Annotated in this window: 57 protein-coding genes (2 of these 57 cut by a window edge); 46 read left to right on the top strand and 11 right to left on the bottom strand. The window is 44.3% G+C overall.

Going from position 1 to position 56,930, the window contains the following annotated elements; all coding sequences use genetic code 11:
• On the top strand, nucleotides 1-780 hold the 3' portion of the coding sequence (locus tag B5D55_RS07090) for an N-acetylneuraminate synthase family protein (protein WP_078933311.1). It extends 345 nt beyond the left edge of the window; 780 of the gene's 1,125 nt are visible here — the last part of the coding sequence; the start codon falls outside the window, past its left edge; the stop codon is at nucleotides 778-780.
• Here the strand turns inward: B5D55_RS07090 and B5D55_RS07085 are convergent.
• The gene (locus tag B5D55_RS07085; RefSeq protein ID WP_078933310.1) at nucleotides 757-1,557 is read right to left on the bottom strand and encodes a type III pantothenate kinase; all 801 of its coding nucleotides are present in this window, start codon (nucleotides 1,555-1,557) and stop codon (nucleotides 757-759) included. The genes B5D55_RS07090 and B5D55_RS07085 overlap by 24 nt on opposite strands.
• 166 nt (nucleotides 1,558-1,723) lie before the next feature.
• On the opposite strand from B5D55_RS07085, the gene hisS reads away from it, so the two are divergent.
• Entirely contained in the window at nucleotides 1,724-2,974 is a 1,251-nt protein-coding gene (gene hisS, locus B5D55_RS07080) for a histidine--tRNA ligase (protein ID WP_078933309.1), read from the top strand.
• 83 nt (nucleotides 2,975-3,057) lie between these two features.
• Here hisS and B5D55_RS07075 read toward each other — a convergent pair whose 3' ends face one another.
• Both B5D55_RS07075 and B5D55_RS07070 read right to left on the bottom strand, forming a co-directional pair.
• Nucleotides 3,058-3,306, bottom strand: a complete 249-nt coding sequence (locus tag B5D55_RS07075) for a hypothetical protein (RefSeq protein WP_078933308.1) — start codon at nucleotides 3,304-3,306, stop codon at nucleotides 3,058-3,060.
• A gap of 65 nt (nucleotides 3,307-3,371) precedes the next feature.
• Nucleotides 3,372-3,896 (bottom strand): hypothetical protein, encoded by a 525-nt coding sequence (locus tag B5D55_RS07070; protein WP_078933307.1) that lies wholly within the window; start codon nucleotides 3,894-3,896, stop codon nucleotides 3,372-3,374.
• 42 nt (nucleotides 3,897-3,938) lie between these two features.
• Between B5D55_RS07070 and B5D55_RS11460 the strand changes: the two genes are divergently transcribed.
• Together B5D55_RS11460 and B5D55_RS07055 are read left to right on the top strand one after the other, a co-directional pair.
• Complete coding sequence (locus tag B5D55_RS11460; protein ID WP_143593255.1) at nucleotides 3,939-4,355, top strand: hypothetical protein; 417 nt, start codon at nucleotides 3,939-3,941, stop codon at nucleotides 4,353-4,355.
• Between the two features lie 75 nt (nucleotides 4,356-4,430).
• The gene (locus B5D55_RS07055) at nucleotides 4,431-4,676 is read left to right on the top strand and encodes a hypothetical protein (RefSeq protein WP_078933304.1); all 246 of its coding nucleotides are present in this window, start codon (nucleotides 4,431-4,433) and stop codon (nucleotides 4,674-4,676) included.
• Here B5D55_RS07055 and B5D55_RS07050 read toward each other — a convergent pair.
• The gene (locus tag B5D55_RS07050) at nucleotides 4,668-5,666 is read right to left on the bottom strand and encodes a class II fructose-bisphosphate aldolase (protein ID WP_078933303.1); all 999 of its coding nucleotides are present in this window, start codon (nucleotides 5,664-5,666) and stop codon (nucleotides 4,668-4,670) included. The genes B5D55_RS07055 and B5D55_RS07050 overlap by 9 nt on opposite strands.
• A gap of 200 nt (nucleotides 5,667-5,866) precedes the next feature.
• Between B5D55_RS07050 and B5D55_RS07045 the strand changes: the two genes are divergently transcribed.
• Both B5D55_RS07045 and B5D55_RS07040 read left to right on the top strand, forming a co-directional pair.
• Entirely contained in the window at nucleotides 5,867-6,601 is a 735-nt protein-coding gene (locus B5D55_RS07045) for a flagellar filament outer layer protein FlaA (protein WP_078933302.1), read from the top strand.
• Nucleotides 6,601-7,323, top strand: coding sequence for a flagellar filament outer layer protein FlaA (locus B5D55_RS07040; RefSeq protein ID WP_078933301.1), 723 nt, complete (start codon nucleotides 6,601-6,603; stop codon nucleotides 7,321-7,323). Before B5D55_RS07045 ends, B5D55_RS07040 begins: the two co-directional genes overlap by 1 nt.
• 79 nt (nucleotides 7,324-7,402) lie before the next feature.
• Here B5D55_RS07040 and B5D55_RS07035 read toward each other — a convergent pair whose 3' ends face one another.
• Nucleotides 7,403-8,164, bottom strand: a complete 762-nt coding sequence (locus B5D55_RS07035; protein WP_078933300.1) for a DUF8091 domain-containing protein — start codon at nucleotides 8,162-8,164, stop codon at nucleotides 7,403-7,405.
• A gap of 149 nt (nucleotides 8,165-8,313) precedes the next feature.
• On the opposite strand from B5D55_RS07035, the gene mraZ reads away from it, so the two are divergent.
• The 24 genes from mraZ to fliJ all read left to right on the top strand — a co-directional run bounded on the left by mraZ (nucleotide 8,314) and on the right by fliJ (nucleotide 31,814).
• The gene (gene mraZ / locus B5D55_RS07030) at nucleotides 8,314-8,757 is read left to right on the top strand and encodes a division/cell wall cluster transcriptional repressor MraZ (RefSeq protein WP_200805302.1); all 444 of its coding nucleotides are present in this window, start codon (nucleotides 8,314-8,316) and stop codon (nucleotides 8,755-8,757) included.
• Nucleotides 8,758-8,793: 36 nt separating this feature from the next.
• Complete coding sequence (gene rsmH, locus B5D55_RS07025) at nucleotides 8,794-9,783, top strand: 16S rRNA (cytosine(1402)-N(4))-methyltransferase RsmH (protein ID WP_143593261.1); 990 nt, start codon at nucleotides 8,794-8,796, stop codon at nucleotides 9,781-9,783.
• A complete protein-coding gene (locus B5D55_RS07020) occupies nucleotides 9,783-10,085 on the top strand; it encodes an FtsB family cell division protein (protein ID WP_078933297.1) in 303 nt (100 codons plus the stop codon). The genes rsmH and B5D55_RS07020 overlap by 1 nt, the downstream gene beginning before the upstream one ends.
• A complete protein-coding gene (locus B5D55_RS07015; protein ID WP_078933296.1) occupies nucleotides 10,082-11,551 on the top strand; it encodes a UDP-N-acetylmuramoyl-tripeptide--D-alanyl-D-alanine ligase in 1,470 nt (489 codons plus the stop codon). The genes B5D55_RS07020 and B5D55_RS07015 overlap by 4 nt, the downstream gene beginning before the upstream one ends.
• A gap of 1 nt (nucleotide 11,552) precedes the next feature.
• Complete coding sequence (locus B5D55_RS07010) at nucleotides 11,553-12,752, top strand: FtsW/RodA/SpoVE family cell cycle protein (RefSeq protein ID WP_078933295.1); 1,200 nt, start codon at nucleotides 11,553-11,555, stop codon at nucleotides 12,750-12,752.
• A complete protein-coding gene (locus tag B5D55_RS07005) occupies nucleotides 12,745-13,593 on the top strand; it encodes a cell division protein FtsQ/DivIB (protein WP_078933294.1) in 849 nt (282 codons plus the stop codon). Before B5D55_RS07010 ends, B5D55_RS07005 begins: the two co-directional genes overlap by 8 nt.
• Before the next feature lie 35 nt (nucleotides 13,594-13,628).
• Entirely contained in the window at nucleotides 13,629-14,870 is a 1,242-nt protein-coding gene (ftsA, locus tag B5D55_RS07000; RefSeq protein ID WP_078933293.1) for a cell division protein FtsA, read from the top strand.
• A gap of 23 nt (nucleotides 14,871-14,893) precedes the next feature.
• A complete protein-coding gene (gene ftsZ, locus B5D55_RS06995; protein WP_078933292.1) occupies nucleotides 14,894-16,192 on the top strand; it encodes a cell division protein FtsZ in 1,299 nt (432 codons plus the stop codon).
• Between the two features lie 36 nt (nucleotides 16,193-16,228).
• Nucleotides 16,229-17,110 carry a tyrosine recombinase gene (locus tag B5D55_RS06990; protein ID WP_078933291.1) on the top strand — a complete coding sequence of 294 codons (882 nt, stop codon included), beginning with the start codon at nucleotides 16,229-16,231 and terminating at the stop codon, nucleotides 17,108-17,110.
• Between the two features lie 39 nt (nucleotides 17,111-17,149).
• On the top strand, nucleotides 17,150-17,887 hold the full coding sequence (locus B5D55_RS06985; RefSeq protein WP_078933290.1) for a tetratricopeptide repeat protein: 738 nt from the start codon (nucleotides 17,150-17,152) through the stop codon (nucleotides 17,885-17,887).
• Nucleotides 17,877-18,908: a DNA-processing protein DprA gene (gene dprA, locus B5D55_RS06980; RefSeq protein ID WP_159446177.1), complete on the top strand. Its 1,032-nt coding sequence runs from the start codon at nucleotides 17,877-17,879 to the stop codon at nucleotides 18,906-18,908. The genes B5D55_RS06985 and dprA overlap by 11 nt, the downstream gene beginning before the upstream one ends.
• Before the next feature lie 27 nt (nucleotides 18,909-18,935).
• On the top strand, nucleotides 18,936-21,086 hold the full coding sequence (gene topA, locus B5D55_RS06975) for a type I DNA topoisomerase (RefSeq protein WP_078933288.1): 2,151 nt from the start codon (nucleotides 18,936-18,938) through the stop codon (nucleotides 21,084-21,086).
• 3 nt (nucleotides 21,087-21,089) lie between these two features.
• Nucleotides 21,090-22,013, top strand: a complete 924-nt coding sequence (locus B5D55_RS06970; protein ID WP_078933287.1) for a tyrosine-type recombinase/integrase — start codon at nucleotides 21,090-21,092, stop codon at nucleotides 22,011-22,013.
• A 52-nt stretch (nucleotides 22,014-22,065) separates the two neighbouring features.
• The gene (hslV, locus tag B5D55_RS06965; RefSeq protein ID WP_078933286.1) at nucleotides 22,066-22,605 is read left to right on the top strand and encodes an ATP-dependent protease subunit HslV; all 540 of its coding nucleotides are present in this window, start codon (nucleotides 22,066-22,068) and stop codon (nucleotides 22,603-22,605) included.
• A gap of 3 nt (nucleotides 22,606-22,608) precedes the next feature.
• Complete coding sequence (gene hslU, locus B5D55_RS06960) at nucleotides 22,609-24,033, top strand: ATP-dependent protease ATPase subunit HslU (RefSeq protein ID WP_078933285.1); 1,425 nt, start codon at nucleotides 22,609-22,611, stop codon at nucleotides 24,031-24,033.
• A gap of 181 nt (nucleotides 24,034-24,214) precedes the next feature.
• Nucleotides 24,215-24,631 (top strand): flagellar basal body rod protein FlgB, encoded by a 417-nt coding sequence (gene flgB / locus B5D55_RS06955; RefSeq protein WP_078933284.1) that lies wholly within the window; start codon nucleotides 24,215-24,217, stop codon nucleotides 24,629-24,631.
• A 62-nt stretch (nucleotides 24,632-24,693) separates the two neighbouring features.
• The gene (gene flgC / locus B5D55_RS06950) at nucleotides 24,694-25,152 is read left to right on the top strand and encodes a flagellar basal body rod protein FlgC (RefSeq protein WP_078933283.1); all 459 of its coding nucleotides are present in this window, start codon (nucleotides 24,694-24,696) and stop codon (nucleotides 25,150-25,152) included.
• A 74-nt stretch (nucleotides 25,153-25,226) separates the two neighbouring features.
• Complete coding sequence (gene fliE / locus B5D55_RS06945) at nucleotides 25,227-25,589, top strand: flagellar hook-basal body complex protein FliE (RefSeq protein WP_078933282.1); 363 nt, start codon at nucleotides 25,227-25,229, stop codon at nucleotides 25,587-25,589.
• A gap of 132 nt (nucleotides 25,590-25,721) precedes the next feature.
• Complete coding sequence (fliF, locus tag B5D55_RS06940) at nucleotides 25,722-27,437, top strand: flagellar basal-body MS-ring/collar protein FliF (RefSeq protein ID WP_078933281.1); 1,716 nt, start codon at nucleotides 25,722-25,724, stop codon at nucleotides 27,435-27,437.
• A 4-nt stretch (nucleotides 27,438-27,441) separates the two neighbouring features.
• Complete coding sequence (locus B5D55_RS06935) at nucleotides 27,442-27,843, top strand: hypothetical protein (protein ID WP_078933280.1); 402 nt, start codon at nucleotides 27,442-27,444, stop codon at nucleotides 27,841-27,843.
• Between the two features lies 1 nt (nucleotide 27,844).
• A complete protein-coding gene (gene fliG, locus B5D55_RS06930) occupies nucleotides 27,845-28,948 on the top strand; it encodes a flagellar motor switch protein FliG (protein ID WP_234975397.1) in 1,104 nt (367 codons plus the stop codon).
• A 21-nt stretch (nucleotides 28,949-28,969) separates the two neighbouring features.
• A complete protein-coding gene (fliH, locus tag B5D55_RS06925; RefSeq protein ID WP_078933279.1) occupies nucleotides 28,970-29,911 on the top strand; it encodes a flagellar assembly protein FliH in 942 nt (313 codons plus the stop codon).
• Nucleotides 29,912-29,934: 23 nt separating this feature from the next.
• Nucleotides 29,935-31,383: a FliI/YscN family ATPase gene (locus B5D55_RS06920; protein WP_078933278.1), complete on the top strand. Its 1,449-nt coding sequence runs from the start codon at nucleotides 29,935-29,937 to the stop codon at nucleotides 31,381-31,383.
• On the top strand, nucleotides 31,380-31,814 hold the full coding sequence (fliJ, locus tag B5D55_RS06915; protein ID WP_078933277.1) for a flagellar export protein FliJ: 435 nt from the start codon (nucleotides 31,380-31,382) through the stop codon (nucleotides 31,812-31,814). The genes B5D55_RS06920 and fliJ overlap by 4 nt, the downstream gene beginning before the upstream one ends.
• A 134-nt stretch (nucleotides 31,815-31,948) precedes the next feature.
• Here the strand turns inward: fliJ and B5D55_RS06910 are convergent, their stop codons facing one another.
• The gene (locus B5D55_RS06910) at nucleotides 31,949-33,610 is read right to left on the bottom strand and encodes a nucleoside kinase (RefSeq protein WP_078933276.1); all 1,662 of its coding nucleotides are present in this window, start codon (nucleotides 33,608-33,610) and stop codon (nucleotides 31,949-31,951) included.
• A gap of 306 nt (nucleotides 33,611-33,916) precedes the next feature.
• Between B5D55_RS06910 and prfB the strand changes: the two genes are divergently transcribed.
• From prfB to B5D55_RS06835, 15 genes are all read left to right on the top strand, one after another.
• Nucleotides 33,917-35,051 (top strand): peptide chain release factor 2 gene (prfB, locus tag B5D55_RS06905; protein ID WP_143593253.1). Its coding sequence is split into 2 segments (ribosomal slippage): nucleotides 33,917-33,985 and nucleotides 33,987-35,051, totalling 1,134 coding nucleotides; the frame shifts between segments, so codons are not numbered across the junction.
• 31 nt (nucleotides 35,052-35,082) lie between these two features.
• Nucleotides 35,083-36,849 (top strand): hypothetical protein, encoded by a 1,767-nt coding sequence (locus B5D55_RS06900; protein ID WP_078933275.1) that lies wholly within the window; start codon nucleotides 35,083-35,085, stop codon nucleotides 36,847-36,849.
• A 31-nt stretch (nucleotides 36,850-36,880) separates the two neighbouring features.
• On the top strand, nucleotides 36,881-37,753 hold the full coding sequence (gene ftsY / locus B5D55_RS06895) for a signal recognition particle-docking protein FtsY (RefSeq protein ID WP_078933274.1): 873 nt from the start codon (nucleotides 36,881-36,883) through the stop codon (nucleotides 37,751-37,753).
• A gap of 14 nt (nucleotides 37,754-37,767) precedes the next feature.
• The gene (locus tag B5D55_RS06890; RefSeq protein WP_078933273.1) at nucleotides 37,768-39,084 is read left to right on the top strand and encodes a hypothetical protein; all 1,317 of its coding nucleotides are present in this window, start codon (nucleotides 37,768-37,770) and stop codon (nucleotides 39,082-39,084) included.
• Nucleotides 39,077-40,390 (top strand): ABC transporter permease, encoded by a 1,314-nt coding sequence (locus tag B5D55_RS06885; protein ID WP_078933272.1) that lies wholly within the window; start codon nucleotides 39,077-39,079, stop codon nucleotides 40,388-40,390. Before B5D55_RS06890 ends, B5D55_RS06885 begins: the two co-directional genes overlap by 8 nt.
• Nucleotides 40,380-41,090: an ABC transporter ATP-binding protein gene (locus B5D55_RS06880; protein ID WP_200805304.1), complete on the top strand. Its 711-nt coding sequence runs from the start codon at nucleotides 40,380-40,382 to the stop codon at nucleotides 41,088-41,090. Before B5D55_RS06885 ends, B5D55_RS06880 begins: the two co-directional genes overlap by 11 nt.
• The gene (locus B5D55_RS06875) at nucleotides 41,087-42,418 is read left to right on the top strand and encodes an ABC transporter permease (protein WP_078933270.1); all 1,332 of its coding nucleotides are present in this window, start codon (nucleotides 41,087-41,089) and stop codon (nucleotides 42,416-42,418) included. The genes B5D55_RS06880 and B5D55_RS06875 overlap by 4 nt, the downstream gene beginning before the upstream one ends.
• A gap of 60 nt (nucleotides 42,419-42,478) precedes the next feature.
• A complete protein-coding gene (locus B5D55_RS06870; RefSeq protein WP_078933269.1) occupies nucleotides 42,479-43,009 on the top strand; it encodes a UvrB/UvrC motif-containing protein in 531 nt (176 codons plus the stop codon).
• 30 nt (nucleotides 43,010-43,039) lie between these two features.
• Nucleotides 43,040-44,155: a hypothetical protein gene (locus tag B5D55_RS06865; protein ID WP_078933268.1), complete on the top strand. Its 1,116-nt coding sequence runs from the start codon at nucleotides 43,040-43,042 to the stop codon at nucleotides 44,153-44,155.
• The gene (locus B5D55_RS06860; protein ID WP_078933267.1) at nucleotides 44,152-46,809 is read left to right on the top strand and encodes an ATP-dependent Clp protease ATP-binding subunit; all 2,658 of its coding nucleotides are present in this window, start codon (nucleotides 44,152-44,154) and stop codon (nucleotides 46,807-46,809) included. Before B5D55_RS06865 ends, B5D55_RS06860 begins: the two co-directional genes overlap by 4 nt.
• The gene (locus B5D55_RS06855) at nucleotides 46,806-48,113 is read left to right on the top strand and encodes a valine--pyruvate transaminase (protein WP_078933266.1); all 1,308 of its coding nucleotides are present in this window, start codon (nucleotides 46,806-46,808) and stop codon (nucleotides 48,111-48,113) included. Before B5D55_RS06860 ends, B5D55_RS06855 begins: the two co-directional genes overlap by 4 nt.
• A 5-nt stretch (nucleotides 48,114-48,118) precedes the next feature.
• Nucleotides 48,119-49,060, top strand: coding sequence for an ABC transporter substrate-binding protein (locus B5D55_RS06850; RefSeq protein ID WP_078933265.1), 942 nt, complete (start codon nucleotides 48,119-48,121; stop codon nucleotides 49,058-49,060).
• 150 nt (nucleotides 49,061-49,210) lie between these two features.
• On the top strand, nucleotides 49,211-49,837 hold the full coding sequence (locus B5D55_RS06845) for a phosphoribosyltransferase (protein ID WP_078933264.1): 627 nt from the start codon (nucleotides 49,211-49,213) through the stop codon (nucleotides 49,835-49,837).
• Nucleotides 49,830-51,938 (top strand): hypothetical protein, encoded by a 2,109-nt coding sequence (locus B5D55_RS06840; RefSeq protein WP_078933263.1) that lies wholly within the window; start codon nucleotides 49,830-49,832, stop codon nucleotides 51,936-51,938. The genes B5D55_RS06845 and B5D55_RS06840 overlap by 8 nt, the downstream gene beginning before the upstream one ends.
• The gene (locus B5D55_RS06835) at nucleotides 51,939-52,523 is read left to right on the top strand and encodes a ribonuclease HII (protein WP_078933262.1); all 585 of its coding nucleotides are present in this window, start codon (nucleotides 51,939-51,941) and stop codon (nucleotides 52,521-52,523) included.
• 93 nt (nucleotides 52,524-52,616) lie between these two features.
• Here B5D55_RS06835 and B5D55_RS06830 read toward each other — a convergent pair whose 3' ends face one another.
• From B5D55_RS06830 to tmk, 5 genes are all read right to left on the bottom strand, one after another.
• A complete protein-coding gene (locus B5D55_RS06830) occupies nucleotides 52,617-52,997 on the bottom strand; it encodes a DUF3276 family protein (protein ID WP_078933261.1) in 381 nt (126 codons plus the stop codon).
• Between the two features lie 60 nt (nucleotides 52,998-53,057).
• Nucleotides 53,058-54,236 (bottom strand): cysteine desulfurase family protein, encoded by a 1,179-nt coding sequence (locus B5D55_RS06825; protein WP_078933260.1) that lies wholly within the window; start codon nucleotides 54,234-54,236, stop codon nucleotides 53,058-53,060.
• 1 nt (nucleotide 54,237) lies between these two features.
• On the bottom strand, nucleotides 54,238-55,356 hold the full coding sequence (locus tag B5D55_RS06820) for a 3-dehydroquinate synthase (RefSeq protein WP_078933259.1): 1,119 nt from the start codon (nucleotides 55,354-55,356) through the stop codon (nucleotides 54,238-54,240).
• 11 nt (nucleotides 55,357-55,367) lie between these two features.
• Nucleotides 55,368-55,931 (bottom strand): hypothetical protein, encoded by a 564-nt coding sequence (locus B5D55_RS06815; protein ID WP_234975396.1) that lies wholly within the window; start codon nucleotides 55,929-55,931, stop codon nucleotides 55,368-55,370.
• A 62-nt stretch (nucleotides 55,932-55,993) separates the two neighbouring features.
• Entirely contained in the window at nucleotides 55,994-56,623 is a 630-nt protein-coding gene (gene tmk / locus B5D55_RS06810) for a dTMP kinase (protein WP_078933257.1), read from the bottom strand.
• 90 nt (nucleotides 56,624-56,713) lie between these two features.
• Here tmk and B5D55_RS06805 point away from each other — a divergent pair, with 90 nt between their 5' ends.
• Nucleotides 56,714-56,930 carry the 5' portion of a translocation/assembly module TamB domain-containing protein gene (locus B5D55_RS06805; RefSeq protein ID WP_078933256.1) on the top strand. Its footprint extends 4,199 nt past the window's final position, so the window shows 217 of its 4,416 coding nt (coding positions 1-217); the start codon lies at nucleotides 56,714-56,716; the stop codon falls past the right edge of the window.

The following is a 56,930-nucleotide window of genomic DNA, read 5'->3' as shown; positions in this document are numbered from 1 at the left end:
GAATTGAACCATTATCCGCTTTTAAATCGCCTTTCTGAATTCCGCGCCCGGCAGGCTGAGTCAAATGAAACGCCTGTGCCTGTCATCGTATCAAGCGGCGTTTCGACACTTTCTGATATTGAGAAAGCACTTGAAATTCTTGGAACGGAAGGCGTTTCACTCTTGCACTGTATTACAAGCTATCCTGCACCGGAAGCAGAATATAATCTGCGTCTTATTGAAAATTTAAGCCGCATTTTTGGTGTGTCTGCCGGTGTGAGTGACCACAGTCTTGATCCGGTTCTTGTGCCGGTGCTTTCTGTACTTTGCAGAGGAACGGTTGTTGAAAAACACATTACGCTTAGCCGTAAAACTTCCGGGCTGGACGACCCGGTTGCACTTGAGGGCGAACAGTTTGCGCTTATGGTGCATTGCGTCCGCCAGTGCGAAGCGGCTTTAAATCATTACGGAGCGGAAGAGGGAAGGAAGCGCGTAATTTCGCAGCTGGAAGAGTCATACGGTGCAGGGAAAATCAGTGCGGTGCTTGGAGACGGTATAAAGCGCCTTGCAGATTCAGAAAAAGATAACTACGGGCGGACAAACCGTTCGCTTCATTTTATGAGGAGTATGCGCGCAGGAGAAACCGTGCAGGGCGCAGATGTAGGCGTTCTGCGGACGGAAAAGACGCTTTCTGTTGGTGCAGGACCTGAGTTTTTGGAGATGGTAATTGGTTCTGTACTTGCGCGTGACGTTAAGAACGGAGACGGCATTCGGCTGTCAGATTTTATGCGCCGCGTATAGGCACGCTTTTACCATACCGAGAATTGTAAGGTCTTTGTCTACGCAGTCAAAAATCTTTGTTATCGGCTGAAGCATACTGTTCAGTCCGCCTGTTGCAATGACTTTTATGCTTTCTGTATCTGCGCCTGTTTCTTTGTGAAGGTCATCCTTCATCTGTGCTATCATTGATTCAACAAGCCCCTTGTAGCCAAGAACGATTCCTGCCTGTATTGACCAGATTGTGTTTTTTCCCAATGTTGACGGCGGAACTTCAAGCGGAACAGACGGAAGCTGCGCCGTATTGCTGAACAAAGATTTTAGCGCAGTTCCAAGACCCGGCGTAATTGCAATTCCTGCAATGTTTCCGTTCTGGTCTATGGCTGTAAACGAAAGCGCCGTACCAAAGTCAACTGTTATCGCCGGTTTTTTGTAGCGGCACCACGCTTCAAGTGCATCGCACAGTAAGTCCGTTCCTATTTCGTGAACTGCGCTCTGCGGAACTGTCACGGGAAGAGTTCCGTACATATCAGGTCCGATTACAAGAGGCTTTTTTCCGGTAAAATGCTGAGAAACAAGAACGAACGCACCGATGAGCGGCGGAACGACGGAACTTAGGACTGTATGTTCTATAGAAGAAAAATCAATTTCAGCCTCTTTGAAAAGCGGCTTTAAAATAGAAAAATATTCATCGCCGGTGCGTTTTGCATCCGTGCTTATTCTCCATTGATGCAAAACCTTTTCATTTTCAACAAGCGCAGTCTTTATGTTCGTATTTCCAATATCAAAAACTAATATCATAGCCGTTCCTCTATAATCGCAGTGATTTATTTTAACAAGGATATTCCGCTTTTTCAATGCAGACCTCTAATGGTCAAACTTCATAATGACCGGATGTTTTTTGCTGACATTGTAACTGCCGTCTTTTTTTGCTAGAATAAAGTATAAAAACAGACAGGAAATAGAAATGAAAATAAATGCCTTGAAAGGAATGCGTGACATTCTTCCTGCTGAACAGCGCATACGCGATTATGTACAGCGGAAAATTCTTGAAACATACCGTGCAAGCGGATTTGAGCGGATTTCAACGCCGATTCTTGAAGATTCTGAAAATCTTGACAAGTCTGACGGCGGCGACAATCTTAATCTTGTATTTAAAGTTTTGAAGCGCGGAGAAAAACTTGATGCGGCTCTTGCAGAAAAGTCCGGTGAGCCGGTTTCTGCTGCGGAACTTTCAGATATGGGACTTCGTTATGATTTAACTTTGCCGCTGTCCCGTTTTTTTGCGGCAAACAGTAACTCCCTTCAGTTTCCGTTCAAAGTAATTCAGACAGACCGCGTATATCGTGCGGAACGTCCGCAGAAAGGGCGACTCCGTGAATTCGTTCAGTGTGACATTGACATTTTGGGTGATTCAAGCTGCAATGCAGAAGTTGAACTTATCGACGTAACGGCCCGCGCTATGTTGAATATCGGTTTTTCTGACTTTACAATCAACGTAAACGACCGCCGAATTCTGCGCAATATGCTTCAGACAATGGGATTTGCGCCGGAAACGCTTGATTCTGTCTGCATAACGTTTGACAAGCTTGATAAAATCGGTGCTTCCGGAATTGAAGCGGAACTCAGGGAAAAGCAGTTCCCGGAAAATGCCGTTTCTTCGCTTGTATCGTTTATTTCTTCTGGAAAGCAGATTACACTTGATTCAGTTGTTGCAAACTGTTCGGATTCTTCCGTTGCTGATGATTTAAAATACGTTATTTCTACTGCGCAGGCAGTAAGCGGCGGTGCGTATAAAGTCGAATATTCTCCTAATCTTGTGCGCGGTCAGGGGTATTATACAGGAATGGTTTTTGAAATTGCATCATCGGCATTCAGCGGTGCTGTAGGCGGCGGCGGAAGATACGACAATATGATTGGAAAATTTATCGGACAGGATGTTCCTGCCGTTGGGTTCAGCATCGGTTTTGAGCGGATTTGCGGCATTCTTCTTGAGCAGGGATTTCAAATTCCTGACGAAAAGGAAAAATGTGCGTTCCTTTACGGTGATGAAACTCCATTCCCAGAAGTTCTTTCGTATGCAGAAAAACTTCGCAAAGATTATGCAGTAAGCGTAATCCGGAAGGCAAAAAAGCCGGGACCTCAGTTTGCAATGCTTGAGCAGCAGGGATACACAAAATTTGCCCGAATAACTGACGGTCAGCTGACTGTAAAATAGAATAAATGAAAAAATCAGCATACTCGCCGCAAGCAGCGAGGTATGCTGATTAAAGAGCGTTAAAAAAATTGCGAAAGCAATTTTTAGCTCATCCTGCCTGTTTTCTGTTCAAGGAAATAGCCGTACAAAAGGTTGTGTTCTATGGAGTATTCCATAGCCTCATTTACGGCATCTTCCTTTGTCATTCCGGCAGCAACGTTTCCCTTTATGCGGCTTACATACACCGCATAGTCACGCAGGGGCGGACACTGTTCAAGAAGCTTAAGGCTGTGCCCCTTGCTTATGTTTACGACGGTCGCCGTCCATTCGAACCTGCCTGACGTATCCGGCACTTCAAACGAGTCGGACAGCTTCAGTTCCTTTACGTCGTCAAGTTCCGTACTGCCTGTGTATATTACTATAAACTGAGGCGTGGAATTTTCAATAGCGCGGAGGAATAAATGTCTTTCCGCTGTTTCGATATGTATTTCTGATATAGTTGGGAAAAATACATCAAACCTCTTAGCGGCATGTTGGGATTGTATGACGACTGCTGTTCATACAAATTCAGCTGCGAGTCAATCAGAAACGAGATGTCGTTTTTCATAATTACGTAGATTATGCCTTCAATCGTGTTGATTTCGATTGCGGACGGGTCGGTGTAGGAAGAACCGTTAAGTGCATTGTAGAGCGTCAGGAGCCAGTCCTTGTGTTCTTCACGCCCGAAAATAGCCTTGAAAAGCCTGTCCTGGTACTGGCGATTGAACGAATCTGTGGCGGAGTATGGTATTTGGCTATGTTGAGCTGCCTTGCAGTCCAAAACTGTTGTATCTTGTTGCGATCCCGGCTGTTCTTTTGTCTTTGCATCCGCAGCTGGTATGCCTTGCTTTTCATTTTCCTGTCCGTTCTCTTTTTTGCATTTGTTTGTGTCAACGTTCAGCATTTCTTACCTCATTTTGCCTTATACCTTTTAATCGCATTTATTTTGAAAAAAAAAAGGCAAAATTTGCAGGTAAAAAATTATTTTTCCCAATTTTTTCTGAAAAAAACAAAAATCTTACTGAAAAGCACAAAAATTTTGCAAAAAATTTTTCGCCTAAAGGGGATCCCCTTTAGGCGCTTGACTCAAGCGCCTAAAAAACTTTTGGCTTTACCTGCACTTTCAAAAATGAAAAAAAAAGAATACCAGAGAATTGGTATTGATGAAAATGACATTAAAAAGTTTGTAAAAATATTTTCAAAGAAAAAAGATATTGGATGTATTATTGCACTTTCAGTTATAGCAGCTGTTGTCTTAGGTATTTTGATTTTTCTTGTTTCAAATTTTGGCTTTAAAATTGGTTTTTTAATTTTCATTCTACTACCTGTTATTCTTTGGTTGTGGGAGGAGTTTTTTGGATAAAATCTGACTGCACAGAGGGTGGGGATTACAGTTTGCGTTGCAAACTTTTTACAAAATTTTTAAAGGATGTTATTTATGAATAGAAAATCAATAAAATTTTTAATTCTTTTAGGACTTGCAGTTTTTTCATTCAGTTTAATTGGCTGTGAAAAAAATCATGAAAAAATTTTAAAGAAATTATTGAAAGAAAAACAGGAAGACAGATGTCTTGAATTGATTGAAGCATTAGAAGATGAGTTAGATAAGCGAAATAAGGTTAAATACAGAAGGCTTGCGACTGCAAGCCTTCTGTTCGTCTGCAAAGATTTCAGACTAGTCTAATGCGTGTCCGGCAGAGCCTAATACATCAATATTTTTGTGCATGTACATTTTCTTAAGTTCTTCGCGTGCAGGGCCAAGGTATTCGCGCGGGTCGAATTTGTCCGGGTTTTCTGCAAAGAATCTGCGGATTGCGGCAGTCATTGCAAGGCGTCCGTCAGAGTCAATGTTGATTTTGCATACTGCTGATTTTGCAGCCTTACGCAGCTGCTCTTCCGGAATTCCTACTGAGTCCGGGATTTTTCCGCCGAACTGTTCGATGATGCGTACGTATTCCATCGGAACTGATGATGAACCGTGAAGAACGATAGGGAAGCCCGGAAGCTCTTTTTCGATTGCTTCAAGAACGTCGAATGCAAGTGGCGGCGGAACAAGAACTCCGTCTGCTGTGCGTGTACACTGTTCCGGTGTAAACTTGCAGCGGCCGTGAGAAGTTCCGATTGAAATTGCAAGTGAGTCGCAGCCTGTTTTTGAAGTGAAGTCTACTACTTCTTCCGGTTTTGTATATTTTGATTCTTCGGCAGCAACGTCATCTTCAACGCCGCCAAGAACGCCAAGTTCAGCTTCAACAGTTACGTCGTGTGCATGAGCGTATTCTACTACTTTTTTTGTAACTGCTACGTTCTCGTCATAAGGAAGGGCGGAACCGTCAATCATTACTGAAGAGAAACCGTTGTCGATACAGTCTTTTGCTACTTCAAAAGACGGACCGTGGTCAAGGTGAAGTACGATAGGGATTTTGCAGCCGAGTTCTTCTGCGTATTCTACAGCACCGCGTGCCATGTTGCGAAGAATGTATTTGTCCGCATAAGCACGTGCGCCTTTTGAAACCTGAAGGATTACCGGTGATTTTGTTTCAACGCAAGCCTGAATGATAGCCTGCATCTGTTCCATATTGTTGAAATTGTATGCAGGAATTGCATATCCGCCTTTCATAGCCTTTGCAAACATATCTTTTGTGTTTACAAGACCAAGTTCTTTGTAACTAACCATATTATTAGACTCCTGTAAGTTTGAGTTGTAAATATATAGTATGTTAAACATCATTTTTATTCAAGGTTTTCATAGAAAACAATTTGACAAAGAATAATTCTCTACATATAATCTAAAGTACTATTACTTTTTGATATTTATTCCGATAATATGAAAGATATTCTGTTTTCGGAATGTAATATTTACTGAAGGAGTTTTACATGAAAAAGGTCTTTAAAGTCCTTGTAAACTTTGCTCTTCTTTTTGCACTTTGTATTCCGGCATTCAGCCAGCCAAGTTCAAAAAGCGTAGAGACATTTGTTATTGATAATTTTGATACGGAGCCTGACTGGAAATGGACTGTAAATGCAAGCCGTTTTATTGCTGAAGGCTATCCGAAGTACGGCTATTTTACGGGTATTCCGAATTCCCTCAAGCCGTTCCAGAAAGCAGATGTTGAACCTAAGGTATTCGGCGTAAAGACTGCGTATAATCGGAAGGGCGACAATTGGTTTGAGATTATTCCGATGCAGGGAGACAGCGTTTATGAGTATCCGTTTATTGGTACTGTAGATCATCTTGATTTCTGGGTGTGGGGTGCAAATTACCTTTATTACCTTGAGATTATGGTTCGCGATGCAAACGGACGCGTTCACGTACTTCCTGCCGGAAACCTTGCGTTTAACGGCTGGAAAAACGTTGTCGTAAAGATTCCGGGCTGGATTCCGCAGCATTCAAAGCTTCGTTCTGGTCCGCAGTCAATGACTTTGGTCGGATTCCGTGTTCGTACAGACGGTGCTGAATATGTTGATGATTTTGTTATTTATTTTGATAACTTGAAGTATATGTCTAATTCTCTTTCTTTCATTTATGACGGATATGAACTTCACGATGCTGATTTTAGTGATGCTGAATCAGGTAGTTCTGGCTCAGAATCAACTTCGGAGGCTAAATAATGAAAAAGGTACTTTTTGCAGTTCTTGCTGCATCTGTTTTTACATTCGCTGTGTCTGCACAGAACAGCCTTGTTGATGAACCGAATCCTGAAACTATAGGTAATGAATCTGCTATGCAGGCACTTCATGAAATTTCTCTTGACAAGTTTGAAAGGGAAGGTTCATGGAATGTTCATATCTCGCCTGATTACGGTGTTATTACAAGCCGTCTTTTTGAAGGCAGTCCTGCAATGAAAGATCCTTTGAAAGAGGATGAAGGTAAGGAAAATGAAGATACACAGGTTCTTGGTGTAAAAGTTGAATTCTTCAAGCGCGGTATTAATTCTTTTTATATTACATCACAGCGTCCTATTCCTATTGAGGGTGTTACAAAGACTGTTTCTGTATGGGTATGCGGACGCAATATGGGGCATGAACTTTATCTGCTTGTAGAGGATTATTTTGGTCGTAATTACGAACTGTATATGGGATCTCTCGGTTTCAGCGGCTGGAAAAAACTTACTGCTGTAGTTCCTCCTAGTCCGGATGGAGAACACGGAATCGTTCAGCACAGTGCATATTATGGAGATAAACCGGGACTTAGAATTATCGGTTTCCGTGTGGATTGTGATCCGATGCTTTCTCGCGGTGCTTACTATATGTATCTTGATGACCTTCGTTGTGTAACTGACCTGTATGATATGCAGAATCACGATGAAGATGATATGGCTGACAACTGGTAATTCCGGTTTGTAGCTGAAAAAAGGGAATTGCTTTTACGGTAATTCCCTTTTTTTTAAGCTGTTTTTTCAGTTTTTGTAATTAGTAAAATTTTCCGTATGCTTCAGGCTGTATGAAATTATCGTTGATTTTGTACAGCCTGCTTTTTTCCTGAAGTCCGGTATGTTCTATAAGCTTCATTCTTACAAGTACCCAGATAACAAGATGTGCGTATGTACTTGCACTGGAAGGCAGGTCTTTTTGACGGCGTAGTTCTTCTGCAAGTGATTTTGCAGTAAAATTCGGGAGGATTGATTTTGGAATGAGTTTCAGGTAATCACTTGCGTTTGAAAATGAAACTGTTTTTATTATTTCCTGAAGTTCGTTGTCTGTTTTTAGCCAGTTTTTTTTGAAACGCCTTCTTCCGTTTTTGGACTGAACGTCGGTGTCCGTGCGCATTCGCTTTTCTGTTATCGTTACAAGCAGGACTTCAAGCGAAAAATGTTCGTCCAGTAATACCGGATGCAGTCCTGTCAGTTCCCTGAACAGCGAGTAAATGCTTTCTTTTTTCGGACTTTTACGCTTAGCAATTATTTTGCCTTCGGTGTCCGTAAGCGTAATTGTTTTTTGTACTGCAAGCGGATGAACGACTGTTATCTTTTTTCCGCGTTTTATCGTTTTTTTTATTTTTGGGAGAAGTTTTGAAAGGTTTTTCGTCTGTATTTCTATGGCGTTTCCATCTGCGTCAAGAATGTCGTATATGTAGCCGTCCTTTTTTACTTCTGTCTGAAAGCCGTTTTCTGAGGCGTATAGCGTTTTTAAAGTCTTGTGCAGGGAACTTTCATTGTACGTGTTTATGTCCATATTTAGTGTACCTATACAGGTATGTGCAAAATTGAAATTCAGACGATTCTTTTTTTTATTTTCGGCTTTTTTATCTGTTGACTTTAGAATTTTTTAGTATAAAATGATGTTTAAGTGGGAATTAGTGGTAAATTGTGGTAGGTAGTGGTTTGAATTTGTTGACTGGTGAATACAGGAACACGCTGGACGAAAAGGGAAGAATTTTGTTTCCGACAAAACTTCGTACCGGTATGGCAGACAATGTTCTTGTTGTAACTCAGGCATTTGACCGCTGTCTCTGGCTTTTTACTCCTGAGGAATGGGAAAATATATCTTCAAAGCTGATGGAAAACGCATCGCCGTTTAACGAAAAAAACCGTCTTGTACTGCGAAGGTTTATTGCACCTGCTCAGGAAATCGAATTTGATAAGTCCGGTCGTCTTTCTATCCCACAGAGCCTGCGCGAGTATGCTTCTTTGTCTAAAGATTGCGTCATTCTTGGGGTTAATAAATATATGGAACTCTGGGATGCGGAATCATACAAAGCATATTTAACTGAAAGTGAAGATTCTTTCCGCTCTGCTGCGGAAGAACTGAACGCAATCAGTTTCTAAGTTTTAGATGCGCACATAAAATGCAGGGAAATGAAAGTGGAGATTATTCATACACCGGTGCTTTTGCAGCCGTGCCTTCAGCTGCTCAGTCCTGAGGGCGAACCATTTGAAAAAAATCCGTGGATGGTTGATTCTACCCTTGGCGAGGGCGGTCATTCAAATGCATTCCTGTCTCATTTTCCTTCGCTTTCTGTTATTGGTATTGATGCAGATTCTGTTATTCAGGAGCGCGCCAGAGAGAGGCTTGCACCGTTTGGAAACAGAATGCATTTTTATAACGGCTGGTTCAATGATTTTTATGAATCATATCCGGCTGAATATCCGAAACCCGATCTGATTTTATTCGATCTGGGGATTTCGGTTTTTCATTACGAACGGTCAGGGCGCGGGTTTTCTTTCCGCTACGATGAAGTTCTTGATATGCGTCTGAATCCTTCTTCCGGGATGGACTCGGCGGCAGATATTGTGAACAATTATCGGGAAGAAGAACTCGCAAATCTGATTTATTTGTACGGTGAAGAAAAGCTGAGCCGGCGGATTGCTTCTGCTATTGTAAAGGTGCGCAGCGGAGGACGAATTGAATCTTCAAAAGTGCTTGCAGATATTATTTTTAATGCAGTTCCGGGAAATTACCGGTACGGTCCGATTCATCCTGCAACCCGAACTTTTCAGGCGCTTCGAATTGCAGTGAACGGCGAATTGCGTCATATTCCGCCGGCGTTGCACAATGCGTTCAATATTTTAAATCCTGGCGGAAAGCTGGGAGTCATAACGTTCCATTCGCTTGAAGACAGGATTGTAAAGAATTATTTTCGTAATCTTGGAAAATCCTGTGTCTGTCCGCCGGAAGTTGCGCAGTGCAGGTGCGGCGGGCAGCCGTGTGCGGAAATTCTGACGCGTAAACCTGTTGCGCCGTCTGCGGAGGAAGTCAGTATGAATTCTCCGTCACGCAGTGCAAAATTACGCGTTGTGCGTAAATTGCGCAATGCAACAGATTATCACTTATTCGGAGTGGAGGGTTATTGATGAAATCAAGTAAAAAAGAGATTGTGTCTGCCGTTGCCGGCTGCCTGATTGCAGTTTTGATTCCGCTGCTTTTGATTGCATACGGATTTCAGGCGAAACGGTACGCGGATCTTTCCAGGGAAATAACGGCTCTCGAAAAAAAACAGGAAGAGCTGATAGAACAGAATAAAAAACTGGTGAGCGATATCAGCCTGCTTTCCAGTACTGACAGAATTGAAAAAATAGCGACGGATGAACTTGGAATGCACAAGGCAGAAACAGAAGATATTGTCCGCGTGGAAATGAACGGGGCAGGAAAATGAAAGAAAGTGATGTTTCGGGCGAAAGCCTGCTGAGTGCGGATGAATTGATTTCTGCGACTGGCGGAAAATATATAGGGTCTGCGGAAAATAAAAATCTCTTTTGCTTTACGTCTGTTGCTACGGACAGCAGAAACGTTATTTGCAGAACAATGTTCGTTCCTCTTATTGGAGAAAATCAGGATGGTCATTTATATTGTCCGCAGGCTGTGGAAAACGGTGCGCGCATTCTTCTGATTGCACTGTCTGAGTACGAAAAAAACGGCGGCTTTTACGATAAGCTTGTGGCAGATAACGCAGAAATTTCTGTTGTTGCAGTAAAAAATACCTTGAAAGCGCTACAGGATGCTGCCGCCGCATACGTTGCAAAATTCCCGACTCTTGTAAAAATTGCGGTTACAGGTTCAAGTGGAAAGACTACTTCAAAGGAAATGATTGTTTCTGTCCTGCGGCAGAAATACAGCGTTGTATATACGCAGGGGAATTTTAATTCAGAAACGGGACTTCCGCTTTCCGTGTTCAATATACGGAAAAATCACGAAATCGGCGTTTTTGAAATGGGAATGAACCGCAAGAACGAAATCAAGGAAATTTCCGGTGTTTTAAAGGCAAATTTTGCGCTCATTACGAATATCGGTACGGCGCATATTGGAATTTTGGGAAGCCGTCAGAATATTGCGGAAGAAAAACGCCACGCATTCGATTACATTACGGAAAACGGCGCGGCTTTTATTCCTGCCATTGATGAATTTGCCGGCTATCTTGCAGAAAATGTAAAGGGTGATGTAATTCAGTTCGGAAGTCTTGTTCCTCCGGAAACAAGCGGCATTCGTTATGTGCGTGACTGCGGAATTGGCGGAACTGATTTTTCCGTAGACGGCGTTGAAATTCATCTTGGGCTGCCGGGCGTTTATAATTATGCTAATGCGCTTGGTGCAGTTGCTGTTGGAAAACGTCTTGGAGTTTCTGCGGAATTCATAAAAAAAGGACTGGAATCCCTTTCTCCGATTGCAGGACGTATGGAAACGGAAAAACTTACGCTGAAAAACGGGCGGAATATTACGCTGATTAAGGACTGTTACAATGCAAATCCTGATTCAATGCGGAATGTGCTTGCCTTCTGCAAGTCTTTGAGCGGCGGACGGCTTCTGTATGTGCTTGGCGATATGCTGGAACTTGGCGAAAAATCTGCCGAATCACACGAGGCTATCGGATGCATTGTTGCATCTGATAAACCTGCGCTTGCTGTTTTTGTCGGAGCGGAAATGGAATATGCCTATAAAAAGGCGTGCGTGCGCGGTTTTATCGATGCCGTTTACAGTAAAAAATCTGATGAAAATGCAATTTCTTATATTGCTTCTGTCATTATTGATAAGGCTGTGGAAAATGATGTACTTCTGATTAAGGCAAGCCGCGGTATTGCGCTGGAACGGCTTATCCCTGAACTGACGGGAGAAAAAGGAAAGTAGTATGGATACGTACCATTTTTTTGCTGACCGTTCGGTGGAGCAGCATCATAAAAGCGATTTTACATTTGTTTTCACGGTAATTCTTCTGCTCGGACTTGGACTGTTTACGCAGTATTTTTGCACGCAGAATTATGCGTACCGTCTGTTCCACGACTCGTTCTATTTTGTAAAGCGCCAGTTGATTTGTGTTGCTGTAGGCATATTCGGATTTTTGCTTATATCAAGCATAAAAATGTCCGCCATCAGGAAAATTCTTCCGGGAATTTTCGCAGTAACGTTCATTCTGTGCCTTCTTACGTTTGTTCCTGCTTTTTCTGTTGAAAAAAACGGCGCGCGCAGATGGCTTCGTATGCCTTTTTCATTTACGCTTCAGTCGTCTGAAGTGGTGAAATTTACGATTGTTATTTTTCTTGCAAACCTTTTTGACAAGCAGCTTTCAATTGAAAATAAGGACGAACGTTCCGTACTGCCGTGCGTAGTTGTACTTATTTTATTTGCAGGAATAATTCTTTTGCAGAAAGACTTGTCGACGGCACTTTTTATTTTTTGCGTCTGTTTTTCAATGTTTCTTGCCGCCGGTCTTAACATAAGATGGGCGTTTGCCATAGGAGTGCTTGCCGTTCCTGCTTTGTTCCTGTTCATTACAAGCGAGCCGTATCGTCTTGACCGTATTATTGCGTTTCTTAGTCCGGAAGTCGGCGAGCACACTATAAATTATCAGAGCATTGCGGCAAAGCGTGCAATAAGCGCCGGCGGTTTCTGGGGTTCTGGAATCGGTACCGGGCTTGTGCAGAGCAGCCGCATTCCAGAAGTTCAGGCTGACTATATTTTCGCCGGATGGGCAGAAGCTATGGGCTTCGGCGGAGTTTTGGGATATTTTTTCCTTCTCGGCGTATTTGCCTGGCGCGGCTATCGTATTTCGCTTGTGTGTGAAGACAGGTTTGCCTCGTTCGGAACGTTCGGCTTTGTAACGATGATTGCCGCGCAGTCTGTCTTGAACTGCGCCGTCGTATGCGGAGCCGTTCCGTCTACAGGAATTCCGCTGCCGTTTTTTTCGCTCGGCGGTTCTTCAATAATCGTAACGCTTTGTATGTGCGGCTTTATAGTTAATGCTTCGCGGTGCGATTCCGAAAATATTGATATACGTGAAGATGATTTTGTAGAAGTCTGTGATATAGATGGAGTTAGTATATATGAGTGATTTGAGTATCAGATTTGATGAATTAGAGGATGAAGGATTTTTTCTTTCCCCTGATTCAAAAAGCAAGCAGAAAGAAAAAGAAAAGAATGATTCGTTCTCCAAAGCCGTAAAAATTATTTTTATAATTCTGTCGGTCTGCGTTTTCCTTGAATTTTTGTTCTACAAATTCATTATTCCGAGCATTGAAGCACCTGTTGTTTCTGTAACAGGGCAGGATTCGTATGCGGCAGAAGAGATTGTCGAATTTTTAAGACCGATGAATGCGCAAAACTGGTTTGATTTCAATGTTGAACAGGCAGTTTCCATTCTTGCGTCTGTAAGCGGAATAGACTCTGTTTCTGTAAAAAAGACGTTTCCGAATAAAATCTATATTCATATCGAGGAACGGGAACCTGTTGCACTCACATTCCTTACTGTGAATGACAGAAGCGTTGCCGTTCAGATTGATAAAAATGGCGTATTGTTCCAAGAAAAAGGTGACGGAGCCGGAACATCAGCTGATATTCCGATTCTTTCAGGGCTTCCTGTTGAACATATGTCAGAAGGAATGCGTATTCCGTCTAAATATCGCGCGCTTATCGAGCAGATTGCAGACATTCGCAGAAAGCCGCAGAAATATTTTGCTGCCGTTTCTGAAATCTGTGTCGTTCCGAAAGAATATGGAAACTACGAACTTGTACTTATTCCTGCAAAGTCAAAAATTCGTGTTCTTACTGATAGAACATTGAACGAAGATTCATTAAAATATATGATGGTTGTACTTGATGTTGTCAACTCAATGGAACCGAATGTGTCAGAAATTGATTTGCGCTACGGTTCGGTTTCGTATAGAAAAAAATAACATTCAAAGAGAATAGTACGGGTGGAAAGCATTAAATGGTAGTTGGACTTGACATAGGAACAAGTTATATCCGCGTAGCAATCGGTGATTACGATGAAAACGGAAAATTCAGAATACTTGGTACTTCCTGCGAGAAATCCATGGGGCTTCGGAACGGAAACATCGTTAATATTGAAGCTGCATCAAATGCAATAAGAAATGCTATTGACAATGCGGAGCAGAATGCCGGAGTAGATATTGTTTCCTGCTATGTTTCTGTGGGCGGAGATCAGATTGAGGGAGAGAATGCTACCGGTAAAGTTGCAGTGTCACCGAAAGGAAAATCTCAGAGAGAGGTTTCAAAAGATGATATTGAGCGCGTAATTGAAAGCGCTACCGCCGTTCAGATTGCTATGGACAGGGAGCGGCTTCACGTTATAACTCAGGACTATATTGTAGACGGAATTTCTGGAATAAAAGATCCGATGCACCGGCTGGGTGTATGCCTTGAAGCAGCCGTTCATATTATAACTGCATCGCGCACGACAATCCAAAACATTCGTTCCTGCATAAACCGTGCCGGCTATATGATGAACGGCGTTATGCTCAAAACGCTTGCCGCTCAAAAAGCTGTTGCCACAGAGGACGAAAAGGAACTCGGCTCTATTATTGTTGATATGGGTGCTGGAACGACAGACATTCTTGTTCTTGTGCACGATGCGCCGGTGTATACAGCTTCCATTCCTGTCGGCGGTAATATGGTTACAAATGATATCGCCATAGTAAAAGGCATTCCTGTTGCGGAAGCTGAGCGCATAAAGATTGAATACGGCTGCTGCTGGATGGAAAATATAAGTCCTGATGCAACGCTTATTATAAACGGAATAGGCGGACGCCCTCCTGAAGAAATAACGCAGGCGGAATTGTGTGACATTATTATGCCTCGTATGGAAGAAATTTTTACGATGGTGCTGAATAAGATTATTGAAAAAACAAACCTTACGCAGCTTTCAGGAAATATTATTCTGACCGGTGCAGGTGCCAGAATGGACGGCATCATAGAACTTGTGCAGAATGTGTTTGGAACTTCTGCTGTCCGCATAGGACTTCCTGAGCGGCTCGGAGGCATTGAAGAAAACTATGAAGGTCCTGAATGGGCTACGGCTATAGGACTCGTCCTTGCCTGCAAGGATGACGTTAAGCATCACGATTTGAAAAAAAACAGAAAACATCTTTCTTCTGAAAAAGAGGGGAAAGGCGGAAATATTGTAAAACGATTTTTGAAATCATTGTTCTAAGGTGAGGGGCTGGGAGGAAACTGATGAATTTTGAAGTGCTGAATAACGAAGGGTCTGATTTGAATGCTGTAAGTCCGACTGTAATCAAGGTTGTCGGCTGTGGCGGAGGCGGTTCTAATGCGGTTAACCGTATGATTGAGGCGGATATAAAAAATGTTGATTTTATTGCATTGAATACTGATTTACAGGCTCTGAATAAATCAAATGCAAAAAGCCGTCTTGCTATCGGACAGAAAATTACGCAAGGGCTTGGTGCAGGAGGAGATCCTCTTATAGGTGAAAAAGCTGCGGAAGAAGATAAGGATGCAATCAGCAATATTCTTAAAGGTGCAAATATGGTATTCGTGACTGCCGGAATGGGCGGAGGAACAGGTACTGGTTCTGCACCTGTAGTTGCAAAAATTGCCCGTGAAATCGGTGCATTGACGGTAGGTATTGTAACTACGCCTTTTCCGTGGGAAGGTCCGCAGCGTATGAAACTTGCGCTTGACGGTATCCAGCGCCTGCGCGAGGCTGTAGATTCTGTTATTGTAATTCCGAATGCAAAAATTGTTGATGTGTTCGGTCAGGGAATGTCATTTAAGGAACAGCTCCGTGCCGCTGATGATATGCTCCGCCAGAGTATAGAAGGTATGTCCATGATAATTACTCAGCATGGAACGCCTAATATTGACTTTGCTGATGTCCGTGCCGCGATGAAGGGGCAGGGAACTGCCATTTTTGGAATAGGAACTGCCAGCGGTGAAAACCGTGCTGTTGATGCTGCTACAAAAGCAATAAATAATCCTCTGCTTGAAGATACGCGCATTGACGGAGCAAAGCATTTTCTTATTAATGTATGTGCAAGCAGCGATTTTACTCTGAACGAACTTACTGAAATTTCGAATATCGTATGTGCGTCGGCAAGTCCTGCATTCGACTTAAAGCCGGGTGTCGTTACTGACGATTCAATGGGTGATACAATCAGCGTTACCGTAATTGCAACGGGATTTGGTTCTGAAAATGAAACTTGCGAAAAAGAACCGGCTGAACAGGTTTCTGCTGAAGAAATCAATCCTGTAAAAGAAGATGATAACGTGTTCTCGGACGAGGAGTATTCAAAGCTTCTTTCAGGAAAAACGCAGGTTCAGAACGAACTGTTTTCTACTGCGGATACAGTTCAGGCAGAACCTGATGTTCCTGTAAAAGACTACGGTTCGTTTAAAAAGGCAGATGCGAATTCCGGTTACCGTTCTTCTGTATCTGTTGATGTTAATGATTTGAATACGCCGGCTTGTCTTAGAAAAAATCTTTCAAGAACAATAAATTTTGACAGAAAGTAGGTTTTAAAAACGGCTGAGCATAATACTGAACAGAAAATTCAGTCTTTTCTCCAGGGATTTTATACGGATTTGCTTCTGGTGGAACGGCGTTCTGCACAGACAGCCTCAACTTACAAGCTTGTGGTTGAAACGTTCCTTCACTGGTGCGTTGAAAACCGTATAAAACTTTCTGCCGTAACGATACAAAATCTTATTTATTTTTTGGCGTGGAGAAGAACGAATAACTGTTCGCCATTGACAATAGCAAAAGATATTTCCGCATTGCGCGCTTTCGGGTCATATCTGGTACGACAGAAGATTTGGAAAGAAAATCTTGTGTTTATGCTTGACCGCCCAAAAGCATCGCGTTCGCTTCCAAAAGTGCTTTCCGTAGAGCAGGTGGAAACGCTTTTGAGCGTGGTAGATACGTCTACTCCCATCGGAAAACGCGACGCAGCTCTTTTTGAAATGATTTATTCCTGCGGACTTCGCATAAGCGAGGCGTGCACTCTGCTTATAGACAATCTTCATTTGAACGAACAGCTTGTTATGGTCTGCGGAAAAGGCGACAAGGAGCGGATTGTTCCGTTTGGCGAAGCAGCAAAGAAAAAACTTGAAGCGTATCTTGATGATGGACGGCCTGATCTGGTGGGAAGAAAAGTTGTCCGCGAAGTTTTTGTAAACTACAAGGGTGATCCTATTTCACGGAAGGGCGTGTGGAAGCGCTTTCAGGAACTGGAGGCACTTTCCGGCGTTACGTCCAAGGTGCATACTCTCCGTCATTCGTTTGCAACTCATCTTCTTGCCGGCGGTGCGGACTTGCGTTCGGTGCAGGAACTGCTTGGTCATTCTGATCTTGCCACTACGCAGATTTATACGCATGTTGACGACAATCAACTTTCCGCTTATCATAAAAAGTACTTTCCGGGACATGAATGACGTTTTTGTCGCTTTTTTCCGTGGAATAGGGAGGCTTTTATGATAAAAAGAACGGCTGCTGTATGCGGCATACTTTTTGCTCTTTCCGTTGCGTTTTCTTCCTGCGGATTTTCCAATAAATCAATTGTGCGTATGCAGCATCTTGAGGAAGGCGTTGACCATCCGACGTCAGTTGAAGAACTGAAAGATGCAATTTCAAAATACCAGAAGCGCGTTGCAGACGTGCAGATTGCGCAGTCGCAGATAGGAATCTGGTATAAGATTTTGGGAACGCGCTACCTTGACACGAAAATGTACGGCGAGGCGATGAAATGCTTTGAGAGCGCGCTTCAGTATTATCCTGACAATCAGAACCTGTATTATTACGTTGGAATTTGCGCCGGATATATGAGCCATTCCGCCCTTGATTTTAACGCGGAAGGAAGTTCCGTAAAAAAAATGAATTACCTTAAGCTTGCCGAATCTTCCTATCTTCGCGCAATAGAAATTGAGCCGCGATTTTCCAGCGCGCTCTATGCGCTTGGAATTCTGTACACATTTGAACTTGATGAAAGCGAAAAGGCAATTCCTTATCTTGAAAAACTGCTTACGATTGAAACGAAGCACACGGATGCAATGTTCGTCCTGGCGCGCTGCTATTATTCTACCTATCAGTTTGACAAAGCCGTTGATTTATATGATAAAATACTTTCCATAACAAAATCCGCACAGAAAAAAGCGGATGCAGAGACAAACAAAAAAGCGGCGCTTGATGCAGCATATTCGTATGAGCAATAAAACTGACGACATTATTTTACTGATTTCTCTCGCCAGAATTTCTTTTCTTAATCTTACGGAAAAGTTAAATTTGCTGAAAAAACTTGACAGTTATAATGACCTTGCGATACTTTCTATAGAAGATATTAAAAACATCACTTCAAGGAATATCAGGGCTGTTTGGGACGGCAGGCAGAATCTGCTTGCTGCCCGGAAAGAAGCTGCAATCCTTGAAGCAAAGAAAATAAAATATCTGCTGTACGGTGATGAAGCCTATCCTGCGCTTTTAAAGGAAACGCCGAATGCTCCGTTTATGCTGTTTTACACAGGCGATGCGTCCTGTCTTATCGGCAGAACGGTGTCTGTTGTGGGAACGCGCCGTATTGCTCCGGAAGCAAAACGCGCCGCCGTTCAGTTTGCGTATGATGCAGCCTGCGACGGATGTACTGTTGTGTCCGGGCTTGCAAAGGGAGTAGACGGGGCGGCGCATACAGGCGCAGTGAATGCACGTTTTGATTCTTTTGAAGATATTGTTTCTGCAGAAGGACGAACGGCGGCTGTTCTTCCCTGCGGAATTGATACTGTCGTTCCTTCCGGGCATAAGGCTCTTGCGGAACAGATTGTAAGGACAGGCGGCTGTATCGTAAGTGAGTACGTTCCTGGAACGCCTGCGGAAAACTGGCGTTTTGTCCAGAGGAACAGGATTGTGGCGGCACTTTCTCCGGCGACGGTAGTAATTCAGGCACCGGACGGAAGCGGCGCACTTATTACTGCCCAATATGCGCTTGACTACAGCAGGGACGTTGTTTTTCATAAAGCTGCGTTTTCTAGAAATGCAGAAGATGTGCGCAGTCTGGTAAAGTCACAGCTTGCAAAAGATTTTGCCGCCGGGAATGTTTCCAAAGGTAAAATTGAAAATACGTGTGAAAAATATATCGAGGCTGGCGCTCCGATAATAGAAAATTATAAAGAATACTGTGACTGTATGACGGCTCTTCCGGGCACTTACAGTTTAAAAAACGAACAGTTGAATCTGTTTTGATTTTTATTTGTCAGAAAAGGATGTACTATGGCTGAGAAAAAAACTGCATCAAAAAAATCTAAAACACCTCAGAGTCTTGTTATTGTAGAATCTCCTGCAAAAGCTCATACGATTGAAAAATATCTGGGCCCCGGTTACACCGTAAAGGCTTCTATGGGACATCTTATTGATTTGCCGAAATCCCGGATGGCTATTGATGTGGAAAATGATTTCCAGCCGGAATATATAACTGTCCGCGGACGGGCAAAGCTTTTGAAAGAACTTCAGAAAGATGCAAAAAAGTCTGATGTCGTTCTTCTTGCATCGGATAACGACCGCGAAGGAGAGGCGATTGCCTGGCATTTGAATAATGCTCTGAAGGACAAAACTGACGCAAAAATCAGCCGGATTGTATTTAATGAAATTACGCCTGTTGCAATAAAAGAAGCTGTACAGCATCCTGGCGAAATAGTTGAGTCCAAGGTGAATGCACAGAAGGCGCGCCGCGTACTTGACCGCCTTGTGGGTTACAATCTCAGTCCGCTTTTGTGGAGCAAGGTAAAGAACGGACTTTCTGCCGGCCGCGTACAGTCAGTTGCGCTTCGCCTTATTTGCGAGCGTGAAGAAGAGGTGGAGAATTTTCTTCCTGAAGAATACTGGACGCTTGACGCTGATTTTGCAAAAGGAAAGACAAAATTTACTGCCCAGCTTGTAAAGTACAAGGGAGAAGCTCCTGAACTTAAAAGCGAGCAGATGGTAAATGATATAATAAAAGAAATTCAGTCTGCTGACTGTATTGTGTCAAATATCAAGCAGACGGAAAAAACTGTCCGTCCGAAAGCGCCTTTTACGACGTCAAAACTTCAGCAGGCAAGTGCAAACCGGCTTGGATATACGTCGCGCAAGACAATGCAGATTGCGCAGCAGCTTTACGAAGGCGTGAATATCGGTTCAAACCGCGTAGGGCTTATTACCTATATGCGTACCGATTCCGTTCGTATAAGCGAAACTGCGCTTGCCGACGTCCGAAAGTGGATTGAGAAAAATTATCCTGAAAACCTCCCTGCCGAGCCTATTCATTATACCGTTGGAAAAGCCGCGCAGGATGCTCACGAAGGTATCCGTCCTACGTATACCGAATACACGCCGGATTCCGTAAAGGAATATCTTACCCGCGACCAGCTTCGACTGTACACCATAATCTGGGAACGTTTTGTTTCAAGCCAGATGAATAATGCAAAAACAATGACTACAAGCGCAGAAATTACAGCCGGTGATGCAGTATTCCGCGTAAGTGCAAGCAAAATTACGGAAAAAGGCTTTTACAGTGTCATAAAGCTTCTTTCTTCCAAGGAAGACAAGACAGGAAATCTTCCGTCTTTGAAAACAGGCGAAAAAATTACGTCTGACAAATTCTATCCGGAGCAGCATTTTACGCAGGGACCTGCGCGCTATACAGATGCATCTATCGTCCGGACTCTTGAAGAAAAGGGAATTGGACGTCCGTCTACGTATGCGCCGATTATTTCTGTTCTTCTTGACCGCTATTACGTTACGCGCAGCAACAAGCAGCTTGTTCCGACTCAGCTGGGGCGTATGATATGCAGGATTTTGGTAGAATCGTTCCCGGAAGTAATAAACGAACATTTTACTGCCGAAGTAGAAAATAATCTTGATAAGGTTGAGCAGGACGAACTTGTATGGAATACGATGATTGCAGATTTCTTTACGCCATTCAAGAAACGCGTTGACGAGGTGATGGAATCTGTTGCAAGCGTAAAGGGAAGCCTTGACGAACCTACGGACAAAATCTGCGAAAAATGCGGCAAGCCGATGATGAAAAAACTCGGAAGGTTTGGATTTTTCCTTGCGTGTTCAGGATTTCCTGAGTGCCATAATACAAAGTCCATTCCGCTTGCAAAATGTCCGATGCCGGATTGTGACGGCGAGATTGTTGCGCGAAAAACAAAAGGACGCGGAAAGGAATTTTACGGCTGTACGAATTATCCGTCCTGTAACTTTATAAGTCATTTCAAGCCGATTGACCAGTACTGCCCTAAGTGCGGCTGGTTCCTTGTTGAAAAATTCGACAAGAAAAACGGTTCTTATAAGTCCTGCATAAATCCAGACTGCGATTACCTGCATTCCGCTGATGATGAAGAAAAGATAATCCCGGAAGCAGGAAATGACGAAGATTAAGTAATGGCGGATAATGTTGAAAAAATGCTGTATTCTCTTGTCGATGAATTTCTTGTGTACCTTGAGTCTGTAAGGGGATTGTCGGCAAATTCTATCCGGACATACCGGAATGACCTTAATCATCTTATGGAACAGCTTGGCAGGGAAAAATCTGTTGCTGAAATTACAGTGGTGGATTTGCGGAACTGCATAGCATGGCTTTCTGCGCGCAAGCTTTCGAGTGCCAGCGTGAACAGTTTTATTGCGGCAGTCCGTACTTTTTTTGCCTATTGCCGGAAATTTGGTTATATTGAAACAAATGTCGCTCTGGAATTGAAGACGATAAAAATGCCACAGCATATGCCGCGTTTTCTTACAGCACCGGAGGTGGATGAACTGTGCAGGCAGCCGGTTGTAAATGAACTTTTGTGGCAGAAGAGAGATGCTGCTATTTTTGAAATGCTTTATTCAAGCGGCTGTCGTGTAAGCGAAATAGTTTCGCTGAAAATACATGATTTGCAGAACGGAAATTCGTCCGCTATAATCACCGGTAAGGGAAACAAGGACAGGCGCGTTTACTTTGAGGAAGATGCGCGAAATGCGCTTGCGCTGTATCTTGAGGACAGAAAAGACCGTTTTCATCGTGAAGGAATAGAAGACAGGACTCCTGAAGTGTTTGTAAATCAGAGCGGAGGTGCTTTGACAGCCGGCGGCGTCCGTTATATTCTTTCGCGTTATACCGGGTCAGAGGGAACGAAACATCACGTTTCTCCGCATGCACTGCGCCATACGTTTGCAACAAGTATGCTTTCTAAAGGTGCAGACGTGCGCGTGGTTCAGGAAATGCTCGGTCACGCAAGCATTTCTACGACGCAGCGGTATACGCATATAACAACTGAAAGGTTGATTGATATATATAATCGTGCTCATCCGCACGGTAAGAAATAACAGTTATTGGGAAAACTGCCTGAAAAAAAGTGCAGTTTTGTATGGAGTGTATATGTCAAAGACAAAAATAAGAAGTACGACTGTTGTTGCCGTCCGCCGCAATGGAAAAGTTGCTATGGCAGGTGACGGTCAGGTTACAGCCGGTGAAACCGTAATGAAAGGGAATGCCCGGAAAGTAAGGAAAATTTACGACGGTAAAATACTTACGGGCTTTGCAGGCAGCGTTGCGGATGCTTTTACGCTGTTCGATAAATTTGAAACTAAGGTAAAGGAGTTTAACGGCGACTTGACGCGTTCTGCCGTTGAACTTGCAAAACTCTGGCGTACAGACCGGTCGCTCAGCAAGCTTGAGGCGCTGCTCCTTGTTGCAGATTCAAGCAAAATTCTTCTTATAAGCGGCGACGGAAATGTCATTGAGCCGGAAAATGACGTAATTGCAATCGGTTCTGGCGGAAACTATGCGTATGCCGCGGCGCTTGCCTATCTTGATTCAAGCGATTACTCTGCAAAAGAGATTGCTGAAAAAAGCCTGAAGATTGCAGGCGATATTTGTATATACACTAATAACAATGTAACAGTAGAGGAACTTTAACGTATGGCAGAATTACAGACTCCGTCTTTGACACCGAAGCAGGATTTAACACCAAAACAGATTGTTGAAAGGCTCGACCAGTATATTATCGGGCAGAACACGGCGAAGCGTGCAGTTGCCGTTGCGTTAAGGAACAGAACGCGCCGTCTTAAACTTCCGGAAGAAATCCGTGACGAAGTTGCCCCGAAAAATATTCTGATGATTGGACCTACCGGCGTCGGAAAAACCGAGATTGCGCGCCGTCTTGCAAAATTGTGCAATGCTCCGTTCCTTAAAGTTGAAGCTACGAAATATACAGAAGTCGGCTATGTCGGGCGTGACGTTGAGTCTATGGTGCGCGATTTGATGGCAGTCGGCTACAAGGACGTAAAGGCGGAAATGGAAGAGCAACTGCGCGAAAAGAGCGTCAGTATTGTTGAAGAAAAACTGCTCGATCTGCTTTTGCCGGGAAGCCGTAAAGAAGCAAAAAAATCTTCCGCTCAGTCAGATGCTGCACTTATTACCAACGGAACTGCATCTCCGTCAGATACTGCTTCTGACTCTTCTGAGTCTACCAGAGAAAAATTCCGCGCTATGCTGCGCGACGGTAAGCTTGAGGATCGTGAAGTTGAAGTAACGGTGAACCGCCAGCAGAATGTTCCGAATATGGAGATAATTGCAGGCGGAAGCCTTGATGATTTGCAGAGCAGTATGCAGAATCTTGCCGGAATGCTTACTGGCGGACGTCATAAGCGGCGTACCGTATCTGTACGCGAGGCACGCCGTATTATTACTGAAGAAACGCTTGATAGTATGGTTGATGCGGACAAAGTTGCTGATATTGCAAAGGAGCGCGTTGAGCAGAGCGGAATTATTTTTATTGACGAAATTGATAAAATTGCCGTTCACGGTGAAAGCCACGGACAGGACGTAAGCCGAGAGGGTGTTCAGCGCGACATTCTTCCGATTGTAGAAGGAAGCAACGTAAATACAAAATTCGGCGTGGTAAACACGACGCATATTCTGTTCATTGCCGCCGGCGCATTCAGCGTGGCTGCTCCGAGCGACCTTATTCCTGAACTTCAGGGACGTTTTCCGCTCCGCGTTGAACTTGATTCCCTGCACAAGGAAGATTTCAAGCGGATTTTGAAAGAGCCTAAGAATTCTCTCCTTATGCAGTATTCTGCGCTTCTTGAAACAGAGGGCGTTTCTCTGGAAATTACGGAGGAAGCTATCGACCGTATGAGTTTTATTGCAGAGGATGTTAATGCCCGCGCAGAAAACATTGGTGCGCGCCGCCTTCATACGATAATGGAGAAAGTCCTTGATGAAATCAACTTTGAGGCAGACGAGCACAAAGGCGAAACGATAAAGATTGATGCAGAGTATGTGGACAAAAAACTTTCCGACGTTGTACAGGATCAGGATTTGTCACGCTATATATTGTAGTAATTTATTCAGCAATACCGCATATATGCGGACGGGCGCTGCCTTGACCGGAATGTTTTTTTTGCATTTGGAACGGGTGGCGCTTTTTTTTCTAAACTTTTTTTTCTAAATTCCGACATTCTAAGCAGGAAGATTGTAATTTGCATCTCACACACTGCGCTTTCTTCCTGAGGATGTCAGAATGAATACTTTTACTAGATCAGTAGATTTGCTTCAGCGGGCAATGGATGCAACTTCGCTTCGCTATCAGGTAACCGCTAATAACCTTGCGAACAGCGAAGTTCCGAATTTCAAGCGTACTACAGTCAATTTTGAAAGCGAACTGAAACGCGCATTTGATTCGGAAGAGAAGGCTCGGAACGGCTTTCAGCTTACGCGTACGGACAGCCGTCATATTCCCCTTCACGAACCGTATGACTACCGTGATGTAGAACCGCGCCGCGTCCTTGACTACACGACGACTGCGAAGGCAAACGGAAATAACGTTGATGCGGAAACTGAAGCTAACAATATCCTTCAGATTCAGATGCAGTACAGGCTTCTTACGCAGCTTACAAATTTTGAATTCAGCCAGCTTAATATCGTAATGAAGAAATAGCAGGGGATTTTTGAATTCCGTATGAAAATCAATGATTTTTGACTTTTTACAGGAGAAATAAAATGGGACTTTTTACTAGTATAAATATTGCAGCTACAGGAATGAGTGCCGAACGCCTTCGTTCTGACGTAATTTCCAATAATATTGCGAATGCTTCTACAACTCGTACACAGGAAGGCGGAGCATTCAAGCGTTCCCGTGTAGTTTTTGAACCGATTTCGTCAAAACATCCTCAGTGGAGAAGTCCGTTCTGCCCTGAAGATCTTGATAATGGTGCCGGAAAAGGCGTAAAAGTCCGTGAAATCGTAAAGGATTCCTCTGAAGGTCGTCTTGTGTATGACCCTGAACATCCTGATGCAATAAAATCCGGACCGAACGCAGGGTACGTTGAGTATCCGAATGTGAATATTGTAAATGAAATGGTGGACTTGATTTCAGCCAGCCGCGCCTATGAGGCAAATTCAACTGTCATCGAAGGTTCAAAGAGTATGTTCGGTGCTGCTCTTGAAATCGGACGCTAGAAGCTGTCTTTGCCGTTCTTAGGTGATTGACAATAGAATGATGATAATTGATAATTGTACAAGGTGGGTACAGTATGAAAATTCCAGAATTAGGTTCGCTTCAGATGACGCGGACTGTAGAATCACATTACGGTCATCAGAAGCTTCTTAATACGGCAGAAGCCGGAAAAATCCTTAATATTGAAAATGCTGCGGAAACAGGCGTTGAAAAAACGCGCATTTCTTTTGAAAATTATCTGATTGATGCTGTAAAATCAATGAACGAGCAGCAGCTTGATGTGAACAGGATGCAGGAAAAACTGATAACGGATCCTGACAGCCTTGACATTCACGACGTTACTATTGCAATGGCTAAGGCTCGTATGTCGCTTAATCTTGCACAGACTGTAATCGACAGGATTGTACAGGGCTGGAGCGAAATTACGACGACAAGATAGGCTTTGTAAAAATTAAAAAGGAGTTTCCTGGCTGAAACTCCTTTTTTTATGTCATTTTTTACTTTGCAGAATTCGTATTATATGGTAAGATAGGTCTGCAACTGTTTAAAATTCGTTCACGGGAGGGGTCAGATGAACGAATGGCTTAGAAAAATAACGGAAGCTGTGTCGAATTTCTGGAAGAACAGTTCTGTTATTAAAAAAGTTATTCTTTTCGGCGTACTTGCCGTAATTATTTTTGCTATAGTACTCACTACTCGTGTTTCTTCAAAACCGACAGGAGTCCGTCTTTTTAATTCTCAGGTTACCGACGAACAGTCCAGGAATCAGATTCTTGACCGTATTTCGCAGGAGAACATATCTGCGCATATTACGGATGACGGTTATATCATTGTTCCTGATGAAAAGACTGCTGTCAGGCTGCGCGATACTCTTGTAAGCGAAAATCTTGTTCCGTCTTACATAGACCCGTTCGCCGGTTTCTATAACCGCAGCTGGAATACGACCGATGCAGAACAGCGCGTCAAGCTTAAGAATGCGATTACGCGTACCGTAAAAAATCATCTTGAAGCTATTGCTGACATTGTTTCTGCGGATGTTGCCATCGTTAGTCCTGAACCTACAACATTCTTTGAAGACCAGAAGCCTGTTTCGGCAAGCATCGTTCTTAAGCTTACTCCGAACAGCGATCTTGCAACAAACAGAAGGCGCATTCAGGGCGTGCAGAAAATCATTCTTTCTGCCGTCGAGGGATTGAAGGAAGAAAATCTTGTCATTTCCGATATGGAAGGAAACGTTCTTAATGATTTTGACGGAATGGCAGATTTCGACAGGCTTTCGCTGATTGAAAAACAGCAGAAGCTTAAGCGCAAGACAGAAGCTGAGAAAAAGGCAGAGGTTCTTTCTGCATTGCAGAAACTTGCGTCTGCTGACCGTATACGTGACCTTAACATAAACGTTGACTTTGATATGTCTGAAAAATCGGTTGAGTCAACGGAATATTCTCCGATTGTAATAAAAAAAGATAATCCTGATACACCGTATGATGATTCCGAATATCGTGATACGCTGCCGATTTCACAGCAAACGGTTACAAAGGAGTGGCAGGGAACAGGCTATAATCCGGAAGGACCTGCTGGTACGGAAGGACAGACTCCGCCGGTTTATTCCGATATGTCTAATGTCATCGGAAAGTCTACGGAAACAGGTGTTACGCAGAATAACGTAATCAATACGACTCATACAACGGAAAAAGTTGCTCCTCAGACAGGACGCGTTACTGTTTCCCTGAACGTTGACGGACGGTGGCGTCTCCTTCTTGACCCTAAGACTCACCGGTACGTAGTTGACGAAGAAACTGGTGCGCTTAAGCGTGAATTTATCCCTGTGTCTGATGAAGATCTTGCACAGTATAAGTCGCTTGTTGAAAATGCCGTTGGTTTTAAAAAAGACCGCGGTGACAGCGTGTTTGTAGGACGCATTGCCATTGACCGCGACGAGGAACACCGTGCATTTGATGAAGCTTACTTTAAGAAACTTCAGGCGAGAAAAACAACTGTGCTTGTTCTGGCTGCAGTTGCCGTTGTGCTTGTAGGTTTCATTTTGTTCCGTATTATAACTAAGGAACTTGAACGGAGAAGGCGTCTGCGTGAGGAAGAACTTCTCAGGCAGCAGCAGGCGGAGCGCGAAAAGGCACTTTGGGAAGCCCGCGACGATGCAAATATGCAGGTTACGATGTCTGTCGAGGAAAGCCGCCGTGCCGAGCTGCAGGAAAATGCAATCAATATGGCAAAAGAGCATCCTGAGGATGTTGCAATGCTTATCCGTACATGGTTGATGGAGGAGTAGGAAAATGTCAGAGCAGTTTTATACGCAGACGGCAGAGGCTATCGGTTTTGCAAAGCAGTCCGTCCTTACGGGAAAGGAAAAAGCAGCCATTCTGTTTTCTGAACTGGGCGGAAATGTTACCGTCGGAATGCTGAAATATTTTTCAACGCAGGAATTACGGACTATCAGAAAGTCACTTAAGCGACTGAGAGGCTATAGCCGGGCAAATGAAATAAAAACTCTGGAAGAAGCAAACAGGTTCGGTTTTGCAAGGAAAATTCTGAAACTGTCTCCGGCGCTTTTGAATAGGGAAGAATATGCAAAATTGCACGAAAATGACGGCAATAAGCAGATGCTGAGAAATCTTGCAAAAAATGCAGATGCAGTGGCGAATGTAATATCGGTCTGGCTGAAGGAGGATAAGTAAAATGGCAGAAGAAGAAAGTTCTGTTCCAAAATCAAATCCTAAGCCTGTTCCTAAGCCAGGAAGCCTGAAACCTGCCGGCTCAGGAAAGAAAGAAAGAAAGGACTATAAAAGTCTTACCGGCCGTCAAAAAGCGGCTATTTTCCTTGTGTCCTTAGGAAGCGACATATCTTCTGAAATTATGAAGCATCTTCGGGAAGACGAGGTTGAAACGCTGACTTTTGAGATTGCACGCCTTGAAACTGTAGATGCAGAATATAAAGATGCAGTTCTTGAAGAATTCCAGGAACTGATGAATGCCCAGAACTTTATTACGACCGGCGGTATTGATTATGCGCGCGAGCTTCTTGAAAAATCATTGGGAAGCCAGAAAGCGATTGATATTATCAACCGTCTGACAAGTTCTTTGCAGGTGCGTCCGTTTGACTTCATCCGCCGCACGGATCCTGCGCATCTTTTGAACTTCATACAGCAGGAATATCCACAGACAATCGCCCTTATCCTTGCGTACCTTGAACCGGGAAAGGCAGCTGTCATTCTTCAGAATTTGCCGGAGGAAATGCAGCCGGAAGTTTCCAAACGTCTTGCGACTATGGACCGTACTTCTCCTGACGTATTGCGTGAGGTCGAGCGCGTTCTTGAGAAAAAACTGTCTACTCTTTCCAGCGAGGACTATACTGCCGCTGGTGGTGTCGAGTCTATCGTTGAAATTCTTAACCTTGTTGACCGTTCGTCTGAAAAGGCGATTATTGAAAGCCTTGAAGAGGAAGATCCTGATCTGGCAGAAGAAATCAAGAAACGTATGTTCGTATTCGAAGATATCGTTATGCTTGACGACCGCGCTATTCAGAAAGTTCTGCGTGAAGTTGATACGCAGGAACTTTCAAAGGCACTTAAATCTGTTGATACGGAAGTTCAGGATAAGATTTTCCGCAATATGTCAAAGCGTGCTGCAAGTATGCTGAAAGAAGATATGGAATTTATGGGACCGGTGCGCTTGAAGGATGTAGAAGAAGCGCAGCAGAAGATTGTTTCTACAATCAGACGGCTTGAGGATTCCGGTGAAATCGTTATCGCACGTTCCGGCGAGGATGAGCTTGTTCAGTAGCGCTTGTTGTGGAGTTTGTAGATGGCAAAAACTGTATTCAGACCGAATGAAATAAAGACAAAATCCGGTGATAAAGTTACCCTTAAGCTGATTCACGATTATACTCCTGAAAAAGTTGAAGAAGTTGCTGAAGTTGAGGAGTATATCGGTCCGACTGCTGACGACCTTCGGAAAGAGGCAGAGGCGTTTAAGGCCGGATGGGAAATAGAAAAGAAGAGGATGCTTGACGAAGCGCAGAAGTCTGCTGATGAAATTGTAAAGAAAGCAGAAGATGCCGCGTTTGCAGAGGTAAAGCGTCAGACAGATCAGGCGCAGGTCATAAAGGCAGACGCAGAAAAAGAAGCGCAGGATATTGTAAACAAGGCTCAGGCGGAAGCGCAGGAAATCATAGCAAAAGCCCATTCTGAAGAGAATGAAATTCGTGATTCAGCATACCGCAAGGGATATGACGAAGGGCAGAAGTCCGGCTACAATGACGGACAGTCGGAACTTAACCGTCTGATTGAGCGTGTTCATAAAATAGTTGAGTCTGTAATGAACAGGCGCGAGGAAATTCTGCGCGATACCGAACAGCAGATTGTTGATCTTGTGATTTTAATGACGCGGAAAATTGTAAAAATTATCTCCGAGAACCAGAAAGGTGTTGTACTGAGCAACGTTCTTTCTGCGCTGAAAAAAGTTAAGACTCGATGCAGCGTAATTATCCGGGTAAATATTGAGGACTTGAAGCTGACTTCCGAACATACAGGCGAATTCATAAAGCGTGTTGAAGCCGTACAGGGAATTACTGTTATAGAAGACTCTTCCGTTGATAAAGGCGGATGTGTTGTAGAAACTGATTTTGGTGCTATAGATGCACGGATTGCAAGTCAGCTTGGCGAGCTTGAAAATAAAATTCTTGAGATTTCTCCGGTGAAAACAGTTGAAGCAAAAAAAGAAACTGCTGCTTCTGAAAAGATGTAGGAAAACGGCGGATAAGGAATCTGATGGTGGAAACGCTTTCTTTCACAGATAATTTTAATTTTTCAAAATATGTTTCTCAAGTCGAAGATTTTGACCCGATTTTGTATATCGGCTATGTCTGTGCCGTAAACGGTCTTGAAGTTCTGAGCAAGGGGCCGTGTGCAAAAATCGGCGAGATATGCACCATAAAATTAACGGATGGAAAAACGCTGCTTTCTGAAGTTGTAGGTCTGGAAGATTCTGTTGTAAAACTGACAGTATACGGACTTACGGATGGTATTGAAGTCGGCTGTGAAGTTGTTGCTTCTGGTAAGCCTCTCCAGGTTCCTGTAGGCTGGGGACTTTTGGGACGGACGATTGATGCGACGGGAAAACCGTGCGACGGACTCGGCGAACTTGTGCCTGAAGCATATTATCCTGCCGTAAAAAGTGCGCCGGATGCAATGACGAAGAAGGAAATTGACCGCCGCATTACGACAGGCGTTCGCGTAATAGATTCTATGCTGACCGTGGGAAAAGGGCAGAGGCTCGGTATTTTTGCCGGTTCAGGCGTCGGAAAATCAACTCTTTTAAGTATGATTGCCCGAAATACAGATGCAGACATAAATGTTATCGGACTTATCGGTGAACGCGGTCGTGAGGTTCTTGATTTTATCGACCGCGATCTTGGGGAAGAAGGAATGCGCCGTTCGGTTGTTGTTGTTGCAAAGGGCGATGAACCTGCCATCTGCCGTCTGCGTGCTGCACAGGTGTGTACTGCCGTTGCGGAATATTTCCGTGATCAGGGAAAGGACGTTATGCTGATGATGGATAACGTTACCCGTTTTGCAAAAGCCCAGCGTGAAATCAGCCTTTCAAGCGGCGAAGTTCCTGCCCAGCGCGGATATACGCCGAGCGTTTTTGATTCCATTCCGAAACTGCTTGAGCGCACCGGTACGAATGACAGGGGTACAATTACGGCTTTTTATGCGGTTCTTGTTGACGGCGACGATATGAACGAGCCGATTGCAGATACGGTTCGCGGCGTTCTTGACGGACACGTTGTATTGAGCAGAAAACTTGCGATGGAATATCACTATCCTGCGATTGACGTTCTTCAGTCTATAAGCCGTCTTTCAAAGCGCGTTACGGGAAAGATGACGCAGAAGGCTGTGGGTAAAGTGCGCGAGCTTATGGCAGTGTACCAGAATAATGCCCAGATGATAAATGCCGGGATTTATACAAAAGGGTCTTCCGTCCAGATTGATGAAGCAATTGACAAACACGATGAAATCGAAGCGTTCTTAAAGCAGGAGGAGGATGAGCGCTGTCCGATGGCAGATACGCTTGACAGGCTGAAAGCGCTTACCGGAATTGATATTTCTGAGGAAGAGTATGAAGAGCGCCCTGCAATAAAGAAAAATGCCGCTGTCAGTACGCAGGCAGCTGCGCTTGGTCAGGCAGTTGATACAAGCGTTCCGGATGTTGAATGAAAAAGTTTCAGTTTGAACTGGAAGAAATCCTTAATATACGAAAATTCGAGCAACAGCAGGCGGAAATCGAACTTGGAAAGGCGCTTGCTTCCGAAAATGAAATTCAGTCTAAACTGAATGCACTTGCAATGCAGCAGGCATCCGTTCAGAAACAGATGTCCGGTTCAACTGATTTTTATGATATTACAAATGCAAATCAGTTTTATGCATTCGTGCGCAATCAGTCAGAGTGTCTTTTAAATGAACTTGCTAAGGCAAAACTGATTTCTGACGAGAAGCGCAGCATTTTGAAAGAAGCAATGCAGAAAGTCGATTCCCTTGAAAAACTGAAAGAGCAGCAGCTGGAAGAGTATAAGGTGGCTCTTATTCACGAGGAAGACAACGAACTTGACGACATAGTTACCAGCCGCTTCAATCCAAATCAGCAGTAATTCTTAGTGAGGACAACAGGTGTTGCGCCGCAAAGCAGTTTCTGGTTGTAAAATACACAGAGGCTGTTTTTCGAAGAAAAACGGCAAGCGCAACTGAAAAACATAATCGTTGTAAGAATTTCTAGTGTTGCGCCTTAGTATTTAAACGCACTTCCGCCTATGAATTCACGGATGATTGACCTTTGTGGTACCGCAGTCGGAGCGATTGTTGCAAAGTTTGTAAGGAAGTCAAGCAGCGTGCACGCTTCGCCGTATTCTTTCTGTGTCGGTTTTACGCATCTTAGCAAAGGTTCTGCATATACCTTCAGTACGGAAAGTTCGTAATCAAGCGCAGTATTCAGTATGGCATCCGCATTGTTCTGGAACGGGAATATATGCAGTTCCTCTCCCTTGCGCACGCTCGGCCACATTGCAATTGTTCCTGCCGCCGATTTTCCCCTGAACTGATAGTCGCGTACGATTCGGCGGATCAGGCGGTTGTCGCTTGTGGAAATGCGGTTGTGGTCATCAAGATTAAGCTGAGTAAGGGCAGAAAGATAGATTTTGAACTTCATTTCCGCCGGAATTAACGGCGTAAGCTTGTCGTTCAGTCCGTGTATTCCTTCCATAATGAGAATATCATTCGGTGCAAGTGACATTTTGTTTTTTTCTTCAAAGAACTGCGTTCCGTCGTGGAAATTATAGGACGGAATTACAACTTCTTTTCCGTCAAACAAATCAATCAGGTTCTGGTTCAGAAGCGGAACGTCAAGCGCTTCAAGACATTCAAAGTCGTAGTTTCCGTTTTCGTCTTTCGGAGTGCGTTCGTGTCCTGCATAGTAACAGTCAAGGCTGATGACTTTAGGACGGTAGCCCATAGCCTGAAGTTCCAGCGCAAGTTTTTTGCTTGTCGTAGTTTTTCCTGAACTTGAAGGACCTGCAATGAGGACGACACGAACTTTTTTCCGGGCGGCAATCTGGTCTGCAATTTTTGCAATGCATTTTTCCTGCAATGTTTCCGTGATGTCGATGAAATCGTCTATTTTCCGGTCGATGATAAGCTGGTTCAGGCTTGCACTTGACGTTACGCCAAGCTGGCTTCCCCACTGTTTGTACCGTGAATATATTTCAAAAAGCTTCGGCTGGTCTTGGAATTCAGGAATAACGTCAGGTTCCGTTGATTTTGGAAAGCGTAGAAGGAATCCTTCCTTGTATTTCATAAGTGAAAAGACGTTCAAAAATCCTGTTGACGGAACAAGCGGCCCGAAATACAAGTCGCTGAAGTCGTCAATGGAATTTATCTGAACCCTCGGCGGACACTTAAAATCCATCAGCCGGCGCGTTTCCGTAAGTCCGCTTTTTTCAAACAGTTTCAGCGCATCTTCATAGGAAACAAAGCGGGACATTATTTTTTTATCCTGAGCAACAAGATTCTGCATTTCTTTTTCAAGTGCGTTAATCTGTTCTCCGCTTATTTCTTTTCCAGTTTCAAGCGTGTAATAATATCCGGAACCAAGGCTGTGACCTACCAAAAGCCGCGAACCTGGAAACAGTTTGTACGCGCTTGCCGCAAGAAGAAGGCATAGCGAACGCCGGTAGACGACAATTCCTTCCCTTGAAGTTGCATAGACAGGCTCAATTTCAGCATTGTAGCGAAGTTCCTTGTCTAAAGGATATAGCTTGTTGTTTATAAGGACTGCAAGAATTTTTCCTTTCTCTGCACCGTAATTTTTAAGCAGACTGCCGGCAGATGTTCCGTATTGTATATCCTTTGTTTTTCCGTCTGGAAATGTGATTTTCAATGTGTCGTGTTCCATAAGAGTGTTCTCCTGATGTCAAAAATATGCTTATATTTTACACCATAAACGTCGTATGTCAAAAAACTCTTTTTAAGTTTTACAGTTCAATTAAGTCAATCTGCCTGTCGATGTATCGGCGGACTGATGTCATTTGTGTCATTGCTTACCCGGTCTGCATATCCAAAAACTCCCTGTAAAAACGCAGGGAGTTTTTATTATTCCATAATCTGCCTTCTGTTTTACCTGTTTGACATTGTATTCTGTTTCTTTTATTCTTTTACATTGTTATATTTTACAATAAAATAGTAATAAAAGAGGATTGTTATGTTAGAAGAGTTGAAAGAACCTGTTGCTTCATTGAAAGAAGATATTATGAACGTCTGGGGGCGTCTTTGACTCGGCTGCAATTGAAAAGAAAATAGCAGAAAAAATGGCTTTGACGGAGGCTCCCGGATTTTGGGATGACCATGAAAAAGCCGAAAAGATAATGAGTTCCGTGCGGAAACTTAAAAACCGCATTGAGCCTTGGAAAGAACTTTTGGGCGAACTTAGCGACATTGAGGCTATGTATGAGCTTGCAGAAGAAAGCGGTTCTTCCGAAGATGAAACTGAACTAAGGGAAATGATTTCTTCCGCACGTCAGAAATTCGAAGAACTTAACGTTCTGAACCTTCTTTCCGGTGAGGTAGACGATTCGAGCGCGTTCATCACCATTCATTCTGGTGCCGGCGGTACGGAGGCGGAGGATTGGGCTTCTATGCTAAGCCGTATGTACACTCGATGGGCGGAACGGCACGGTTACAAAGTTGAAGTTGTTGATCTTCTGGAAGCGGAAGGCGGAATAAAATCCGTTACAATGCAGATTGACGGAGATTATGTATACGGTCATCTAAAGGGCGAAGCTGGCATTCACCGGCTTGTGCGCATAAGTCCGTTTGATTCGAATGCGCGCCGTCACACTTCTTTTGCTAGTGTATTCGTTTTCCCTGTGCTTGACGATTCTATCGAAGTCGACATACGTCCTGAGGATTTGCGCATTGATACATACCGCGCCGGCGGAAAAGGCGGTCAGCACGTCAATAAGACAGATTCTGCCGTCCGCTTTACGCATATTCCTACAGGAATCGTTGTTGCCTGTCAGAGCGAGCGAAGCCAGATTTTTAATCGTCAGGCATGTATGAGCATGCTCCGCGCAAAACTTTACGAATATTACCGCGAGCAGAAAGAGAAGGAAAATGCGAAATTTGCCGCAGAGAAAAAAGACATTTCCTGGGGAAATCAGATTCGTTCCTACGTATTCCAGCCGTATACTATGGTAAAGGATCACCGTACCAAGTGTGAATCGGGAAATATTCAGGCGGTAATGGACGGAGATATTGACCAGTTTATGGACGCATATTTAGTTGCAAAATGGAAAGGCCTTCCGATGGATGCAGGTGACGACGACGAAAATATGTAACTTTTTAAAAAAAATAAGTATTTTCTCAGTATTGCTTGCGTGCAGTGCGGCGGCGTTCTGTGCTTCAGACAAAAAATGGACGCTTGCCGCCGAGCAGTTTGAATTCACGCAGAATACGAATAATTCCAAGGCGGCGGTGTCGTATGCAAAAACAATGCCGTCGCTCATTATGGAACAGATGGCAGAAAACCTTACCCGTATTCCCCGCGCGCGCGAACAGCTTGACCGTACGCTGTACGATTTGCAGAAAGAGCGGCTTTCCCTGTTCCTTCAACTGTCTAAAGAAGTAAAGGCTCGTGATTCCCTTCTGCTCGCTGATTATTCCGCGCGGAAACTAAAGGCTAAGCTTAAGGAATCTGATGTAAAAATCCGTGACATTGAAAAAAAAATTGACGAGAATTTGCAGTCAGCCCTGAAAGAAACTAGCCGCCGGGAAAAGCGTATGCAGCAGGACGAAATGCGCATTGCCCATCTTGAGCAGGGCGAAATTGTGGATGACAGGCGCGAAGAAGGGAACGGATTTTCCCGTTTTTTTAAGGGACTTGGCGGACGTCAGGACGAAGATTTTGTTCTTGAGGACGTTGTTCTGTATAAAAATGATTTTAACCAGCTGTTCGATGCAGGGGAAGAACAGCGGAAGAGCGGATATGACAGCTATTATTTTGGAAAAGCCTGCGTTGATGCCGGCATTCAGGGGCTGATTACAGGAAAGATTACTGTCTACGGAAACTATATTTCGATTTCCGCGGAACTGTATCAGTATCCTGGCGGACGGCGGATTGCATCTGTTTCTGACGTTGGAATTACCGATGACTTGCGCACTCTTGCTACAAGCATAGCCGCGCAGCTTACGCCTAAAATTGCAGACAGTATGCCGGTTGAACTTTTTATTGAGGTCTTTCCGCCGGAAGCTGCGGAAAATATCGTCCTTTCGGTGAATGACGTAGTTTATTCGGACGGAACGGAAAAAATCACCCTGCCGAGCGGAGTTCATACAATAACTTTTTCTTCTAAAGGCTATATTACAGAATCGACTTCGTATTCGTTCACCGGAAACAGGCGTTTTAAGATTACGGTGGAAATGCAGCCGGACAATCCTGGCGAACTTTTCCTTGCGATGAAAAAGCCGTTTTCCGGCGATTTGTTTGCAAACGGTCTTTTTTCTGCTTCGCTTTCTCCTTCCGGGCGCTTTGCATCAATTCATATAAACAATCAGCAGATTTTAGGGCATTTTGTGTCTGAAAACGGCGAACCGTGCGATTTTTTTATCCGAACCAAATATCTTTCTGACGGAAATTTTCTTCTGCTTGACGCAAAACCGTTTGACAGGAGCAGTTATATTGAAAAGCGCCGCATCTGGATGTATCGTTCCTACAGTCTTCTGATTGTGTCGCTTCTTCCGACTTTTTACTGCTACGGCAATTCATTTGCCGCTTCTTCTGCGTATAATGACGGTTATGGCGTAAGCTATGACGAAGCAAAAAAGTGGGAAACTGCGCGCAATGTTACTGCCGGCATTTCAATCGGGTGCGGCGTGCTGTTTGTCGTTGAACTTGTGCGTTATCTGCGTGCTGCAAATTCGGTACTTCCTGCGGAGGCAAAAAAGATGAGTACGAAGGAACTTACGAAAATCAGGGGAAGGGAGCAGATTGAAAGGGTGAAACAGCAGGAACTTCTGCTTGAGGCGGACTCTGCTTTTTCTGATGAGGCGGAAAACTCGGACGGAGCGGAGCTTTCTGAGCCGGAAGGCACAGGCGGAATGCCTGTCATTAAGGGTGAAATACAGGAATTACAATAAAAACTTTACAAAGGGCAAAGAGGAATAATAGATGTCGAAAATGTCATTTGCAGAAAAACTGCGCGTGCTGTTCAAGGGAAATAAGAATTCTGACGAGTTTTTTGAAGATTTAACTGACCGTCTGATTGAGGGTGATGTTGGCGCAAAGACGGCGTTTGAAATTGCGGATCGTCTTGAACAGGCGTGCCGGAAAAATCATCTTGCAGAAAATTCTGACATACTTCAGGAACTGAAGCGCATTCTGCTTAAGTATGTGCGCGAAACCCGGCTTGAGCCTGATATGACAAAAGTTAATGTCTGGATGGTATTAGGCGTAAACGGCGTAGGAAAGACGACAAGCGTTGCAAAAATGGGACTTTTCTTCAAAAACTCCGGCATTGACAATATTGTTCTTGCAAGCGCCGATACGTTTCGTGCCGCCGCAATCGAACAGCTTAATCTGCACGGCGAGCGGACAGGGCTTCGCGTAGTGAGCCATCAGCACGGTTCAGACCCTGCCGCTGTTGTTTTTGATGCGGCGCAGGCGTGCGCGAGTAAAGGCGCAGGTCTTGTTCTTGCTGATACAGCCGGCCGTCTTCACAACAAGGAAAATCTTGTGCGCGAGCTTCAGAAAATCGACCGTATCTGTAAGGAAAAAGCCGGCGAGGGCTGCTACAAGCGGATTTTAGTAATAGACGCAACTACCGGGCAGAATGCGCTCCGGCAGGCGGAAGTGTTCAACGAGGCTGTGGGAATTGACGCGCTCGTCCTTACAAAATACGATTCTACTGCTAAAGGTGGCGTTGCCGTTTCCATCGGAAAAGAACTTGGAATTCCTGTTGCTTTTGTGTGCGACGGCGAAAAATATGAAAATATCAGGCAGTTCAATGCGGAAAAATATATCGATGATTTTATCGGACTGTAAGAGCAGGAAAGAAAGTGAAGTCGTTTTTTAGAAAAACGGTTCTTTTTTGCGGTGCAGTTTTCTGTTCCGCTGTGTGTGCCGCAAAAGAGCCAGAGGAAACCATCTATCGTTTTTTCAATGATATGCTGATTTTTGAATGTACCGGGATAGAAAGAAGTTCCGGCATTGCGCAAAAATCGGGAGTCAGTGAAATTCCGTCAGTCCTGTTCACCTGTACAAAATGGAATGATGGCTGTCAGGTTGGAAATCTTTTTGACTATTACGTTCCTGACTGCGCAGGTCTGCTTTCTGCGTTCGTTGCGTACAATGCAGTTGAAGACGATGCGCTGTGGGCAGAAAACCTGTTTTTTTCGGGGGAAAATGCTTTTGTCCTGAACAGACCGGCTGAACTTGACGAAGCGGTGCAGGAACTTGACAGAATGCGTGAAGCGGAAAACGGCGGTGCGGAACTGGCTGATGAAAGTGAAGAGCTTTTGCAGCTGGTTGAAAACAACGTCAGGAACGATGCGCAGAAAAAGAAAGAAAATTCCGGGGCAGGGGAAGAAGAGCCTGTTGTAGAGCGTAGGCTTCGGAATGCTCGGCAGATGCTCAGCCTGTATTCCTACGGAGCAGAAGTTTTTACCGTAAAAAATTCCGGGGAGGGCGGAATCGTCATCGTTTCATCCTTTCAGAAAAAAATGATAAGGCAGTATTATGACGAGAAAATGCGTCTTGTCAAAAAAGAATACTGGGATTTGTCGGGAGGAATTTCCGGTTCACGGAAAACAAAGACAGAACTGTTTGAGTACGGCGAAGGCGTTTTTCCTGTTTCTGCGCAAATTCTTGAAGAGTCCGCACGTCATCTGCTTTCGTATGATGCGAACGGGCGAGTGTGTGTCAGCAGAAACTATCGTGCGGTGGAAACGCCGGCTGACAGCGGAAAATCTGTGTCCGGGGAAAAAACGGCTGATGGCGGCGGAACGGATTTGGAAAAGCGCAGGCAGTTTGTGCTTGTCAGCCGCACAGAATGGAAATATACGCAGGACGGCAGCATTTCTGAAAAATATTACGTTGAGTATGCGTACAAGGACGTTTCTTCCTCGATGATAACGGCAAAAAATTCAAAACGCGAGGTGTTTGAATATAAAATTGAAGGCGGACTTCCAGACTATTATTATTATGAAAATTCCGTTCTCCGTATGCAGACTGTATACAGCCGAGAAAATTCCTATATGTCCGCGTCGTATTTTGACGGCGGTTTTGTCGTGGAGTCTTATTATAACGAGGGAAATCACACGAAAGATTTGTTCTATATGAACGGAACGCTCTGGAGAAGCCGTGTATATGAGTAGAAAAAAAACTTTTTCATTCCGATTGTCATACCGATGGATTTTTGATGTTTCGCGGCGTTTTGCGTCTGTAGACAGGAAAAGCCGTTCTTCCGCAACAAGCTTTCTTGCCGTTCTTGTAATCTGTTTTGGCGTTATGTCGCTTGTTACGGTTGTAAGCGTTATGAACGGATTTCAGATGAGTTTTGTCAATGCGATTATGGAACTCTCCTCTTTTCATATACGTGTTTCAAATCTGGAAAGTCAGGCAGAAGCAGATTTTCTTGACTCTTGTGCGGACAGTAAAGAAATCAGGTGCGTTTCACCGTTTTATGAATCGCAGGCGCTTCTTGTGGGAAATAAATCAAAGGAAAGTGCAGGAATTATCCGCGGTGTTGACGCCCGCACGTGTGAGTTTGACGAAGGATTTGCGCGTGAAATAAAAATCGTTTCCGGAAGTTTTGACCTTTCTTCTGCAGACAGTATCGTACTCGGCTCGTATCTTGCGCAAAGTCTGGGCGTAACCACAGGAAATACAGTCAATCTGCTTGCGCTTAGCGGCGGAAAGGACGTTGAACTTCTTTCGCAGAACAGACAGTTCAAAGTTACCGGCATTTTTGAGTGCGGCTATTACGACATAAATCAGGGCTATGCGTTTGTAAGCCTTGAAGCGGCGCGTATGTATTTTGGTGAAGATGCGCCTGTGTTCTACGGCATAAAAATCCGCCGTCCGCAGAATGACGGATTTGTTTCTGCTGCGATTAAAAACCGTTTCCCGGATGCGGCGGTTCAAAGCTGGCGTGAGTATAACCGTACTTTTTTCGGCGCGCTCCGCGTTGAAAAAAATATCCTTATGCTGCTTGTATTTTTGATTTTTGTCGTAGTTGCAGTTAACATTTACAACGGAATGCGCCGGCTTGTTTTTGAACGAAGTCAGGAAATCGCCGCTCTTTCTGCGCTGGGAGGAACGTCTTTTCAAATTAAAGCGATTTTTGTTGTCCGCGGATTTTTGACCGGTGCTGCCGGTACGGTTATAGGCATCGTGCTGGGTATTTTCATAAGCCTGAACATACGGAGCGTTTTTCTTGCCGTTTCGCACTGCCTTTACTGGCTGGAACTGTTTTTTACGTCTGTTTTTTCTCCTGAAAATGCGGCGTTTGTTACGGAAAACCAGATGTATGCAATCTATGCGTCAATTCCTGCCCGGATTATTCCGTCTGAAGTCCTTTTAATTTCTCTGTTCGGCGTGCTTTCACCACTTCTTGCTTCTGCCCTTGCAAGCCGATCTGTCCTTAAATTAAAAATTGCGGAGGTTCTGCATAATGAGTAACATTCTTACCGTTTCGCAGCTTGAAAAAACGTACGTTACCGAAAGCGAACGGCTTACGGTATTCAAAAACCTTAATCTTTCCGTTGAGGAAGGCAGTAAGACTGTCATTATCGGTGAAAGCGGAAGCGGAAAAAGTACGCTTATGAACATCATCGGAAGCATAGATTCTGCTACGTCAGGAAGCGTAACCGCAGGTCCCTGGAACGTTACTGCGCTTAAAGAAAAGGAACAGGCGGCGTACCGTTCGTCATTTCTAGGGCTGGTGTTTCAGTTCCATTATCTTTTGAAGGATTTTACAGCCCTTGAAAACGTCTATCTTCCGGCGTATATGGCAGGCGTTTCAAAAAAAGAAGCGGAAAAAAAGGCGGAAAAACTGCTTTTTGAAGTGGGGCTTTCGGAGCGGAAAAATCATCTTCCGTCCGAACTTTCCGGAGGAGAACGCCAGCGTGTTGCGGTTGCGCGTGCCCTTGTAAACAATCCGTCGCTCATTCTTGCGGACGAGCCTACGGGAAACCTTGACCCTGCAAATTCTTTAATGATTGGAAAACTTTTGTTTTCTATGGCTGAAAAATACGGAAAAACTCTTGTGCTTGTTACGCACGACAGAAAACTTGCCGCCGGCGGAGATGTCTGCTATGAAATAAAGGACGGAACTTTGGAAAAAGTAAACCTGTGCGGTGAGCCAGAAGGTGCTGAATGAAACTTCGTGCGTCATTTTTATTTGCAAAACGGCTGATATTTCCTCTTGCCGGAAAAAAATCTTCCGCCAGGAAAAGCGTTCTGGGCGCTATTATCTGCATCGCAATAAGCGTAGTGCCTCTTGTAGCCGTCCTTGCCGTATCAGACAGTATGATAGACGGAATGACGGACAGAATTATCGGACTTTCTACCGGCGCACTTCAGGCAAGGCTTTACCGGTCGGCAAAATTCGTTTCATCGGTGGAAGCGCTGTACGAAGTGGCAGATGAAATCAGAAGCGTTGATGGCGTGGTGAATGTATTTCCTGAGGTTGGAATAGATGCGCTTGCTGCAGGATGCAGTTACCGCACCGGAGTACGGGTTCGTGCCGTAGAACCGGCTGTGTTTTTGGAGAACGAAGCGTTTTCGCGCTATTTTACAATCTGCGCCGGTTCTCTTGACGGTTTTGCCAGGGGAAAAAGATGCGCTGTTGTCGGCGAAAAAACTGCGGAAACGCTTTCTTTAAAACCGGGAAGTACGTTCCGCCTCATTACTACAAAATCCGGCGCGAACGGTATGATTGTTCCTAAAATGACAGTTTTTACTGTAAGCGCAGTCGTTTCTTCTGGCTATCAGGAGCTTGACGCGCTGTGGGTGTTCGTTCCCGTTGATACGGCGTTTTCTTTTGCCTCAAAGGACAACGCCTCTTTTGCCGTAATGATTGAAACGGAAAATCCGTTTTCTAAAGACATCTACAGAATTCGCAGGCTTGTAAACGACCGCATTCGCGGAAAAGGCGTTGCATATATCTGGAGCGAACTGAACGCTTCGCAGTTTGAAAATTTTTCTTCCACGAAAATACTTCTTGTGTTCGTTATGATGCTGATTGTGCTTGTTGCCGCGGTGAATATTTCTTCTGCCCTCGTAATGCTCGTTATGGAGCGCCGCCGTGAAATTGCAATATTGAAAAGTACCGGCGCATCTTCCGGCGGAATTGCGCTTTCCTTTATCATTACAGGCTGTTTCTGCGGCGCTGCCGGCTGCCTTGCGGGGCTGCCCTGCGGAATTGCGTGCGCCCTTAACATAAACGGAATTGTCGCGCTTATTGAAAAGGCAGTAAATGCAATCGGCAGGCTGATTTTTATCCTGCGCGGAAATCCGGCGGAACAGTTCCTTGCGGTAAAAATTATGGATCCGGCATATTATTTAACGGAAATTTCTGTTAAGATTTCTTACGGTGAGATTTCCTTTATCGTGCTGACAGTCCTTGTTCTGTCTTTTATCGTTTCTGTCATTCCTGCGGTAAAAGCCGGTCGTGAAAAGCCGCTTGATATTCTGCGGAAAGGCTGACGGTGATGTCCGTGAACTGCGTGACTGCGTCTTGCGTTTTACTTTTTTTGGAGTGTTATTATGATTTGTGATTTGTGCCGGACTCGTGAAGCAGTGATTTTTCTTGAGCAGATGGGCAAAAATATAAAACGGAAGATAAATCTGTGTGCGGAATGTGCAGCGGCACGCGGAATAGCAGCGCCTGTTCCTGCTCCGAACCAGCAGAATGTTGCCGCACTATTTCAGGAAATTGTCGAACGGAATATGGCTCTTGAGTCAGAGTCAAAACGCGTCTGTCCTTCGTGCGGAAAAAGCATTCTTGATATTAAGAGTCAGGGAATTGCCGGCTGCCCGGAATGTTACGAAGTATTCAAGGCGGAAATACGGGAATCGATGAACGCGCACGGAATAACTGGAACGTATACAGGTTCAATGCCGCTTCGTGTCAAGGGATTTCGCAATGCGCTTACAGACCGTGCCGATTTGCAGGCAAAACTGGACGAGGCTGTTCGTACTGAAAATTACGAGAAAGCCGCTGTTTACCGGGATTATCTTCGTGCGCTTGAAAAAGGAAGCGTTGCAGACGGTTCAGATGCCTCTTCTTCTGACTAAAGCGTCGGATGTGCATAAACAGGAACATATATGGAACAGACTATAAATGAGGTGAACGGTCTTCCGTGGTATTCATACGACGGTCAGAACCGTGACGTAATTATTTCAAGCCGGGTGCGGCTTGCACGAAATCTTGCGAATTTTCCTTTTCCGGCGCAGTTTCGCGGCGATGACAGGGAGCGCGTTCAGGCGATTGTGTTTGATGCGTTCTCCCAAATGGAAAATGCCGCCGGGTTTCATGCAATAGAGTCGGCTTCCCTTTCTGAAAACAGCCGGCAGATTTTAGAGGAGCGCGGCGTCATAAAGCCGTCTGTGGAAAAAAAAGCGTGCAGGCTTCCTTCCGAAAGCGGCATTGTTATGAGCGCGGACGGAAAAATCTGCTGTCCGGTAAACTGCTCTGACCATCTGCATATAGCGCGGTTTTCAAGCGGACTTGATTTCCGCTCGTCGTTTGAAGAATGCCGTAAAATTGATGCGCAGCTCCAGAAAAAACTTCAGTTTGCGGCAAGTTATGATTTCGGCTATTTAACGGCGGCTATGCGTAATGCCGGAAGCGGAATGAAACTTTCCGCGCGCATTCACCTTCCGGGAACAGTCCGCTTCGGGAAACTGTCCGTTATTCTTGATTATTTGAAGCAGAAAAATTGCAGTGTAATGCCGGCGTTTCCTGCAATTTCGCAAGGTTCTGCCGCCGGAAATTTCTTCCTTATTTCTACTAATTCAGCGCAGAACGGCAGCGAAATTGACCAGATTGCCGAAATGGAGTCAATCTGCAAATATATTGCCGAATGTGAATGCAAGATTTTGAAAGATTTTGCCGATAATAAATCAACGCTTATACGCAATTCTGTAATCCGTGCATATTCCATTGCAAAATTCAGTATGCTTGTTTCTTTGCGGGAGGCCGTCGACATTATTTCCGACATAAAGCTGGGACTCCAGCTTCATTTGCTTTCGGGAATTGATATAAACGCGCTGTGCAGCCTGCTTTACAGAATTCAGGACGGACATCTTTCGTATCTGATGACCACCGGCTCGTTTGATTTTGAGAAGGACGTTCTGTGCGACGGGCGGATGAAGATTGACCGGCTGAGGGCAATCACCATTCAGGAATCTTTTGAAAAAATTTCTTTGGGGAACTTATGACAGATTTTTCACCACGCGCATTGCGTCTTGTAAATGCGTTTTGCCAGGACGAGGCACGGAAAAGCGGCTCGGAGCTTATTCAGCCGGAGCATATTCTGCTTGCCCTTATAAAAAAATCAGACGGACTTGGCGTTGAGCTTTTGAAAACATTAAAACTGTCGCTTCCGTCGTTTCAGTTTGCTCTGGAACAGGACATTCTTTCAAAAGCATCCGGGCTTACTGATAGGGATTTACTTTCGGAAATTCCGCGCGGCAGACGTGTTGACGCTATGCTTGATCTTGCTTCCATTGAATCACAGGCTCTTGAAAATAAATACGTCGGAACGGAGCATATTGTTCTTGCCTGCGTGCGTGAGTCTGAAAGTGTTGCCGCACTCTTTTTTGAAAAATCAGGCGTTTCTCTTTCCGATGCGCGCGCTGCCGTCCGTTCCGTGCAGAAAAACAATATGTCGTCCTATTTGGTAAAGCGTGCAGAAGCGCTTGCAAACGTTGAACTTCAGAATATTTTTGGTGCAGGAAAAGGCGCCGGTCGTTTTGACAGTCTGTTCGCAGGAGCAGGAAATAATCCGCAAAGTTCGCGCGATGCGCCGGAAAAAAAGTCTTTCCTGTCTGAATACAGCCGGGATATTACGCGCCTTTTCCGCGAGGGAAAGGCTGACCCGGTCGTCGGGCGCGAAAAGGAAATCCAGCGCCTTATACAAATTCTTTCTCGCCGCACGAAGAATAATCCTGTTCTTGTGGGCGAACCGGGAATCGGAAAAACAGCTATTGTGGAAGGACTTGCACAGGCGGTTGCAAAAGGAACTGTTCCGTCCGGGCTTTTGAAAAAACGCATTCTTTCTCTTGATTTGACTTCACTTGTTGCCGGTACAAAATACCGCGGCGAATTCGAAGAGCGAATGAAAAAAATGATGAGAGAAGTAAAGGATTCAAAAGACATCATTCTTTTTATTGATGAGCTGCATACGATTATCGGTGCCGGCGGTCCGGAAGGGCAGATGGACGCATCTAATATGCTGAAACCTGCGCTTAGCCGCGGTGAACTTCAACTTATCGGCGCTACTACTACAAAAGAATACAGCCGCTACATCGAAAAGGATTCTGCGCTTGCGCGGCGTTTTCAGAAAGTTGACGTTGAAGAACCGACTGACGAAGATTCCGTAAAAATTCTTGAGGGAATAAAAGCGCAGTACGAGCATTTTCACGGAGTTGTGTATGACGATGACGTTATTCCTGCAATTGTACGGCTGAGCCGCCGCTATATTCCAGAGCGTTTTCTTCCAGACAAAGCGATTGATATTCTTGATGAAGCCGGTGCTCAGAAAAAAATACAGGAAGAAAACAAGCCGTCCGAGCTTAACGACCTTGAGGTTCAGATAAACAGTCTTATTGAAGAAAAAAAACGTCTTGTCCAGCAGCAAGATTATGAAAATGCCGCTTATGTCCGCGACAAGGTTCTGGAACTTAAGCGTAAGTTTGAAGTTTTCAGCAATTATTGGAAAGAAAACGGCATTGCGTCAAAGCGGCACGTTACGGCGGACGACATTGCGCATATTGTCGGTGAAATGACTGGAATTCCGGTGGAGCAGCTAGGCTCTTCTGAATCATCGCGCCTTGTAAAAATGGAAGATGAGATGCACCGTATGGTAATAGGACAGGATGAAGCTGTCCGCACTATTTCCGGGGCTGTCCGCAGAAGCCGTGCAGGAATTTCCTCTCCAAAGCATCCTATAGGTTCGTTTATTTTTCTTGGTCCTACAGGCGTCGGAAAAACGCAGCTTGCAAAGGCGCTTGCAAAATTTATGTTCGGAAGCGACTCCCAGCTTATCAGAATAGATATGTCTGACTTTATGGAAAAGCACAATGCATCGCGTCTTGTCGGTGCTCCTCCAGGATACGTCGGCTACGAGGACGGCGGAGTTCTTACGGAACAGGTGCGCCGTCATCCGTATTCCGTAATTCTTCTTGATGAAATTGAAAAGGCGCACCCTGACGTGTTCAACCTTCTCCTTCAAATTCTTGAAGAGGGCGAACTGCACGACAATCTCGGGCATACGGTAAATTTCAGGAACACGGTAATTATTATGACAAGCAATGCCGGCGCGCGCCAGATTACGGCGGAGGGAAGGGTAGGATTCAGTGCTTCCGGCGACGGCGTCCTTTCGTATGCAGAAATAAAAAGCGGCGCGATGGTAGAATTGAAAAAGCTTCTTAGCCCGGAACTTCTGAACCGAATTGATGACGTGATTGTGTTCAATGCGCTTTCAAAGGCGGAAGTTTCAAAAATTCTTGACATTCAGATTGCGGAACTTTCCGCCCGTCTTAAAGACAGGAAACTTTCTGTTACTGTCAGAAAAAGCGCGCGCGAATATCTCATTGAAAAAGGCTATGAGCCGTCGATGGGCGCGCGTCCGATGCGCAGGCTTATTCAGCGCGAAATAGAAGAGCCTCTTTCGCTTGAAATTCTTGACGAGCGGAATGCAGGGCTTTCGGAGATTGCCGTTGAATGCAGGAACAATGTACTTCGCGTTCACTTTGTACGCGATGCAAAAAAAAGCGCCGGAAAGACAACTATAAAATGCGTTTCAAACCAGTCAGACTCAAGCGACGAGTCTGTCCTGGCAACAGTAAATATTCTGGAAGATAAAAAATGAAAGACATAATTTTTTCTGATTTCGGAGAGAAATTGTGCGGGCCTTCTGGCATAAACGATTTGATGGACGATTTGGGAAAGCCTCTTCCTAAGGGAATTCCGCTAAGCCTTATGGGCGGCGGAAACCCGGCGCGCATTCCTGAGGTAGAATCACTCTACCGTCAGCGGATGGCAGGAATAATGGAAAACGGCACCGAATTTGAAGACCTTATCGGAAGATATGATGCTCCTCAGGGACGAATAAAATTCATTGAACAGATTGCAGAATGTCTTTCTGGAAAATATGGCTGGAAAATAGGACCTGAAAATATTGCTGTTACTAACGGAAGTCAGAGTGCGTTTTTCTACCTTTTCAATATGTTCAGCGGAACGTATACGGTAAACGGTAAAACCGTAAAAAAGCGCATCATATTTCCACTTGTTCCTGAGTACGTCGGCTATGCAGATCAGGGAATAGAACGCGGTACATTCACCGGCATAAACGCTGATTTTGAAATGTACGCAGACAGAACCTTCAAATACAAGATTGATTTTCCGCGACTTGAAAAATACCTTTCTTCCCACGATGATACGGCGGCACTCTGCGTAACGCGTCCTACAAATCCTACGGGAAACGTGCTTACAGATGATGAGATAACGCATCTTTCCGAACTTTCAAAGCGCTATGATATTCCGCTTTTTATAGACAATGCGTACGGTCTTCCCTGGCCGGACATTATTTTTACCGATGATGCAAAGCCGTTCTGGGATGAAAACGTAATTCTTTCGATGAGCCTTTCAAAAATCGGTCTTCCTTCACTGCGCACTGGAATTATTATCGCACAGAAAGAGATTATAAAGGCAATCTCCAATCTGAATGCGATTGCAGCCCTTGCGTCAGGAAGCGTCGGTCAGGCACTTGCCGGAGATTTGATTCGCACCGGAAAACTGATTGAAATTGCGCATACAGTCGTCCGTCCGTTCTACGAAAAAAAATCCGTTCAGACGCAGAAATGGATTCATAAATATTTTAAGGGCGGAAATTATTACGTCCACAAAAGCGAAGGTTCTATATTCCTGTGGCTTTTAATGGAAGACCTTGCGGTTCCTGCAAAAGAATTCTATCAGCTTCTCAAGAAAAAAGGTGTTTTTGTTATGCCGGGCGAATTTTTCTTCTTTGGAAATCAGGCGGACTCAACGCTGCCACCGGTAGAAGAGCATCCTCATTATTCAAAATGCCTTCGCCTGAACTATGCCGGAAGTGCAGAAGAAGTTGAACGCGGTATAAAGACGATTGCAGAACTGTATTTCCAGAACAGAAAGTGAGTAAAATGACAAAAAAAACGTGCGTTTTCTTTTCCGTAATTTTTTTTGCTTCTCATTTTGTGATTTCAGAACCGTCGCGTATCGGTTACGTGAAGGGAATGACAGCCGTTCCGTTCGTATATATGATGCCGGAAACTGACAAATTTGAATTCATCGAGTTTTCCGGCGTTTCAGCTCTTGTTGAGGGGATGAAAAACGGCGAAATAGATGCGGCAAATCTTCCTGTGAATGCAGCCGTTTCGCTGTATGAAAAAAAGTCCGGGTCAGTCGTCTGCATTGCGGTAACGCAGAACATAAATTATTCTGTTATATCTCCGGCGGAAAGCAACGTTTCTTCGCTTTCTGACCTTGTGGGAAAAAAACTTCTTTATTCCGGGAACGGTTTTACAAGCGGCTTTATTTTCTGGATTTTAGAACGTAACGACATTCCTTCCGGGCAGGGGGAAAACGTAATTCAACTTGAACGCATAGAAAGTGAAACAGCCGCCGTTACTCATCTTTCTAACGGAACGGCAGATGCAGCCATTCTTTCCGAGCCGGCTGCTTCTGCATCTCTTTCTGTTAATAAAAAATTCAGGCGGAGTGTTGACCTTCAGGATGCCTATACTTCAATTAACGGAAGCCGTAAATCCGTTCCTGTAACTGTTCTTGTGGCGCGTACACAGTTTGCGGAAAAATCATACGATTCCCTTCTTCTTATTGTTCAATATCTGGAAAATTCTGTCAGCCGCATACAGAGAAGTCCTGTAAAAGCAGCTGCCTTGATAAAAAAATATTCGCTTGGCATTCAGCCGTCTGTTTCCGGAAATGCAGTTGCGCATGGAAATTTTGTCTGCCGTTCAGCAAAGCAAAGTCAGCCTGAAATTACTGCATATATCGAAATATACAATTCCGGAAGGACGGAAAAACTTCTTCCTGTGCCCGGCAAGCGTTTTTTCTTTCAGTAAATTCTGTCGCAAAATCCTGATACAGAAGCTCACGCACGTAACGGCACAATCCTTTCAAAATGATTGAATTCATAGAACATATCGTTTATAATTCACGGTAGTTATCGTTACCGTAATGAAAAGTGCGGTTATTTTTATTCTGGAGTATTTATGATTAAGGAATTTCTGCCATACGATGTTGTTCGCAATGATGCTTTAAAGCTTGCCTATAAAATGTACAACATAGACGGTTTTGTTCCTGACGTTATTTACTGCTCGCTTCGCGGAGGCGCGTATATGGCGAATGTTATCAGCGAGTATTATAAAATTGCGCATAAAAACCACCATCCTGTACTGTATGCGGCAGTTGTTGCCCGTTCCTATACTGATGTACGCAAGTCAACTCCGCGTGTATATGTTGACGGCTGGACGTATCCTCCTGCAAATCTTCGTCCCGGCGACAGGATTATGCTGATTGATGATATTTTTGATACAGGAAATACAATAAATGCGCTGGTAGATATTCTTCTTGACTATGGCGTAAGCAGGGAGAACATCAAGGTTGTTGTTCACGACTACAAGGACTGTACGTACCGTAAAAAACAACCCGTTCTGCCTGACTACTGGTGCCGAAAATTGGTTATCAATTCTCCGGCCGAGGACAGGTGGATTCATTATATGAGCCACGAACTGGTCGGGCTTTCGGAAGAGGAACTTGAACAGAATTATTATAAGCAGGATCCTGAGTTAAAATCAGTTCTTGGTTCATACTTAGGAAAACAGGCGGCAGATGAATAAAAAAAGTTTTGGATTGAAGGTTATCATTTTTGCTCTTACAGGACTTTTTCCTTTCTTGTGCGTGGCGCAGGAAGTTATAAGTCCTTCTGACGGCGTATGGGCGAACAGGCAGATTCTTGTAATTGACGTTCCGTCCGGTTCTAGTGCGTACTATTCGTTGTCTGGCAATGACCCAGAGTCATCGGGCTTTGCGTACGATGGTCCTGTTCTTCTTGATGTTGACGGAGACGTACTCCTTAAGGTAACTGTAGTCAGCACTGACGGCACGCGTTTTAAAAAAGATGTGCTGTATACGGTAAAAAATGCTCCCTATCCGGAAAAAACAGAATATTATGACTTTGTACGAAATTGCGTTGAAGCAGGTATTATAAATTATACTGCTGGTGCAGAGCTTTCTGTTCCTGCCGGACTTGAGTACAGTCTTGGACAGCAGCAGGACTGTTTTGAAACCGGGAAAAATCTTGTTCTTTCTGAAAAGACTGTCGTTTCCAGATATATTCCGTGTACGATTACTGACGGTTCTGTGTACTGGCGTTTTTTAATTCACGTAAATCCTGTGATGACAGGCGTGTACAGCCGCCGGGACGTTCCGTTTGAAATAATAGACTGGGAAACAGTTTCTTTTGCAAATAAAAAATTCATCTATAAAATTGACGACGGCTGGTGGCAGCAGCCGAAACTTCCTCTTAAGATAGACCGTTCGGTAAATCATATGATTTCCTGGCAGCCTGTTGACTATGCTTCGGAAAATTCGGTGCGTTTTTTTGTACTTCCGCCAAAACCTCAGATACATCAGACTACGGCTGCAAGCGGTGCTGTATCTGTTTCGTATTCAGGCGAGCCGGGCTATAAATTCGGTCTTATACAGCAGGACGGAACAGTTTCCGAACTGTACGACTCTTTTGAAATTGATACTTTTCAGGGGGACAGATACGAGGGATCTTACCGAACCGGCATTTTCTACGATTCTGTATATCAGGGTGAACTTGAAATTCCGTTTTCCGTGAACAAACGTGTTCCTCAGAAGCCGGTGATTACGTCTTCCGCAAAAAATAATTTTTCACGCCGTCTTGTAACTCTTGGAATTCAGTCATTGCCTGGTACTGTTGTGTATGCTTCCGTTTCAGGTCCTGTTATCGTTGATTCAGCTGATGTTTCTGTTGACGTTCTTTTTGCCTTTCAGAAAGAAAATTTCAAGAAGCTTGATACTGATAGAATAGTGCTTCATCCGTCAAATGACGGTGCGGCGGCTTACAAAGTTTCTGTGTATTCGGAGGATTCAAGCAAGAACCGGAGTTCAGTTACCGAATATAAGGTTGTAATTGATACTTGCAATTATTACGTTGACTCAACATCGTCTGCCGGTGAATTTTCCGACGGAACTAGAGAGCGGCCGTATACGTCTTTTGAGCAGCTGCTTCCGTTTATAAATGAAAACAGGTTTGTAAACGTAATTTTATCCGGCGAAATGGCTATGCCGCAGAAAAATACCGTTATTTCTTCCAATGTTCAGATAACAGGGCAGAATGATGGCAGAATTGTGTTTTTGCCAAAATCTTCACTGACTGTAAGGAATTCAAGTCTTGTCATTTCTGACTGCATAATTTCGTATGCGGCAAATCATACTAAGGGTGAAGAAAGCGAGATTTCTGCAAATCTTATTCAGATTGAGAGAGGCGTTCTTGATTTCAATAACGTTGAACTTTCTGCTGCTTTTGCAAAGAACGGAACTGTAATAAATGCGGAAAATTCTGTCGTAACAATAAAGAATTCCGGCGTAACGTCTTCAGCGGACTCTTATTCATCTGCACTTGCCGCTGTGGATTCTAAAATAAGCATCCGCAATTCGACTGTTACGACTGTTGCTGGAACATCCATTAATTTTTCGGCGCAGGGCGGCATTTTTGAGCTGCGTTCTACGCAGTGCAAAATTGTCGGCGTAATGGGTAGGATTGCAGAACTTTTTGATACGCAGAGTTCCGTTACGGACAATGCGTTCTCTGCTGATTTGAAAAAGCAGCTGTCTAGCACAAGTGCCGTTTATACAGACAGCAGGAATGTGTCCGTTGAGTACAGCGGCAATAAGGAGTCTGGTTTTTAAATGAAACTGCTTTGCGGACTTGATGAAGCGGGAAGGGGACCTTTGGCGGGTCCTGTAACTGCTGGTGCTGTCATTCTGCCGGAGGATTTTCCCCTTGATATTCTGAATGATTCAAAAAAATTATCCGAAAAAAAACGCATTGCCGCAGAATGCATTATAAAGGAAAAAGCCTGCTGGGGAGTCGGCATTGTAGATCACGAAACTATAGACAGGCTCAATATTCTTCAGGCGAGCCTTTATGCTATGCGCCTTGCCTTTGATATGATGATGATGAAACTTCCTGAATGGGCAAAGGCGCATAACTATGACGGATACACCGTTTCTGCAATGGCGGACGGTACTTTTGTTCCTGAAATACATTGTGATGAAGCTAAATGCGAGCCTAAGGCGGACGGCCGCTATCCGCAGGTGATGGCGGCAAGCATTCTTGCAAAAGTTGAGCGCGACCGCATTATGTGCGAGATGGACAAACTGTATCCGCAATACGGTTACGCGCGGCACAAAGGGTATCCTACGCCGGAGCATAAGCGGATTTGCCGGGAAATCGGACCGTCTGAAATACAAAGAATGTCGTTTTCTTATTAAAGCGAAAGTTTCAGATATAAAAAAAGTCCGCCCTTTTTAAGAGCGGACTTTTATCTTTTGAAATATCTTTTGAAATATCTTTTGAAAATCAGATTAGTTTTCTTTCTGTTCAGTTTCTGTAGTTCTTTTTGAAACAACGTGCACTCGTCCAGTGCGCTTTATTCCGTCGTCCTGCTTTGTCTGCCTGACTTTATAAATCTTTTTCTTTTCTTCTTTTTTTGCAACCCGTGCCTTTGCGCGCGCTTTTCTGTCTTTTTCAATAAAAGACAGTGAAGTGTCCATTCCCTGAAGGAATTTTTGCATATCTTCTGCAAATATTGCAATCTGATGCCGGTCAGCATCTGCTCCGTCGCGGCTTTTTGATTCAACTATCTGAAGAAATACGTCTCCTGTTCTGTTTTCCTTTACGTTAAAAAAATACGAACGGTTATCAAGATAAACTTCTGTTGTAAAAAGTTCTCCGCGTGCACCCATAGTATTTGCCTTCCTTTGAAATGTGTTTGCAGTAAAACTAACATTTTTTACTGTCTGTTGTCAATTATTAAAACGTCCTGCAATTTCACTTACTTTGTCAAAAAGTTCGTCAACCGCAGTTTTTGTAGTAAGCGGACCAAAACTGAACCGTACCGCCGTTTCGCTTATCTGCGGCGTTATGTGCATTGCATCAAGAATGGGGCGTTTGTTCTTGCGCGCAGAGCAGGCGCTTCCTGTAGAAATGTAAAAACCTTCGGAATCAAGCGCGCGCAACATTACTTGTCCCGGAATGTTTTTGAACGCCGCCTGAACTACCCACGGAGAATACTTGCCGGGTTCTTCAATGCGCGCTTCTGGAATTATTGTACAGCCGCTTATTCCTGCAAGTTTCTTTACAAAATCCTGCGTAATTTCTTTCTGCCTGTTGAAATGCTCAAGCTGTCCTTCATTTTTTTTATTGATATAGTATTTTTCAAGGCATTTTGCAAACGCAAGCGCTCCAAATACGTTTTCCGTTCCGCTTCGCATTCCTTTTTCCTGACCGCCGCCTTTTAAAAACGGCTCTACCGCATCTTTCATATACAAAAGCCCGATTCCGCGCGGCCCGCAGATTTTATGCGCACTAAAAGCCGCGCTGTCAATTCCGGCACAGGAAAGGTCAAACGGTATTTTTCCTGCCGCCTGTACGCAGTCAACGTGGAATTTTGGGCGGCGTTTTCCGGCGGTTGCACTGGTGATTGCGTCTGCAATTTCATAGACTGGCTGGATTGCGCCTGTTTCGTTGTTTACTGCCATAACGCATACGATTACTGTTTCCGGCGTAAGGCTTTTTACGACTGCTTCCGGCGTAATTATTCCGTCTTTGTCAGAAGGAATTGAAATTACTTCCATTCCACATTTTTTCATTTCAAGAGCCATTTCGCGGATTGCAGAATGTTCTATTGAACTTATGAGAACAGTTCCTTTCTGCGGACGGTTCAGCACGGAAAGGAGCGGAATATGGTCACTTTCTGTTCCGCCGGAAGTAAAATACAGTTTTTCGGCTTTTACACCAAGCACATCTGCACAGCGTTTGCGCGCCTGTTCCAAAAGTTCGCGCGCTTCTTTTCCTGCTGCGTGAATGCTCGATGGATTTCCCCAGACTGCCACCGTTTCATCAAGTGCTTCCTGAAGAATTGTTTTATCAGCCGGACTTGTTGATGCCCAGTCAAAGTAATGGTTTGTCTGAATGTCTGTCATATTATCTCAGTATGGGTAAAATGTCGCCGTCTTCAACTTCCTGCGTAAACGTATCGGTAAGTCCCCTCTGAAGGACAATGCTGATTTTGTCTGATTTATTTTTCTTGTCCTTGTGCATAATCTGTATAAGGCGCTCGCTGATTCCGCCGCCGGATGCGATTTTAGGAACAGGATTTATGTCCCAGCCGTAAAGGGAAAGAATGTGCAGGACTTCATCTTTATAGGATTCTTTGCAGAAGTCGAGTTTTGCACTCAGGGAAACAGCCCGTCCGATTCCCCAGGCGACTGCATCTCCGTGCGTTACAGTTCCGAGTCCTGCAAGAGTTTCCAGCGCGTGACCGAACGTATGTCCCAGATTCAGGTGTTTTCGTATGTTTTTTTCGGTAAAATCTTTTTCCACAACTTCAGCTTTTGCCTTTGAACATTTCTGTATGATTGTGCAGATTGTTTCAGGTTCGCGGCTTAAAATCTGGCTTGATTTTGTGCGGAACATATCATACAGTTCTGCATCGTACAAAAGAGCTGTCTTAAAGGCTTCTGCAAGTCCTGAGCGGAACTGCGCTTCTGAAAGTGTGGAAATGAATTCCGGAAAATAACAGATTTTCTGAGCAGGAAAAAAACTTCCTATCATATTTTTATAGCTTTTGAAATCACAGCCTGTTTTTCCGCCGATAGACGCATCTACCATAGAAAGCAGCGTTGTCGGAACAAACTGAACGGCAGCTCCGCGCTTGTAAAGCGATGCGGCAAATCCCGTAAGGTCGCAGATGACGCCTCCGCCTATTCCTACGAACAGGTCGTTACGTGAAAAACCGTTCTCCAGCGCTGTTTCTACAATGGAAAGGACGCTTTCTATTGTCTTGTACGGCTCGCCAGAGCCAAGAATAATCAGAAGGTCACTGCCGCATCTTCCGTCATCAAACTGAGAAACAAAAGTCTGCATATATGGCAGGGTAGCGACAGTTGCATCCGTAACAAAACAGCGCTTCTGCGGATTGTTTTCTTCGGGGAGGAAAAACTGCCGCAAATCCGGCGTTTCTGTGTGGAATTCTATCTGTGTTACATCAGTTCCCGGATGAACGGACGGGTATGTTATGTTGAAGTTGCTGTAATTTTCCATAGCAACGTATTCTAGTATCTTTTCGATTCCATTGCAAGGAACGTATCTCGTACTTCTTCTACGCGTTTTATTTCACGGGAAAGCATTTTTCCGTAGTCAAGTTCGCCTGTTTTAATTCGCTCGCGCTCGTCTTCCCAGTTCTGAACGTCAGTTATGAAAAGAAATGTAAAGTCCTTTACGTTTGCCTTTTCCGCCCACAGCTGTGCTTCCTGCCAGTAGTAAAGTCCTGCGTTGTAGCAGGAGAGCGTTTTTTCAAGATTTCGTAAATATTCGTCTTTCCAGGGCGCATCGTAAAAATATGCTGTTTTTTTGTCGTAAGTTCGTCCGAGCCGCAGATGCTGTTCTATTAACTTAAGGTTTATGTGCATCTGGAACAGGTAACGGTATTTTTCCCATTCCTTTTCGGTTGTGATTTTTGCGTTTGCATACAAAGGATTTGCAAAGTCAGCCTGCGCGGCTTTTTCAAGCCAGTAAATGTTTTCAATGCAGTCGTCAGGATACTGCTGATAGTGGATATGATAAAGCCTGTACCAGTCTTCCTTGTATTTTACCATATAAGCATTTGCCGGCTGCATATTGACGGCGGAAAGAATGATCAGAGAAACTGTTAATATAAAAAAATGAAACCTGCGTTTTTTCACGCTTTATGTATCGGCAGATTTTTGACGCAATTCCATATAAATTCTGCAATTTCTTCGATTGATTTTTCTGCATCCACCGTAATTACGGTCATTCCGCGTCCTTTTTCCGTTCCGTCGTAGAGTTTTATCACTTCGTCATAGGCTTCTGCCGTTTTTTTCTGGAAATCAAGTTTTTCATAGATTTCAATATTTCCGCCACGTGAAAGAACTCTTTTCAGCGACTTTTCCGGGTCGATTTTAAAATAAAACAGCAGTTCTGGAAGCGGAAAAGGACTGTTTAAAAGTTCCGGCAATTCTTTTCCGCAGGTTACGGACTGATAGGCCAGGCTTGAAAAAAAGTAGCGGTCGCTCAACACTGTTTTTCCGTTCTGCGTCTGTTCGATTATTCCGCACTTTCCGTAAATGTGTTCGCAGCGGTCAGCGGCAAACAGGTAGGATGCAGTTCGTTCGTCCACGGAAAATTCGCCTTTCAGCATTCTGCGAAGGAATTTCCCGGTTTCGCTCCCTGTCGGTTCTGCCGTAGTAAAAACATTCTCTTTTGGAAACCGCTCTGCAAGAAGTTTTATCTGAGTCGTCGTTCCTGCTCCGTCAATTCCTTCAAATACTATATAATTGTTAATAATCATTATTTTTACCTGTAAAAATTCCGATTTATTTGATAGTATTGCATTGTTGCTGTTTTTTACCGCTTTTGTAAAGAGAACTGCCGTTTATAAATGAAAAAACTGTCTTTAAAAGAACTGTTTGGGCTTTCTGTATTTTTTGTCCTCATTCTTGTGTCTGTACTTGTCATTCATCCTGTGTACAGGCAGACGGCTTCTGTTCTTGACAGGTATATACAGTCTTTCTGCCGTCAGCTTGAAACTTCTTATGGAATTTCCGTTTCCTATTCGTCTTTGTCGCCGTCAGTTTTTTCAGGAATTCACATAAAGG

It is taken from the genome of Treponema porcinum (genome assembly GCF_900167145.1).
In the GTDB taxonomy this organism is placed as follows: domain Bacteria; phylum Spirochaetota; class Spirochaetia; order Treponematales; family Treponemataceae; genus Treponema_D; species Treponema_D porcinum.
The sequence above is the reverse complement of the archived record's forward strand: the minus strand, read 5'-3'. Positions and strand labels throughout refer to the sequence as shown.

Excerpts from the sequence above, each read along its gene's own strand:
- B5D55_RS07085 (WP_078933310.1), bottom strand. The coding sequence starts at position 1,557 with ATGATATTAGTTTTTGATATTGGAAATACGAACATAAAGACTGCGCTT.
- hisS (WP_078933309.1), top strand. The coding sequence starts at position 1,724 with ATGAAAATAAATGCCTTGAAAGGAATGCGTGACATTCTTCCTGCTGAA.
- B5D55_RS07070 (WP_078933307.1), bottom strand. The coding sequence starts at position 3,896 with ATGCTGAACGTTGACACAAACAAATGCAAAAAAGAGAACGGACAGGAA.
- B5D55_RS07055 (WP_078933304.1), top strand. The coding sequence starts at position 4,431 with ATGAATAGAAAATCAATAAAATTTTTAATTCTTTTAGGACTTGCAGTT.
- B5D55_RS07050 (WP_078933303.1), bottom strand. The coding sequence starts at position 5,666 with ATGGTTAGTTACAAAGAACTTGGTCTTGTAAACACAAAAGATATGTTT.
- B5D55_RS07045 (WP_078933302.1), top strand. The coding sequence starts at position 5,867 with ATGAAAAAGGTCTTTAAAGTCCTTGTAAACTTTGCTCTTCTTTTTGCA.
- B5D55_RS07040 (WP_078933301.1), top strand. The coding sequence starts at position 6,601 with ATGAAAAAGGTACTTTTTGCAGTTCTTGCTGCATCTGTTTTTACATTC.
- B5D55_RS07035 (WP_078933300.1), bottom strand. The coding sequence starts at position 8,164 with ATGGACATAAACACGTACAATGAAAGTTCCCTGCACAAGACTTTAAAA.
- B5D55_RS07020 (WP_078933297.1), top strand. The coding sequence starts at position 9,783 with ATGAAATCAAGTAAAAAAGAGATTGTGTCTGCCGTTGCCGGCTGCCTG.
- B5D55_RS07015 (WP_078933296.1), top strand. The coding sequence starts at position 10,082 with ATGAAAGAAAGTGATGTTTCGGGCGAAAGCCTGCTGAGTGCGGATGAA.
- B5D55_RS07010 (WP_078933295.1), top strand. The coding sequence starts at position 11,553 with ATGGATACGTACCATTTTTTTGCTGACCGTTCGGTGGAGCAGCATCAT.
- B5D55_RS07005 (WP_078933294.1), top strand. The coding sequence starts at position 12,745 with ATGAGTGATTTGAGTATCAGATTTGATGAATTAGAGGATGAAGGATTT.
- ftsA (WP_078933293.1), top strand. The coding sequence starts at position 13,629 with ATGGTAGTTGGACTTGACATAGGAACAAGTTATATCCGCGTAGCAATC.
- ftsZ (WP_078933292.1), top strand. The coding sequence starts at position 14,894 with ATGAATTTTGAAGTGCTGAATAACGAAGGGTCTGATTTGAATGCTGTA.
- B5D55_RS06985 (WP_078933290.1), top strand. The coding sequence starts at position 17,150 with ATGATAAAAAGAACGGCTGCTGTATGCGGCATACTTTTTGCTCTTTCC.
- dprA (WP_159446177.1), top strand. The coding sequence starts at position 17,877 with ATGAGCAATAAAACTGACGACATTATTTTACTGATTTCTCTCGCCAGA.
- topA (WP_078933288.1), top strand. The coding sequence starts at position 18,936 with ATGGCTGAGAAAAAAACTGCATCAAAAAAATCTAAAACACCTCAGAGT.
- B5D55_RS06970 (WP_078933287.1), top strand. The coding sequence starts at position 21,090 with ATGGCGGATAATGTTGAAAAAATGCTGTATTCTCTTGTCGATGAATTT.
- hslV (WP_078933286.1), top strand. The coding sequence starts at position 22,066 with ATGTCAAAGACAAAAATAAGAAGTACGACTGTTGTTGCCGTCCGCCGC.
- hslU (WP_078933285.1), top strand. The coding sequence starts at position 22,609 with ATGGCAGAATTACAGACTCCGTCTTTGACACCGAAGCAGGATTTAACA.
- flgB (WP_078933284.1), top strand. The coding sequence starts at position 24,215 with ATGAATACTTTTACTAGATCAGTAGATTTGCTTCAGCGGGCAATGGAT.
- flgC (WP_078933283.1), top strand. The coding sequence starts at position 24,694 with ATGGGACTTTTTACTAGTATAAATATTGCAGCTACAGGAATGAGTGCC.
- fliE (WP_078933282.1), top strand. The coding sequence starts at position 25,227 with ATGAAAATTCCAGAATTAGGTTCGCTTCAGATGACGCGGACTGTAGAA.
- fliF (WP_078933281.1), top strand. The coding sequence starts at position 25,722 with ATGAACGAATGGCTTAGAAAAATAACGGAAGCTGTGTCGAATTTCTGG.
- B5D55_RS06935 (WP_078933280.1), top strand. The coding sequence starts at position 27,442 with ATGTCAGAGCAGTTTTATACGCAGACGGCAGAGGCTATCGGTTTTGCA.
- fliG (WP_234975397.1), top strand. The coding sequence starts at position 27,845 with ATGGCAGAAGAAGAAAGTTCTGTTCCAAAATCAAATCCTAAGCCTGTT.
- fliH (WP_078933279.1), top strand. The coding sequence starts at position 28,970 with ATGGCAAAAACTGTATTCAGACCGAATGAAATAAAGACAAAATCCGGT.
- B5D55_RS06920 (WP_078933278.1), top strand. The coding sequence starts at position 29,935 with ATGGTGGAAACGCTTTCTTTCACAGATAATTTTAATTTTTCAAAATAT.
- fliJ (WP_078933277.1), top strand. The coding sequence starts at position 31,380 with ATGAAAAAGTTTCAGTTTGAACTGGAAGAAATCCTTAATATACGAAAA.
- B5D55_RS06910 (WP_078933276.1), bottom strand. The coding sequence starts at position 33,610 with ATGGAACACGACACATTGAAAATCACATTTCCAGACGGAAAAACAAAG.
- ftsY (WP_078933274.1), top strand. The coding sequence starts at position 36,881 with ATGTCGAAAATGTCATTTGCAGAAAAACTGCGCGTGCTGTTCAAGGGA.
- B5D55_RS06885 (WP_078933272.1), top strand. The coding sequence starts at position 39,077 with ATGAGTAGAAAAAAAACTTTTTCATTCCGATTGTCATACCGATGGATT.
- B5D55_RS06875 (WP_078933270.1), top strand. The coding sequence starts at position 41,087 with ATGAAACTTCGTGCGTCATTTTTATTTGCAAAACGGCTGATATTTCCT.
- B5D55_RS06870 (WP_078933269.1), top strand. The coding sequence starts at position 42,479 with ATGATTTGTGATTTGTGCCGGACTCGTGAAGCAGTGATTTTTCTTGAG.
- B5D55_RS06865 (WP_078933268.1), top strand. The coding sequence starts at position 43,040 with ATGGAACAGACTATAAATGAGGTGAACGGTCTTCCGTGGTATTCATAC.
- B5D55_RS06860 (WP_078933267.1), top strand. The coding sequence starts at position 44,152 with ATGACAGATTTTTCACCACGCGCATTGCGTCTTGTAAATGCGTTTTGC.
- B5D55_RS06855 (WP_078933266.1), top strand. The coding sequence starts at position 46,806 with ATGAAAGACATAATTTTTTCTGATTTCGGAGAGAAATTGTGCGGGCCT.
- B5D55_RS06850 (WP_078933265.1), top strand. The coding sequence starts at position 48,119 with ATGACAAAAAAAACGTGCGTTTTCTTTTCCGTAATTTTTTTTGCTTCT.
- B5D55_RS06845 (WP_078933264.1), top strand. The coding sequence starts at position 49,211 with ATGATTAAGGAATTTCTGCCATACGATGTTGTTCGCAATGATGCTTTA.
- B5D55_RS06840 (WP_078933263.1), top strand. The coding sequence starts at position 49,830 with ATGAATAAAAAAAGTTTTGGATTGAAGGTTATCATTTTTGCTCTTACA.
- B5D55_RS06835 (WP_078933262.1), top strand. The coding sequence starts at position 51,939 with ATGAAACTGCTTTGCGGACTTGATGAAGCGGGAAGGGGACCTTTGGCG.
- B5D55_RS06830 (WP_078933261.1), bottom strand. The coding sequence starts at position 52,997 with ATGGGTGCACGCGGAGAACTTTTTACAACAGAAGTTTATCTTGATAAC.
- B5D55_RS06825 (WP_078933260.1), bottom strand. The coding sequence starts at position 54,236 with ATGACAGACATTCAGACAAACCATTACTTTGACTGGGCATCAACAAGT.
- B5D55_RS06820 (WP_078933259.1), bottom strand. The coding sequence starts at position 55,356 with ATGGAAAATTACAGCAACTTCAACATAACATACCCGTCCGTTCATCCG.
- B5D55_RS06815 (WP_234975396.1), bottom strand. The coding sequence starts at position 55,931 with ATGCAGCCGGCAAATGCTTATATGGTAAAATACAAGGAAGACTGGTAC.
- tmk (WP_078933257.1), bottom strand. The coding sequence starts at position 56,623 with ATGATTATTAACAATTATATAGTATTTGAAGGAATTGACGGAGCAGGA.